Here is a 57,671-nt window from a genome sequence, read left to right on the forward strand (position 1 = left end):
AAGGCGCGTACCGGGTGCATCCGTTGTTCTCCTACAACCTTCGCACCAAATTCGAGTCGTATATGGTCATCATGGATCCCGGCTGCGATCATGGATCGGAAGCGCATAACGACGGCGTTGAGGAATATATATTTGTCCACCAGGGAGAGCTCGAGCTCTGGCGGGAGGACGAATGCTATACGGTGCCTGCGGGAAGCTCCGTGCATTTCGCGGCCAATCGTCCCCACCGTTACCGGAACCCGGGGAACGAGATTACGAAATTTTATACGATTATTTTCTATGCGGATGCCGCGGCACGCGGATAAGCGGCCTGAGAGCGGGAAAGCCTCAAGTGCCGAGGCGTATCCAACCTCATGGTATCCACAGCAAGTACAGGATCGAGCATCCTGTGCTTGCTTTTTTTATGGAGATCTTTGCGAAATCAGCTCTTAAACCTACGACCGTGATAAGAAGTGAAAATTCACCTTGATAAAATAAGTTTACTTGTGTTAATTTATTTACAAAAGTAAATTATTTTGAGGTGGAGACATATGCCCGTTTCGGAAATCCCTTTGCGTGAACTGAAAAAAGCCAAAAACAAAATCGCGTTGTATGAATCGGGAATCGCGCTGATGCGTGACCGGATGTTCAGCGAGGTGCTGCTGGAGGACATTTGCCGGGCGGCCGAGATATCGAAGGTTACTTTCTTCAAGTTCTATCAGCGCAAGGAGGATGTCCTGATCTATTTTATGCGGATATGGCTGACGAAGCGGATCATTGAGATCGAACAGGAAGGAAAAAGCGGATTTGCAGCTTTTCGGCATCTGCTGGATCAAGTGGTTAAAGAGCATGAAATCCGGCTGGGAATTATGCCAAGCCTGATCTCGTTCTTGGCCGAGGTCAAAATGCAGCCCTGCATGCCGGAGCTCAGCGAGGCTGAAGTCGCATTGCTCTTTCCGGGACAGGAAGAGATCGGGAGAAAGTCTCCCGATATGTACCGGCTGTTTCACCGTTTCATGACGACAGAGGCTGAGGCGGGGCGCTTGAATCCGGCGATGTCGGTGGAGCAGGCGGTCGAGTTCTGCTTCACCGTGTTCTATGGGGCGTTCTTGACCGCGCAGCTGTACGGTTCGGAGGATATCGGAAACGTGTATGAGAACCATCTGCGTTTACTTGAAATGAAGGAAGGAGAGTAACGGCATGAGCAAAGTGACGCCCGGGCGTTATACCGCCCAGATGGAAGGCTCATTTGTTGTCTTTATCATCGGATTTCGGATCAACAAGCTGTGGGCCGTGCACAAATGGCTGCCTGTTATGAATTCCATGTCTCCGATGCTGCAGGAGCTATACCGGAACAAGGAGCTCGGATTCATCGATGGTACCTTCCACGTGTCATGGCGGGGATTGACGCTGATCCAATATTGGAGAAGCTTCGAGCAGCTGGAGCACTACGCCCGCCATGGCGCCAATCATCTGAGTGCCTGGCGGAGGTTTAACCAAGCCGTCGGCACCGGCGGCGATGTCGGCATCTTCCACGAAACCTACCTCGTTCAGGAGGGGCAGTATGAGTGCCTGTACAATAACATGCCACGGTTCGGCCTTGCACGGGCAGGCGCGCATGTGCCTGCAACAGGACGCAGAGAAACGGCCGGCCGCAGGCTGGGCAGGGACAATGAGCCTGCTGTCCCAACGCCTCCGAACAGGATGTCCCGGTAGGGAACGGAGCTCCCGGGGACAAAGCTGTTTTCTAAAAGAAACCTTCATTGTCCCCCTGCTTCGTTTCATATCGGATTCGGATCCTAACCGGTCATGCTGATCCGTCTCTCCTATCGGGCTAATACCAGAGACATGTTTTTCAACTCCTCTCCATAAAAGTGTTGGTAAATCGCGCGTTTTCTTCTAATATGAAGCTATTACATGAAATGCGGAGAAAGGGAGCAATCGAGTTCCATAGAAACGCAAGGCTTGAAATTAGAAAGCGCTTCCAGAGGTCCGGCGGTTCCGGACCAAACACGGTCAGCGTGTCTATCGGCATGGCTGACGTATCGGTATGGATGAACAACCTTTTGGGTCAGGGGGATGTCTATGGGGAACAAAGCTTGGTTTTACCGTCAGCTGCTGTCGTATATGCCCGTCTTTTTTATTGTCATTTCCTTTGTGTTTTTCGTGTTTTTCCAAATGCTTGGCGAACAGTCGCGGCAGGGAGCGGTGCAAGCCAATGAGACGATGATCCAGCAGGCGATGCGGTCGGTGGATAACTCGCTGAAGTCCATTGATCAGATGCTGGTGCAGGAGCTGCTGTTTAATCCGGATCTGTCCGATTTTTTCAGCTCCGAGAATCAGGATGACGTTTACCTGAATATGCAGGCCGTGCAAGCGATGAAGCAATTCAAAGTCTCCAGTCCCCTTGTGGATTCCATGGCGCTGGTGCGCACGCAGGATGAATATGTTCTAACCACATCCTCCGCCTTCAAGCTTCAGGACTATGCGGATTATGCCTTCCTTAAACCTTACTTGAGCCGGAAAAACAGCGAAGCCCAGTGGAGCGGCATCAGGGATTTTCGCGAATTCAGCTTTAACGGTGCACGGCAGACGGTCACGCTCGTCCGGGACGCCCCGTTCGTATCCCGCGGCCGGGGGCTGATTGCGATCAACATCAACGTGGATGCCATATCCCAAATGGTTCAGGGGATGTATAACTCGGACGTCAGCTTTATCCGAATGAAGGATGCCGACGGCCGTTCCATGACCCCGGGGGCGATGGTGGCGGAGGACAGAGAGCCGGTGTCCAGCGCAGTCTCTCCGTACACGGGCTGGGTATATGAGGGCGGCCTGACGCAGGGCAGGGTGGTCGGCATCGTAAGCCAGCTGTACAACGTGTGGTTCATGGTAGGCATATTGATGTGTTTGGCCGGCATTGTATGGATCGTTTATGTTACACGCAGAAACTACAAGCCGGTAGAGGCCATCGTGTCTCAGGTTCAGAAGTATACACAGACCAAGACGAATGCCCTGCTTCACGGCTGCAAGCAGGATGAGTTTGCTTTTATTGAATCGGCGCTTGAGAGCATATTGGAGCAGTCCAACAGCTTTCAGCAGCAGCACCGCGAGGATTTGCTGCTTCGGAAGGCTTATTTGTTTCAGCAGCTGATCGAGGGGCAGTATCCGCTGCAGTTGGAGCAATGGAATGAACAGAGGGATGTCATTGAGCTGCCGGATCTGGCCTCTCCTCAGATCGTCAGCGTGATGGAGATCGATAAGTACGCTCACTTCTGCGAACAGTACCGGGAGCAGGATCAATATTTATTGAAATTTGCTCTGAAGAGCGTTGTTCAGGAAACGGCAGCCGCACGGGGATCCGTCCTTTGGGCGGAATGGACATCCGCATCGAAGCTGGGTGTTATCATCCAGGTCGATCCGGCTCCGGATATGATGCAGGAGGCTGCTGTAATCTTCGAAGATGCCCGCCGGTGGGTGGAGGAGCATCTGAAGCTGACCGTAACGATTGGCATGGGAAAGCTGGCAGAGCAGTATACGGAAATACCGGAGTCGTACAGCCAAGCGCTCAAGGCATTGAAATATAAAATGATTCTCGGCGAGAACAGGATCATTCCTTACGGACAAATCGCCGGCGAGGAGCGTGGACATGCGTTTGATTTTCTGAATCTGATCCGTTCCATCGCCCAGTCCTTACGGATGGTGAATCCGGATTGGCGGGAGAAATATAAAGCCTTGATCGAGCATATTGAGAAGAATATGCTGGACCGGGACGGGGTTCACAGTTTAGCGGATTACTTGATCTATGCGCTCGGCCGGGAATTGTCCTGTATGGCTAAGGAGTTTCAGGACGTTTGGCTAAACGAGGGCCAGCCCCAACTGCGGCATGCACTGCAGCGATCGGACACGCTGGAGCAGCTGCAGCAAAACTGCGGCGAGGCGCTCTCGTCCCTATACGAGGGCATGGCATCGGTCCTCAACGGGCGCAATCACGCCGATACGATCCGGCGAATTCGGCAGTATATGGAGGAAAATTCGGCGAATCCCGATCTGTCGCTGAACTACTTGAGCGAACAGTTCCATATGAATTGGAAGACGCTCAGCAAGCTGTTCCGGGAGGAGACGGGCCAGAAGTTCGTTGATTATTTGATTGAGCTGCGGATCACGCATGCCCGAAGGCTGCTTGTCGAGACGACCCTGCCCGTTCAGGAAATCGCGACCAAGGTCGGATACTCGAATGCCATCTCTTTTGGCCGGATGTTCAAAAAAACAGTGGGCCTGTCCCCTGGCGAATATCGGGACCAGGCGGCTTCCGGGGACGCAAATCGGATCGCCGAAGGCTAGAACCGAGACGCGCCCCAGATTATGGACGAGGCTTCAAAATCCCGCGGAATGCGCTATTCTGCGGGATTTTTTTCATGCGGGGAGTTTGGTTTAGCGGCGGAAAAAGGTTTATCCGTCTGATGCTTGCCTGATCTATGGCATCTAGTCTGCTTCGCGGAAATACGTTGGGCCGGCGAATCTTGTTTATTGAACGGCCGGGGAGGCTTCCCCTAAACTAAGGGTCATCAAACCGATAAGGAGGGGTAGCCCGGTGGCTCGCATGAGCAAAACAATGGAAGCAACGGCCGGAATGAATGTCCCATTGCACAAGCCCGGAAGCAGAACAAGGAAGAAGCTGATGAAGCACTGGCAATTTTACCTGCTCGTGTTCTTCCCTCTGCTGTATATCGTCATTTTTAAATATGTTCCGATGTTCGGCGTTCTGATTGCATTTAAGGAATACAACGTCGTTCAGGGAATATTCGGAAGCCCCTGGGTGGGATTCGATTATTTCAAGCAGCTGTTCGAGGCTCCGTTCTTCTGGCAGTATGTCCGAAATACGCTGGAAATTTCCCTGTACGGACTGCTCGTCGGTTTCCCGGCGCCAATCCTGCTCGCACTGGCTCTGAATGAAATTCGAAACGGCAGGTTCAAGAAGACGGTCCAAATGGTCACGTATGCGCCTTATTTTATTTCGACCGTGGTCATCGTTTCGATCCTCATCGTGAATTTATCGCCGAATACCGGACTCATGTCCAATCTGTATCGGGCGCTGGGGCTTGAGCCCGTAGATTTTCTAGGCATCCCGGGGCTGTTCAAGTCCATTTACGTCTGGTCCGATGCATGGCAGTTCACCGGTTATGGCGCCATTATCTACATAGCGGCCCTCGCCGGCGTGAATCCGGATCTGTACGAGGCGGCCAGGGTGGATGGAGCGACCCGGCTTCAGAAGATCATCAACATTGATATTCCGAGTCTGTTCCCGGTAATCGTCATCCTCCTGATCCTGAATCTTGGAAATGTAATGAGCCTTGGCTTCGAGAAAATCTATCTTATGCAGAACCCGCTCAACCAGAATACGTCGGAGGTCATCTCCACGTATGTGTACAAGGTCGGACTGCTTGGAGCGAACTTCAGCTTCTCGGCAGCGATCGGGCTGTTCAACTCCGTCATTAACTTTATTTTGCTGGTTATCGTCAATTTTGTGTCCCGCAAGGTATCATCCACGAGTCTATGGTAAGAGAGGAGGATTCGCATGAGCAGAACCGCTATTCGGGAGTCTGTCCAGGACCGGTTGTTTCTCGGCTTGGTGTATTTGTTTCTGTCGGTTATTCTGATCGTCATTCTGTTTCCGCTGCTGCACATTGTAAGCGCATCCTTTAGCTCTCCGGGGGCTGTATCCTCCGGAAAAGTGTGGCTGTGGCCGGTCGATGTGACGCTGATCGGGTATAAGGCCGTCTTCCAAAATTCCAATGTGCTGATCGGATTCGGCAACTCGCTATTTTATGCGGTGGTCGGCACCCTCGTGAACGTGGCCTTTACCGTCATGCTGGCTTACCCGCTGGCCAGAAAAACGTTCTATGTCCGCAATATCATTATGATGCTGCTGGTGTTCACGATGTTCTTCGATGGGGGCTTGATCCCGAACTACCTGCTCGTCAAATCGCTGGGGATGCTTGATACAAGATGGGCGATGATCATCCCGGGAGCCCTGGCCGTATTTCAGGTTATCATCGCCAGAACGTTCTTTCAAACCACCATTCCAGAAGAGCTGGCCGAAGCGGCAGAGATGGACGGGAGCAGCGACATTACCTTTTTTCTAAGAATTGCCCTGCCGTTATCCAAGCCGATCATTGCCGTGCTGGCTTTGATGTATGCAGTCGGACATTGGAATTCCTACTTCAACGCCTTGATTTATTTGAAGGACAGCAGTTTGTTCCCGCTGCAAATTTTTCTAAGGGACATTCTGATTTTGAATTCCGTCAGCGCGGAGATGGTCACCAACGTGAACGAGCTGCTTGTCCGCGAAGGGATGAAGGACCTGCTGAAATATTCACTGATCGTGGTAGCGAGCGCGCCGGTGCTGATGATTTACCCGTTCGTGCAGAAGTATTTTGTCAAGGGAGTCATGATCGGTTCACTCAAGGGATAGCTCACTGGAGTGAAGCCGAAGGGAAGGAGGTGAGGCACAGACTGTCATGCAAGCGATTCATCAGCTATGGGGGTAAATGTAGAAGCATTTGATTGGAAGATGGTAAGACTTGCGTTCTAATTCCATTCATGAGGAGGAGTTCGTTTGAAGAGAACCATCGTATGGCACTTAAGTTTGATTATGGTCATTGTCTTGGCGCTATCGGGCTGCTCGAAGCCGGCAGAACCCAAAGGAGAAGGGGGAAGCACCGCTAAGACGGGGGATCCGGGATCTCCGGTCGAATTGACGGTATTCGCGCCCCAGTCCGCAGGGATCGAAAGCCTGGACGTCAATCCGTTCTCCAAGCATATTGAAGAAAAGCTGGGCATCAAATTTAAATGGAATACGACCCCGGATGCCGTATTCAACGACAAGAAGCTGCTTATGCTGGCCAGCGGAGATTATCCGGCCCTCATTATGAACGCCGGCATCTCAAAGGCGGATCAGATCAAATACGGTATGCAGGGCGCATTCATTCCGTTGAACGATCTGATCGAGCAGCATGCGCCGAACATTAAGAAGGCGATGGAGGAGATTCCGTACCTGGCCCCGGCCATGACGGCGCCGGACGGCAACATTTATGCCTTGCCGAAGGTGAATGAGTGCTTGCACTGCACATATGGCCAGCGGATGTGGATCAATACGACATGGCTGGAGAAGCTGGGGCTTGAAATGCCCCAAACCACGGATGAATTCTATGAAGTGCTGAAAGCCTTCAAGGAGAAGGACCCGAACGGAAACGGCAAAGCCGATGAAATTCCGCTGACCACCTCGCTTGATGTGTGGGGAGGAGGAGTTGACGCCTTTTTGATGAATGCCTTTATATATAACAATGGCACCTCGTATTTGAGCGTGAAGGACGGGAAGGTTATTCTGTCCGCGACGGAGCCTGAATGGAAGGAGGGGCTGAAGTACTTACGGAAGCTGTACAGCGAGGGCTTGATCGACAAGGGCGCGTTTACGCAAAACGGCGATGCCGTCAAGCAGCTGGGGAATAAATCCGAGAATGTGGTCGGTGCGGTCGGCTACGCCCTGATCAGCAGCATGCTGGATACAACGGACGCGAAGCCGCGCCATAAGGAGTACGACGTCGTTCCGCCGCTGAAAGGGCCGAACGGTGTACAGCTGGCAGGCTACAGCGTAGGCGCGGGGGATGGATCTTTTGTCATCACGAATAAAGCGACGGAGGAGGAGCGGATCGCCGCCATTAAGCTGGCCGACTATCTGTTCTACGAGGAAGGGACGGTCATGACCTCTTGGGGGTTTGAAGGGGACGGCTGGAGGAAGGCGGAAGCCGGTGCGCTTGATTACAATGGCAAGCCGGCCAAATACGAGGCCCTGAAGCGGGATGTGCCCGAAGGGACGCCGGATGTTACTTGGTGGCAGCTCGGGACGATGCTGATGGTCAACTCGATCCGCGAATCGTTCGTCGCGCCTGAGGATCCGCTGGGCAACGGAGCCTATGAATACCGGCTGTGGCTGGCTGCCAAGAAATATGAGCCGTTTGCCAAGCCTGAGCTCGTGTACCCGACTGACGTGTTCATCGATCCGGCCGACGCCACGTTCATTGCGCAGATTCAAAAAACGATTCAGGATTACGTGAAATCGAACCTGGCCCAGTTCGTAACCGGCAGCAAGGATATCGAGAAGGATTGGGACGCTTACGTAAGCGGGTTTAAAGGGCTGCAGCTGGATAAATATCTTGAAATTCACCAGAAAGCGCTGGATAACCAAGGTTCGTAACAGACAGGAGGTTTATCGCTTGCAAAATAGGATCGAATACGCGGCTCGCATCCAGCCGACACAGCGGCAATTGGCCGTTCAAGACATGGAGTTTTACGCATTTATCCACTTTACGGTAAATACGTTTACCGATATGGAGTGGGGAACGGGGAAGGAGGACCCTGCGCTGTTCAATCCCACGGAGCTGGATGCGGATCAGTGGGTAGAGGCCTGCGTCAGCGCCGGCATGCGGGGCTTGATCCTTACATGCAAGCATCATGACGGGTTCTGCCTGTGGCCGAGCCGGTATACCGAACATTCCGTAAAGAGCAGCCCATGGCGCGGCGGCGAGGGCGATGTGGTACGGGAAGTCGCGGAGGCCTGCCGGAGGGGCGGGATCAAGTTCGGCATCTATGTCTCCCCTTGGGACCGGCATGAGCCGACGTATGGAGATTCACCGCGGTATAATCAGTTTTTTCTGAACCAATTAAGGGAGCTGCTTACGGGGTATGGCGAGTTGTTCTGCGTATGGTTCGACGGCGCCTGCGGCGAAGGGCCGAACGGCAAGCGCCAGAAATATGACTGGGAGGCGTATTACGCCCTGATCCGGGAGCTGCAGCCGGGAGCCGCCATTTCCGTATGCGGTCCCGACATACGCTGGTGCGGGAATGAGGCGGGGCATTGCCGGGAGTCCGAATGGAGCGTCGTCCCTGCGTCCCTGCGCGAAAACGAAGCGATTCAGGAAAAATCCCAGAAGACGGACGACCGCGAGTTTGCCCGCCATTACAGCTCGAGCGAGGAGGACCTTGGCAGCCGCAGCGTCATCCTGAGTGAGCGCGAGCTGGTGTGGTATCCGGCCGAAGTGAATACGTCGATCCGCCCGGGCTGGTTCTACCATGCCTCGGAGGACGATAAGGTTCGGCCGCTTGCAGAGCTGCTGCATATTTATTACGGCTCGGTCGGGGGCAACGCCACCTTCCTTCTGAATATTCCGCCGGATCCCCGCGGGCTGATTCACGAGAACGACAGGCAGCGGCTGCGGGAGCTGGGCGAGGTGCTGCGCGCTACGTTCAAGACGAACCTCGCTGCACAGGCGCATATTGCGGCATCGGAGACGATGCCGGGGTCGGATGCCGCGAATATGCTGGACGGGGACAAGGACACGTATTGGTGCCCGGAGGAGGGCACCGAATACGCCGTGATCGAGGTCGATCTCGGGAGCGAGCAGGAGTCATATCGTGCTGGCTGAGCACCGATATGGGCAGCGGGTCGAACGGTACGAGCTGGAGTATAGGGAGGACGGTGCCTGGAAGCCAATCTGCCGCGGAACGGTCATTGGCCGCAAGCGGATCTGCAAGTTTCCAGCGGTACGGTCCAGATACATCCGGTTTACCATTTTGGAATCGCGATGGTGTCCGAACATTTCCGCGATCGAGGTGTATCGGGGCGTTGACTGAAGCTGGGTTGAACCCCTGCGGTTGGAGCTGACTGAGAGCGTTCATTGATGAATTAATGAACTAAACATGGGGTTGGATGCAATCTTGGGGCTGGATCGGCGCTACCATTGGTCATGTGGGGCAATACCCGGGTGCTACCATTGACCATGGGGCAAGACCGGGCGGCTACCATTGAGCATGAGACGAGACCTGGTGCTATCATCGGTCATGAGGCTAGGCCTCGCGCTACCATTGGTCATGGGGGCAATACCCGGGTGCTACCATTGACCATGGAGCAAGACCGGGCACCGATGAAGCGCTCTTGGCGCGTCCCAGGGAGCGTATCACGACTTCATGTTGGGCCCAAACACATTCGTACTTGCAACAGGGCGGCCATCTTCTAGGAGGATGGTCCCCTTTTTTATCGAAATCATTTTTTTCTCGTGCAAGTTCCGCGAGTTCGCTAGTATGATATACGAAAGATTGATCCAAATCACGATAGAGAGGATGCATCGCCGAATGAGCAATATTCCAACGTTCGAGACCCGGCTTCTCAGCTCCTTGTCCAAAGTGTTTGCCGATGAAGAGCTGGCAGCCGCACCGTATGATGCAGGGTCGGCTTTCCTGAATGAGACGTTTTCTTTTCAAGTGGCTTACCGCTCAAGTCAACTGATGAAAAATATCCGCGTCGTTGTCGAGTCCGAGCTGAGCGAGTACATTTCCATTCGCTCTGTAGGTCTTGCCCCTTCGGACCTGCCGACGTACCATGACCATGACGAGTTCATATTAAGAAGCACCCCGGGGTTATACCCGGATCCGTTATTTCCTCTCGCTGCAGACGCAGCTGTAACAGGGCGTCCGAGCCAGTGGAGAAGCTTATGGGTTACAGTTGAGCCGGATTCCGGCAGAGCGGGCGGTAAATACGATATCGGGCTCCGGTTTGAGACGGATTCGGGAGAGAAGCTTGCCGAAGAGACTTTCCGGCTGGAGCTGATCCCAGCTGTGCTGCCGGCGCAGACGCTGATTCATACCGAGTGGTTCCATACGGATTGCCTGGCAACCTACTATGGTGTCGATGTGTTCAGCGAACGTCATTGGCAGCTGATCGAGCAGTATATCCGGACGGCGGCAGAGCACGGGATGAACATGATGTTGACCCCGCTGTTTACTCCCCCGCTGGATACCGAAGTGGGCGGCGAGCGCCCGACGGTGCAGCTCGTGGATGTTGAGGTTCTCGGCGATGGCTCCTACCGGTTCGGATTTGACAAGCTGGACCGCTGGACCGATCTGTGCGACCGCTGCGGCATTCAATACCTAGAGTTCTCCCATTTCTTCACGCAGTGGGGGGCGAAGCACGCACCGAAAATTGTGGCGAACGTAAACGGGGAGACCCAGAAGCTGTTCGGCTGGGAGACCGATGCATCGGGTGAGGAATATCAAGCCTTCCTTAGACAGTTCATTCCGGCTTTAGTGGACTGGATCGAGGATCATGGGCGTGACGACAGATGTTATTTCCATGTGTCCGATGAGCCCCATGCCTCCCATATTGAGGCATACGGCCAAGCGAGCCGTTTAATGAACGAGCTGCTGCCCGATTACCCGATTATCGACGCGCTTTCCGATTTTTCGTTCTATGAGGAAGGGCTTGTAAAGCGCCCGATTCCGGCAAGCAACCATATCGAGCCGTTCCTCGAAGCCGGAGTCGAAGGGCTGTGGACCTACTACTGCTGCTCGCAGTATAAAGAGGTGTCCAACCGGTTCTTCAACCTGCCTTCCGCTCGAAACCGCATTCTTGGCATGCAGCTCTATAAATATAACATCGAAGGCTTCCTGCATTGGGGCTACAATTTCTGGTACTCCCAGTACTCGCGGCGGGCGATCGATCCTTATCGGGTAACCGACGCGGACAGCGGCTTTCCGTCCGGCGATGCGTTCCTGGTTTATCCAGGAGAGGACGGACCGGTGGAGTCGATCCGGCTGAAGGTGTTCCATGAAGCGCTTCAGGATCTCCGGGCGCTGCAGCTGCTGGAGCAGCAGATCGGCCGTGAGGCCGTGCTGGAGGCGCTGGAGGAAGGGCTGGAAGAGCCGATCACATTCAAGACGTATCCGCGTGATGAGAAGTGGCTTCTGTCCAAGCGGCAATGGATTAATGACAAGATTAAGGAGTCGATGGCGGTTAAATAAGGGAAAAGGGAGCAGAGGTGGATGGTCACCGCGCGTACCGCTATATTCCCGAGATCATCGCTATATACAAAGCCAAGACAACGACATAATTACAGGGTTCGTACTGGTGATATGCGTAGCTGCTATGATTGCATAATCTCTATTCCCGGCCACTCTCACGAAATTGGTCCCTTTCAAATGCTTGCCGCTTCGATACAATGTATCGGAGCGGCTTTTCGTTTTGCCCAGACCGATAGGCTCCCACGGCTCCCTATAGGTAGACAGGTGACATGACAAAGGAAGGAAGTAACTTGTTTTGCCGAGAGGAGTTTTTTAGATCTAAACCTTTAATAACTTGGAACTACCTAACTTAATGATTGGACGGATAGCGGCCCGAACAGGTGAAAACTAGGGTAGAATTAAGCAGTGCAGTACCAGCGATCATCTGATCTTAGGGGCTGTCAATCACAGATATAGAGTAATTCGATTCAAAAAAGCACCGGGTGGCTGTTAAACTTTTATCACGATCACCGTTTAGGAAATTGCGAGTTCTGCTTCGATTCCAACGTCGAATTTCGTCGGCATGGAACAAACTGTTTTCTTTGAGCCATCATTGGACATGGGGCGTCACGTGGCAAGGCAACCACACCGGTCATGAAAGCGACATGTCGTGGTTCTAGTGGACCATTCAAAAATATGCCATGATTGTGGCAAGGGGGTTATGGGATGTATTCCGATTTTACGCTAGCGGATGACCGTCCGGCTTATATACAGGTCAAAGATTATATGAAACGGCTGATGACGACCGGAGCGTTGCAGGCGGATCAAAAGCTGCCGTCTACGCGGGAGCTCGGTTCGCTGCTTCACGTCAGCCGCAACACCGTGCTGAATGCCTACTCGGACCTTGAGGACGAAGGCTATATTTACGCCGTCAAAGGCCAGGGGCATTTCGTGATCCCCTCGATCAACACGAATGAAACGGAAGCGCAGCCGGCAAATGTACAGCTGGACTGGACTTCGCGGTTGAACGACTACGCGAGGCTGGCGGAAGCGAATGACTTGATGAAGCACGGCATCCGTGCCGGCAAAGGGGCGATATCGTTTACGAGCATCGCACCCGATGAGAAGCTGTTCGATCTGCAAAATGTAAAGCGCGCCTTCCTTGACCGAATGTCGCTGGAGGGAGAAGTCCTCCTCAATTACGGCTATGCCAAGGGCTACAAGCCGCTGATCGATTATTTGCTTCACTATATGGAGAATAAAGGCGTTGATGTATCGGGCAAGGATCTGTTGGTGACCAGCGGCTTTACAGAGGGACTGAGCTTGGTGCTTGCAGCCTTGAATAAAGGCCATGGCCGCATCCTATGCGAGAATCCGACCCACCATACCGCCATTAAAAATTTCAAAATGCACGGTTACGCCATCACCGGCGTTCCGATGGAGCAAGATGGCATCAGCTTAGCGGACCTTGCCGGCGAGCTCGCGGCTCGCCCTTATGATTTGGCGTACCTCGTGCCTTCCTACCATAATCCAACGGGGATCGTGATGTCGCCGCAGAAGAGGCTCGAGACTTTGCGGCTGCTCAGCGAGTATGAGACGCCGGTGATAGAGGACGGCTTCAATGAGGAGCTCCGGTATTCCGGCTCGCATATCGCGCCGCTCGTCGCCTGTGCCGGCGGGGGAAACAACAGCGTAATTTATTTGGGCAGCTTTTCCAAAATTCTGTTTCCAGGACTGCGCGTCGGCTGGGTCCTCGCGGATAAAACCCTGATCGATTACCTCGAAAGCGTGAAGCGTGCGCGCAGCATCCACACCTCTACGCTGGACCAGTCCCTGCTTTACCAGTATCTCTATAACGGCAATTTCGAGAAATACCTGAAGCGGGCCAAGGCGGAATATAAGCGAAAATATGAGCTGGCCAAAAGCTGCTGCGAAGAATGGCTGCCGCAGCACCGGCTGACCGGAGACGGCGGGCTCCACGTATTCGTTCAATTCGAGCAAGGCTTGCGGACGCGCGAGCTATTGGAAGCCTGCTCCGCGCAAGGCGTAGTGTTTACGCCTGGGGATATTTTCTACACCGACGGCGGCGGGCAGCATACGATGCGGCTTGGATTCTCTCGCGTTTCGGATGAGAACATCCGGAAGGGGATCCGCATCATCGGCGAAACCGCCAGGAGGATGGTGTAGAGATTGTGTGGGTTTAGATGTCTAGTTTAGGGGTTTCCGAAAGTGGAAGGCTTGGAAAGTAGAAGAACTTGATTGCAGATGGGCTATATTAGCTGTTCTCGAGTAAGGCTTCGTAAGTAGAAGAACTCGAAAGTAGAAGAACTTGAAAGTAGAAGAACTCGAAAGTAGAAGAACTTGAAAGTAGACGAATATCATGCTTGAAGGAACTAAACACTGCAGCGAAGTCCAGAAGGAATGGGACTGAGCCTTGGCTGTCTACCATGTCTAAGTAGGCGGTAGCCGGAGCTGTGGGAGCGTTGGGGCTGCTTCAACGAGCAGGTGGAGTTCGGACTATGGAGCCGAAGCGGCTGCATGTCTGGTGGCGGAGCAAGTCCCCAAAAGGGACTTGTGCGGTCGAAATGGAGCCTGCCGTAGCGGAGCAAGTCCCCAAAAGGGACTTGTGCAGGCGAAATGGAGCTGCGATGGCAGAGCAAGTCCCCAAAAGGGACTTGTGCAGGCGAAAAGGAGCTGCGATGGCGGAGCAAGTCCCAAAAAGGGACTTGTGCGGTCGAAAAGGAGCTGCGATGGCGGAGCAAGTCCCCAAAAGGGACTTGTGCAGGCGAAAAGGAGCTGCGATGGCGGAGCAAGTCCCAAAAAGGGACTTGTGCGGTCGAAAAGGAGCTGCGATGGCGGAGCAAGTCCCCAAAAGGGACTTGTGCAGGCGAAAAGGAGCTGCGATGGCGGAGCAAGTCCCAAAAAGGGACTTGTGCAGGCGAAAAGGAGCTGCGATGGCGGAGCAAGTCCCCAAAAGGGACTTGTGCGGTCAAAAATGAGCTGCGGTAGCGGAGCAAGTCCCCAAAAGGGACTTGTGCGGTCGAAAAGGGGCTGCGGTAGCGGAGCAAGTCCCCAAAAGGGACTTGTGCAGGCGAAAAGGAGCTGCGATGGCGGAGCAAGTCCCGAAAAGGGACTTGTGCGGTCGAAAAGGAGCTGCGGTAGCGGAGCAAGTCCCCAAAAGGGACTTGTGCGGTCGAAAATGAGCTGCGATGGCGGAGCAAGTCCCCAAAAGGGACTTGTGCGGTCGAAAAGGAGCTGCGATGGCGGAGCAAGTCCCCAAAAGGGACTTGTGCGGTCGAAAAGGAGCCTGCCGTGGCGGAGCAAGTCCCCAAAAGGGACTTGTGCCAAGCAAGAGCAGCACAACAACCGCATCAACGGAGCAGGCGGAATTGGACCGTAGAAGCGAAGCGTGCCCCTTTATCCCCGGATTCCAACAACGGAAATGGGATGACAGGGAATCTGGGGATAAGAGGGATCGGAGGTACAATCCGCATGCGGAGTGCTGAATAGCCCCACAGATGGATCGGAAACAGCAATCCGCATGCGGAGTGCTGAATAGCCCCACAGATGGATCGGAAACAGCAATCCGCATGCGTAGTGCTGAATAGCTCCACAGATGGATCGGAAACAGCAATCCGCATGCGTAGTGCTGCATAGACCCGCAGAAGGAACGGGAACTGCAATCCGCATGCGTAGTGCTGAATAGCCCCACAGAAGGGATCCGAGGCACAATCCGCATGCGGATTGCGGAGCAGGCCCACGGCAAGCTTTCCGCTTTACGGCTGCACACACATTACATGAAGGAGGTCACACATCATGAAAGTCGGCGTCATCATGGGAGGCGTTTCATCCGAGCGGGACATTTCACTGCTCACGGGTCAGGAAATGATGGCTCATCTGGATCCGTCCAAGTACGAGGCCATCCCGATTGAAATCAATGACAAGCGCGACCTGATCAACAAGACCGAAGGGATCGACATTGCCCTGCTTGCACTGCACGGCCAGTACGGGGAGGACGGTACAGTACAGGCCACCCTGGAGTCCATGGGCATTCCATATACGGGCAGCAGCGTCTTGTCCAGCAGTATCTGCATGGACAAAGATGTCAGCAAGAAGCTGCTTCGGTATGAAGGATTGCATACGGCCGATTGGCTCATCGTCAGCAGCCTGGAGGAGCTGGCGGAAGCGAATGTAGAGTCGCTGGGATTTCCCCTCGTGGTCAAACCGAATACGGGAGGGTCCAGCATCGGTACCCGGATTGTGCGATCCCGCGATAAGCTGAAAGCGGCAGTGGCGGATGCCCTCCAATGGGATCGATCGGTCATGATCGAGCAGTGGATAGAAGGCCAGGAAATCACTTGCTCCATTTTGGACGGAAAGCTGCTGCCGATCGTGTCGATCAAGCCGAATGCCGAATTCTTTGATTACACATCCAAATACGCGGAAGGCGAAGCCGAAGAGCAGGTGATTGAGCTGCCGGAGGAACTTCAGAGGAAGGTATGCGCGGCAGCGCTTCAATGCTATAAGGCGCTGAAGTGCAGCGTTTATGCGCGGGTCGATATCATCCTGAAGGACGGCGTTCCGTTTATACTGGAAGTCAATACGCTGCCGGGATTAACGAGAACGAGCCTGCTGCCCAAAAGCGCGGCGGCGGCAGGCCTCTCATTCAGCATGCTGCTGGATGCCATCATTACGTCATCTTTATCGGAACGGTTAAGAGAAAATACCACATACAAGGAGTAGAGCGAATATGAATACAACGAATAGCTTCCTGACGCCGATTGTGCAAACCATGCCGCCCTCAGGGATCCGGCAGTTCTTTAATGCGGCCGAAGCGGATCCGGAGGTGATCTCCCTGGGAGTCGGCGAGCCGGATTTTGTTACCCCGAAGCGTGCCATTGAGGCGAGCGCCCGGGCGCTGGAGAGCGGACGGACCATGTATACGCCGAATGAGGGGCTAATGGAGCTGCGGGAAGCTATTGCGGAGTATTTGTACAGCCGCTTTCAGCTGAGCTACGAGCCGTCGCGGGAGGTGCTGGTCACGGTGGGCGGCAGCGAGGCGATCGACTTGGCGCTGCGCGCCCTTGTATCCCCGGGCGACGAGGTGATCATTCCTGTGCCGGGGTATGTTGCCTATGCTCCGCTCGTCAGTCTGAATGGCGGACGTGCCGTGGAACTGGAGCTGACTGCCGAGCAGGATTTCAAATTGACCGCCGACGCGCTGCAGCAGGCGATTACACCACGAACCAAAGCGCTCGTCGTGAACTTTCCGAGCAATCCGACGGGGGCTGTGATGACGGCTGCCGATTGGCTGCCGATTGCCAGCCTCGCGATTCAGCACAATCTGGTTGTCATCTCGGATGAAATGTATGCGGAGCTTACGTACGTCGGGGAGCATACCAGCATCGCCTCCCTGCCGGGGATGCGGGACCGCACACTCGTCATCGGCGGTTTCTCGAAAGCCTTCGCCATGACGGGCTGGCGGGTCGGGTATTTATGCGGAGAACGGGAGCTGCTTAAGGGGATGATAAAAATTCACCAGTATACGGCCCTCTGCGCTCCAATTATGGGACAGATCGCAGCGATTGAATGTATGAGAAACGGGCAGGAGGACAAGGAATCCATGAAGGCGGCGTTCGATGAACGCCGGAAGATGTTCGTTCAAGGGCTGAACGAGATCGGCCTTCCCTGCCGCGAGCCGAAGGGAGCCTTCTATGCCTTTCCGAGCATTGCCGGAACGGGGCTTAGCTCACAGCAGTTCGCCGAACGGATGCTGCGCGAGGCGAAGGTTGCAGCCGTGCCCGGCCACGTATTCGGTCTTGGCGGGGAAGGATTCATCCGCTGCTCCTATGCAGCTTCCTCCGGGCAGCTTCAGGAGGCGGTTGAGCGGATCGGCCGTTGGCTGAAGTCGGCGGAGCTTCTGCCTTCCGTTCATGCGGCTTTCCCTACAGAATTCTCGAAAGCTTGCGGTAGTCTGTCGCTGTAATCCCTTCAAGCTTGCGGAAGATCCGGCTGAAATAATGGATATCCGGGTAGCCGATCCGGTCTCCGATCGCTTCAATCGAAAGATCGGTTTCCCGCAGCAGCCGCCGTGCTTCGCGGTGGCGAACCGATTGAACAAACTCGCTTGGCGGCATCCCCGCCAGGCGCTTAAACAGCTTGGCGGTATGATCAGGGCTCAGCATCAGATGCGCCGCGATCCGTTTATTGCTCCAGTCTTCGGCTGGAGCTTTTTCAATGCGGGCCATCAGATCCATCAGCTTGCCGTCATGGGGCGACGTTTCCGTCAGAGCCTGGGAGGAGTGGGTGCGGAATAACTGAACGAGAATATCCAGCATCAACCCTTTACAGACAAGCTCATATCCTGCGGGACGGAGCGTAAACTCCTCCACGACCCGCTCCATTAATTGAACGCAGGAGAGCGGAGGCGTGTAAATCGTCCGGGAAGACAGCGGAGGGAAAACCTCCGAGATGGCCTCCCTGGCAAATTTATCCGCCGCTACGGCGGCTTCGTTCACAATCATGTCCGCTTCGGTCTGGATTTCAAGCTCTCCGAAAAAATCAAAGTGAATGCCGAGAAAATGCGCTTCCGGGATCGAGGTCACTTCATTCTGATGGTAAACGCCGGAGGGCAGAAAGATGAGCTGGCCTGCCTCAATAACATGGCGCTTTCCGTACATCGTCGTGACGGCCTCTCCTTGGCTGACATACAGCAGCTCGAAATCGTACAATCTGCGCTGCGGAAGAGCTCCGGTCCCCATTCGTTGAAGCTGGGCGTAATGAATGCTGGGAGACCACTGCTGAACCGGGGCGAGCCGCTGCAGAGGGTATTCCGATGCCTCGACGGCCATAAGCTGTTCCTCCTTTTTAACCTACATAACCCTTCCTGGCAACATAACGAAATTGTCCAAAAAATCGCTTTTCTATCTAAATCAATCAGACGAGTCTTTGTTTATTATATAAGTATTATTACATGACATTCCCTGCCTTTCAACTTGACGGAAAAAGTCAAATGATGCGTTTCTAGGAGCTTTCTTTCATTTTCATGGCTAACCCGGCATCCGTGGCAGGCTAGCAGCAAACCAAAACAAATGGGGAGGTATTCGTTATGAAGAAAGGGATCAACATTTGGTCGTTTCGGGGAGATGCGTCTATTGCGGAATGCATCCAACTGGCGAAGGAGGCCGGCTTCGAAGGGATCGAGCTGTCGCTGAATAAGGATGGAGAGCTTGGCCTTCAGGCCGGCGATCAGGAGGTTAAGAACATCAAGGCTCAGCTGGAGGACGCGAATCTGGAAATCGCCGGGCTTGCTACTGGCCTGTACTGGGATTATCCGATGACAAGCGATGACCCGGCAGTGCGCGAAAAAGCATTCGATATTTGCAAAAAACAGCTCGAGCTGGCTGCAGCTTTTGGAGTGGATGCGATCCTGGTTATTCCTGGCGCGGTTGGCGTGGACTTCGTCCCCGGCTCCGCGGTTATCGATTACGAGGTAGCTTACGAACGGGCGCAGGAAGGCATCCGCAAGCTGGTTCCGTATGCCGAAAGCGCGGGGGTGGCGATTGCCATCGAGAACGTTTGGAACAAATTTTTGCTCTCTCCATTGGAGCTGCGCACCTTTATTGATGAGATCGGCTCCGATTATGTCGGCTCCTATTTTGATGTAGGTAACGTCGTGCACAGCGGTTATCCGGAGCACTGGATTCGCATTCTGGGATCAAGAATCAAGAAGGTTCATTTCAAGGACTACCGCAGACAGGCGGGAGGCTTGCACGGCTTCGTGGACCTGCTGGCTGGAGACGTCGATTACCCTGCCGTGGTCGAGGCATTGAAGGGAATCGGCTATGACAATTATGTCACCGCGGAGATGATCCCTGCTTACAAGCACTATTCGGATCAGATCATTTTCAACACCTCGAACGCCATGGATGCGATTCTTGGCCGGACGCCAACGCTGCGTCAAACGGCCGTGCGTGAGCAATTGGGACAATCTTAAGGGAAGAAGAGGAGGGGATCAGCTTGCTGAAAATCGGACTGTTGGGCTTTGGTTTTATGGGACGTATGCACTTTGACAATTACATGCGGCTAATGGATGAAGGAGCGGATATCCAGCTTGCCGCGATTTGCGATATCCGAATTGATGAACTGAAAGAGAGCAAGGCTAACGGCAATATGGCGACCGAGCGGGAAGTGTATGATCTTACGCCTTACCGGCTGTATGACCATATCGATCGCATGCTGGAGAATGAGGAGCTCGACATCGTCGATGTATGCTTGCCGACGAATCTGCACGCGGATATGACCTGCATGCTGCTCGAACGCGGAATTCATGTCTTATGCGAGAAGCCGATCGCAGGCAGCTCGGAAGAAGCCTGGCGGATGGTGAAGACGGCTGAGCGTACGGGCGCAACCCTAATGATCGGGCAATGTCTTCGCTTCTGGCCGGCGTACGAATATTTGAAGGCTTGCCTGGAGGACGGGCGTTACGGACAAATCGTAGCCGGCGAATTCTTCCGCGGCTCCGAGCCGCCTAAAGGCTGGTTCCTCGAGGGAGACAAGAGCGGCGGCTGCATCACGGATATGCATGTCCATGACGTCGATATGATCCATTGGCTGTTAGGCAGACCGCAGCATGTATCTACTTTCGCCAAGAATATCATCGAAGGAAGCTCGTACGATATCGTGTCGACGCATTACAGCTATCCGGACGGCAAGGTCATTACGGCCAGAGCGGATTGGACCCTGCATGGCGACCACGGCTTCTATATGGGGTACCGAGTGAACCTGGAGAAGGCTACGATTGTATTTGAAAACAATGAAGTGAAGGTGTATCCAGAGGATGCGCCGGGCTTTACGGCTGAGCTGTCAGGTGATTCCGGATATTACCGCGAGCTCCGCTATTTCATTGACAGCGTGGCACAAGGGAAGGCTGTAACGGTATGCACGCCGGAGAGTGCCGTAGGCTCACTGGAAATCATCGAAGCGGAGATCCGCTCGGCCAAGGCTCAGGGAGCGCTGGAAGCGCTGTCCGGGAAGCAGAGCGTATCGTAAGCGTATAAATATTGTATCCCTAATAAAACGGGGCTGTCCCAGATGCTCCCCATATGGTAGACAGGCGAAACCATAAAGCCTGCTGCTGTAGGGGGAAGTTCATCTGCGGGACAGCCCCGTTTCTTTCGTCTCACAATTGTGAAGTATTCGTTAGGCGCTACGCACGGAACGTTTTCAGGAAGTCAACCGCGAGCTTAATATCGGCCTCCGGATTGGCTTTCACTTCACGTTCGATCGTCAAATATCCGGTGTAGCCGATATCCTTCAAGGCTTGAAGATATGCAGGCCAATCCACGCTGCCTTCGCCGAGCGGAACTTCACGGAACTTCTCGCCGGACTCCGCCATGTCGGCAATCTTGTCATGATCAAGTGCCGGCGCTTCATAACCGAAATCTCCGTACACGTCACGCGGATCCACAAACTCGGCCAGCTTGATACCGTCCTTCGCGTGCGTGTGGACGATGTAATCCTTCAGATTATATACGCCTTGGACAGGATCATCGCCGGTCACCATCACCATATTGGCCGGGTCAAAGTTCACGGACACGCCGTTCGAGCCAAGACCGTCCAGGAAGGACTTGAGATGGGCGGAAGGCTCCGGCCCCGTCTCGATGGCAAAGAACGCGTTCATGGATTTGGCGAACGTGCTAAGCTCGAGGCAGGCGTTGTGCATTGTCTCGTATACGCGGCTGTTGCGGTCCTGCGGCACGATGCCAATGTGGGTGGTCACGATATTGGTGCCAAGCTCAAGACCCAGCTCCATGATGCGTTTCGACTTCTCGATTTTGGCTGCATTTTCGGACGGATCCTGGAAACCGTGGCCCCCCAGGTCTCCCACCAGCGCCGAGATTTCAAGGCCCAAGGATTCAATATAATCCTTCAGTTCCTTCCGTGCGGACACGGACAGATTGGCCGGATCCATCTCTCCATGAACAGCGTAGATCTGAACACCGTCGGCACCGACATTTTTCGCCTTAACCAAACCTTCTCTTACGCCAACCCGAAAGCTGTCAACAATAACGCCAATTTTGTTCGGCATGATAGGCTTCGACATCGCTTAAACTCCTCCCTCAATCTTTGTCGTCGATCGTTTGCTTCTATTGATTGAATATCAAAAATGAAAAGATCAGCTTTCGTTCCACACTTTGCGCACATACTCCAGGCCCAGCTTGGTTCCGGTGCGGCAATCTTCCATGCCCTCGAATTCAATGGAAATGTAGCCGTCATAACCGGATTCCTTCACGATGCGAATCACTTCTGGAATCTTAATGTCGCCTTGGCCGACAATGGCACCGCGAAGCCAGTTACCGCTAGACGTGTTAAACCAGCCTCCGCCTGGAGGACGGCTAGCCGGACGGTAATAGAAGTCCTTGAAATGCACCATGGAGGCGAGACCGATATTGTTCTTCACGGCTACGGTGGATTCCTCATCCGCACACATGAAGTTGCCGACGTCCAGCGTCGTCTTGAAGTTTGGATGGTTAACGGTTTGGACAAGCGCTTTCACCCGGTCGCTGTGCTGAATGAAATATCCGTGATTCTCCACGCTGGTGATAATGCCGCGCTCGGCTGCATAATCCGCGATGATGCGGCAGGCATTTGCAAGGCGAGGGAGCTCCTCGATAAAATGAACGAGCGACAAGTCCTTGGACGTTGCCACGTCATGGCGCATCCGCTTTACGCCCAGGGCTGCTGCAATATCGACCTCGCTTTTTACGCGCTCGATCTCTGCCTCATAAGCGGCATCGTCGAGTTCGGCGAAGTTCGCGCCGATGGCATAGTTGGAGAGCTCGAGCCCTTTGGCGGCGGCATGGGACTTAATCGTATCGATGAGCTCCGGATTTTCCTTTAAATTGAATCCGAGGGGCACGATCTCAATATGCTCACCGCCGATTTCGGCAATGTAGTCGATCACGTCGGTTATGGTCATTTCACCTTTGTTCATGGCCTGGTACAGGCTGTACGAGCTTACGCCAAGTTTCATAGCAGAACTTCAGCTCCTTTTTCGGCGGATTCATAGATACCGCACAGAATTTTCATAATCTCCACACCGTCTTCCACCGGGCTGAGCGGCTGGGTTCCGTTCTCAATGCTTGCGATAAAGTGGTTGACCTCACTCTGGAAAGCGGAATTGAAGTCAAATCCCTTGTGGTCCGTTTGAGGCTGGATGTTGATGATCGTATCATGCTTCTCGGTGACGATGACAACTTCAGGATCGATCTCGAATCCGCCCTTGTCGCCGTACAATTTGACGGACTGCTGATTATCCTTCGCATGCAGCGTAAAGCTGACATCAACCAGCAAGGAAGCACCGTTTTCAAATCGGATCATCGCATTGGCCATATCCTCAACCGTATTCTTCTCTGCATCATAATCTGCAGCTTTATAGAACGACAGATTCCGGACATTGGAACGGTTGCCCAACTTTCGGTATGTATTGGCGCTGACCGCTACCGGCTTCGGACGGCCCATCATGTACCAGCACAGATCAATGACGTGAACGCCGATATCAATTAGCGGTCCGCCCCCCGAACGTTCAATGTCGGAGAACCAGCCGCCCGGATTTCCGAGTCTGCGGATCGAAGAGGCCTTCGCAAAATAAATTTCCCCGAACTCGCCTTTGTCCGCGAAATCGCGCAGCATTTGAGCATTCGGATCATAGCGTCTGACAAAGCCGACTTGAAGCAGCTTGCCGGAGGATTTCACCGCTTCCTGAACGCGCAGCGCTTCCTCGACCGTACGGCACAGCGGCTTCTCGACCAGGACATGCTTGCCGGCGTTAAGAGCGGCAATGCTGATCTCGGCATGGGTATTGTTCCAGGTACAGATGCTTACCGCATCGATCTCAGGATCGGCCAGCAGCTCGCGATAATCTGTAAATACTTTGGTAGCGCCGTACTTTTCAGCCGCAAGCCGTGCGCGTTCTTCATTTAAATCACATACCGCGAGCAGATTCGCGTTCGCGTGTTTTTGGTAGGATTGCAAATGCATAGCAGAGATCGAACCAGTTCCAATGACCCCAACATTAATTGATTTCATGATTTCACTCCTCTGAATTTACTGCATTACACTTCTGTATTATAATGCTTCTAAGGAAAGACACCATGATAAACCGTGCTTTTTGTTTGTACGATCGTGCTGTCTTGATCAAGTTCAAAGGAGACCATAGCATTGGACCATACACTGCGGGAACCGATGACGATGCCGGACCCCCAATTTCCGATCAAGGTTCATCTCTGCCAGTTCGAGGGCAGGGGACAGGTCATGTTTAATCGCCACTATCACGAGCATTTGGAAATTTTGTATTTTGTCTCCGGAGAAGCAATGCTGGAGTGTGGTTCCTCCACCTTGCATGCCCGCGAAGGCGATTTGATTGTCATTAATCGCAATGAGCTTCATTATGGAATCAGTCAGTCTGATCATTTGTTCTATTATGCGTTAATCGTGGACTTCTCGCTGCTCCAGAGCCATTCCTTGGATGCGCCGGAGATGAAATTCATTACGCCGATTACCCAAAATCGTCTGGTGTTCGCCAACCGGGTTAATGGAGATGATGTTCTTTCATCTATGCTGGCGATCATCCAAGAGCTGGAAAAGCGGGAATTCGGTTATGAGCTCGCCATTAAATCCGAGCTGTACCGTTTGCTTACGCTGCTCTTGAGAGGCTATGTTGCAACTGTTCTCACACAGGATGAATATGTGGAGCGGATGAAGAACGTAGAGCGTTTTGCCCCGATATTCAAATACATTGAGGAGCATTACAAGGAGGAGCTGTCGGTCGAGCTGCTATCCGGGATGGCCGGTCTCAGCCGATATCATTTCAGCCGGTTGTTTAAAGAGCTGAGCGGAAGAACCGTAACGGAATATGTTAACGAGACCCGGATTAATAAAGCGGATTATCTGCTGCGAAGCAGCCCGCTTACCGTCTCCGAGATCGCGGTAGCGACGGGGTTCAAGGATATTTATTATTTCAGCCGCATCTTCAAGAAATATAAACGGCTTGCTCCTTCTTTTTTAAGAAAAAACAGTGCTGTTTCTCATTGATCTGTCATAAGCTGATCCATGTGCAGGCAGTTCATACGCCGTGCCGCTGTATCATAGGATAAGACTGTAGACATATAGATCAATGCATCCTATAATGAATATCATTATCTTAAATGCATAAGCGGGCGGAGATCATGGAGGACCCTTTTGCTATGGATGCGTATGACGTGCGCATTTTCGGCAGAAGCGGTTCTTTTTTAGCTATCTGAAGCTATAAACTCCGGAGGAAGCTGCTGCCAGATCTCGCAAAAAACTACTGCTAAACGCGGTTTGTCTTCCTTGAAAGTACGTCGATAGACGTTTTTCTTATATCAAGGCGTTGGGGAAAGAGGTGATTGACGGTGAACGAAGGGTTATCCGCAAAGCTGCGGGCTCAATATTTACAGGACATGGAGAGGGGCAAGCTGGATGTTCTGGTGATCGGCGGTGGCATTACGGGCGCCGGGATTGCCTGGGACGCCAGCTGCCGTGGAATGACGGTCGGCTTGGTGGAGATGAATGATTTCGCCTCCGGAACAAGCGGCAAATCCGCCAAGGTGATCCATGGCGGATTGATATATCTCAGGAAAGGGAAGCTTCGTTTGGTACGCGAGTCTTGTACCGAGCGGGCATTGCTGCGTCGCTGCGCCCCCCATTTGGTGAAACCGCTTCCAGTGCTGCTGCCGATTTATAAACATCAGCCCAGCGGTTATTTGGCGAGTTCCATCAGGCTGTATGCGTATGATCGGCTTGCCGGTGCGAAGGCTAGCCGTCGGGGAAGGATGTACCGGCGGGAACAAACCCTGTCTTTGGAAAACCTGCTGAATTCGGACGCGTTAAAAGGGGCGGCCTACTGCCGTGAGTACCGGGCTGACGATGCGAGATTGACGATTGAGGTGCTGAAGGCTGCCCGGATGAAGGGCGCGCTGATGGTCAATTACGCAAAAGTGTTGGGTTTTATCTATCGGGGCGGGAGGATTGCAGGCGTCCGTGTCGAGGACCGCTTAAGCGGAATCCGATATCCGATCCTCGCCCGCCAAATTGTGAATGCCGCCGGCCCATGGGCGGATCAGGTAAGGCAAATGGACAACTCGCTGGCCAGCGAGCAGCTGCAATTGACCAAGGGGGTGCATCTTGTTGTCGATTATAACAAACTCCCTGTTCGTCAGGCTGTTTGTTTTGAAGGTCCCGGAGGCAGGAGAGTCCTCGTCATCCCTAAGGATTCTAAGACTTGCATCGGCATGACCGGGACTCCGTTTGAAGGAGGTGTCGGGACACCAGATATAACGGACGAGGATAAGCGGTATTTGATGGGCGCCGTCAACGGCTTGTTCCCCGGAATCCGCCTGGAGCATGGGGATATCGAATCAGGCTGGTGCGGATTAAGCGCGATGTTCAAGCCGGAGAACAGACAGTCTCCCGACATGACCGGGAAGGATGGCATTCTCATATCCGAATCAGGGTTGATCACAGCGAGGCCTGGAAATCTAACCGGATTTCGCAAGAGGGCGATGTCCGTTGTGGACCTCGTGTCTAAGCACATCCAGGATGAGGATGGAACCATCTATCCTCCTTGCATGACCGACCGGACGCCAATCAGCGGAGGGGACCTGAACGGTCTTACTTATAAACGGTTCAAGGAAATGATGGTCGAACAGGGTGCCCTTCAAGGAATCGGAGCTGACCCCATGCGAAGACTTATAGCAAGATACGGGTCGAACGCCAAGAAGCTGCTGGACATTTATCGGGCTTCGTCAGCTGAGGAAAAGGATGAATATAAGCTGCTGCGGGCAGAGCTGATCTATTCAATCGAGCATGAAATGACCGTTGCCGCCGAAGATTTCCTGCTGCGGCGAACCGGCTGGGTATGGTTTGAGCGGGAGACGGCCGAGCGGATGATCGCTCCCGTCATGGAGATCATGGGCGAGCTGCTGGATTGGGATGAAGAAGAGCAGGCCAGGCAGTGGCGTTTGCTTGAGGATCAGCTTCAGATGGCATGGGGGCTTGGAGGAGGCAACCTACTTGAGCGGTTCCCCTTGGAGCCTGACCAAGATCCCGCCGAGCTGATTGTGTCGGATGAGGCAGCGAAACAGCTAACGCAAACCTAATGGTCCCCATTTTCGGCATTCGAACCGAATGATCCCGATGATTCACTTGTCAAATGGAATAACTGGTTGTAGTATTAAATTATCGATTATAGAGCTGGGCGGAGATGATGAGAAGCCCTTTGCATAACGGAATCATTCATTTTGCATGAATGAGCATCTTGCTATGCAGAGGAGCTTCTCATTTTTTATGGGCGATTTTAGAAATCCGGCTCCTTTAGCAAGTGGTTTCGGCAAGGACTAACCGGCTGTGCCGGAACATATGAATACTAGACCACGTGCGGCTCCGTTTTCGTAGTCCCACGAGTCAGATTGTGAATCTATCAAAATTCCAAGATGGAACATGCAGAGGAGATCGAGTATGGATCATTTTTCAGGGTATATCTTTGACTTGGATGGCACGATTTATTTAGGGCCGGAAGCGATCGAGGGGGCCGTAGAGACCGTCCGTTATTTGCAGGGCTTGAATAAACGCTTGTTGTTTCTGACGAACAAAACGATCGATTCCCGAGAAAATTATTTGAAAAAGCTAGGGAAGCTCGGAATCCCGGTGGAGCTGGATAACATTTTGAATCCCGCACTCGTAACGATTCATTATTTGCACAAGCATCATCCGGGGGCGAAGGTTTATGTCATCGGCGAGCCGATATTAAAGCAGGAGCTGCTGGATAACGGGATTACATTTGCTTCCGCGCCGGAAGAGACGGACGTCGTTGTCGTGTCCTGGGATCGGGACTTTCATTATAAGCATCTGGATTTTGCATACCAATCGATTAAGAGAGGCGCGGCCGTTATCGCTACGCATCCGGATCGAACATGCCCGATGCCGGGAGGCGATATTCCTGATTGCGGCGGCATGATCGGGGCTATTGAAGGCACGACCGGCATGAAAATTACAACCGTCATGGGTAAGCCCTCCGTCTTGACGGCGTTGACGGCACTTGATATTTTGGGAGTTAAGGCTGAAGAGTGCCTCATGACGGGAGATCGTCTGGAAACCGATATTCGAATGGGCAATCAGGCCGGGATGAGCACAGCGTTGGTGCTTACCGGCGTCTCGACTCCGGAGGATTTGAAAGACAGCGATGTGAAGCCAACCTATATTCTGGATTCGGTCCACGATATTTATCGCAGCCGTACCGTGAAAGAGGCAAATGAAGCGGGTTCTTAAGGTACAAAAAATAAGCCCGGGCAGCTGGAGAACCGGAGATGCTGCTCTTGGCAACGAGGTGAAGACATGAGAACAAGTGTAGAAGGCGCGCAGCGAATCACGTACTGCTTGAAGCGCAAACCGATCATTACATCTTTGATGAATGCTGACGAGCTCCCCTCCGTGCTTGCAACCGAATCGAACATCGTGTTTATTTTGAGGACCGATATATTTAATATCGAGTCGATCGTAGAACAAATCCAGGAGGCCGGAAAGCTGTCCTTCGTTCATTTCGACCTGATCGAAGGGATCGGGAAGGATCGGGCGGGAGTAACTTATTTGGCTGAAAAGGTAGGCATCGACGGCATTGTCACCACGAAGAATACGATCATCGTCGAGGCCAAGAAGCTTGGCCTGCTGACCGTTCAACGACTGTTCGTATTTGACTCCGTTTCGCTGGATAACGGGATCAAGATGATTAAGGCTTCGAATCCGGATGCCATTGAAGTGCTGCCAGGCATGGTATGCGAGCGGATTATGGACCGGATCCGGGCGGAAGTCGATGTGCCCGTCATTGCGGGTGGATTAATGATTGATTTGGAGGATTTCGATACGGCTCTAAAGAGCGGCGTCATCGGGATTTCGACCTCCAGTAAGGAACTATGGCGCTGGCAGGATGAGCATATGCAATAAGACCGGCCAGCGAGGGGGATAATAGAACGGTTGCTGATGAGGAGTGAACGAAAATGTACGATATTTCACTGGATATGCAAACGATGCTGATGCGGCTGCTGCTTGCAGCTCTGCTCGGCGGGCTGATCGGTTGGGAACGGGAGCGCAGAAATAAGCAGGCTGGACTGAAGACCCATCTGTTGGTTGCCGTGGGATCAACCCTCATCATGTTGACCTCCATTTACGGATTTGACTCCTTGCTTATCAATCATCCCAATGCCAGATTTGACCCTGCGCGGCTTGCGGCGCAGGTGGTAAGCGGTATCGGCTTCCTTGGCGCGGGCGCTATCCTGCGGCGTTCCAATCATATTATTTCAGGCCTCACCACAGCAGCAACGTTATGGGTAGCTGCTGCCATCGGGCTCAGCGTGGGGTCCGGGTTTTACTGGCCGGCGGTCGTTACGACTGCCATCGTGCTGATCAGTACGCTTGTGCTGAACAAGCTGGAATCCCGGTTTTTGTTCATTAAGAAGTCGGGGAGCCTGAAAATCATGATTGAAGCGGGTGATCGGCCCGTGCAGGTCAGCATCATTACCGATCTTCTCCAAAAGGCGAACATGACCGTCCAGGGCATGATCGTCAATAATGACTCTGCCGATGATGATTCAACGAAAGTAACGATGGAATTCCGGGTGTATTCATTTAACAGCAAAGGCATCGATGCCTTATTCGAGCAGCTGTGGCAGGTCGAGGGGATCAAGCAGGTGCGGATGAATTGGCGGGATTAGGTACGTATTTGATCGGAAATAGCATCGCAGATAAGGTTTAGCCATGGAGCCGTACATTTGTACGGCTCCATTTCATTATCAGACCCCAACACTTCTCCATTAAGGTTGCACCCCATAAAGAATGACCATCACCAAGATTTCCTTTTAGAAGATAGATGTATAGATGGATGGATCCGCTTCTACTTCACGGCCGGAGAAGGAATTCATTTCCTTGCTGCTCCGCATGAAAAAGGCATGTAAAGCAAATAATGGAGGTAACTCGAGCTTTGCATGCTGGGAGGAAACGAAATGCTACGCTACCGGCCTCGCGGCCGCCGCTTCGCCCCAAGGAAGGATGCGCCGGGGCAGGAAGCTTCCCGGAAAATTGCGGGAATCGAGCCGGCCGACCATTTACAGGAGCATCTGGACCGCATCCGCACAGAACTTGGGAACAGCCCGGATATCATTTTCCGGCAATTGAAGCTTGGAGGAGCGTCCGAGGCCAATTGCGCCATCGTTTATTTAAACGGGCTCAGCGATCCGGAAATGATCAATCACGATGTGATGGAATCGCTGCTGCAATTAAGCAAGGAATTCCTGCAGAAGGAGCGCAGCCCGGCCGATTTTCTGGATATGGTCATGAAAGACGGACTTGCGATGGGCGAATCCAGAATGAGTGCAGATTGGAATGAAGCGATGCTGGCGATATTGTCTGGAGACACGGTCATCCTGATTGAGGGGGCGGATCACATCATTATCGCAGGCACTCAGGGCGGGCAATGGAGATCCGTAACCGAGCCAACCTCGCAGCTGGTCGTCCGCGGCCCGAAGGACAGCTTTGTGGAGTCCATTGCAACCAATATTTCACTCATCCGGCGAAGATTAAAATCTTCTCAGCTATGGCTCGAAACGATGAAGATCGGATCGGTCACCCATACCCACGTAGCCATCATGTACGTCAAGGGCAAGGCGGATCCGGGGATTGTCAGGGAGATCAAGGACAGGCTGAACCGGATTGAGATTGAAGGGATATTGGAATCGGCCTATATTGAAGAATTCATTCAAGATAAGACCATTACTCCGTTTCCAACGATATATAACACGGAGCGTCCTGACGATGCGACGAGCAAGCTGCTGGAGGGCCGGATCGTAGTCTTGGTGGACGGAACCCCTTTTGTGCTGGTGCTTCCAACGGTATTTGCCCATTTCTTTCAGTCGCCTGAGGATTATGCGCAGCGTTTCGATATCGCCATCGTCATGCGGCTCGTACGCTATATCAGCTTTATTATTTTGATTCTGGGTCCGTCTGTTTATATCGCATTAACAACGTTTCACTATGAAATGGTACCGACGCAGCTGCTGATCAGTCTGGTTGCCCAACGTGAAGGCGTCCCCTTTCCGGCTTTTATCGAAGCGATGCTCATGGAGGTTGTGTTCGAGATATTGCGGGAAGCCGGTGTCAGGATGCCGCGGGCGATTGGGCAGACGGTTTCGGTTGTCGGTGCGCTCATCCTCGGACAAGCTGTCGTTGAAGCAGGTCTCATTACGCCAGCGATGGTTATCGTAGTGGCATTGACCGGTATTGCAAGCTTCACGCTTCCGGCCTACAACCTGTCCATCGCTGGACGGCTGATTCGCTTTGGCTTCATGGTTCTCTCCGGCATGTTCGGCTTCTATGGGCTGACCTTGGGCGTCATCGTGCTGATCGCGCATATGAACAGTCTCCGGTCCTTCGGTGTACCCTTCATGTCGCCAATCAGTCCATTCCGGCTCAGGAATCAGAAGGATGCGATCATCCGTTTACCCTTTCAGCCGCTGCAAACTCAAGCTGCGGAGTCTTCAACCGGATTTGGAGCGTCATCGAATCAAGACACTTCCTTGGCTGGAGACTCGGATGGGAGGATGAGCGGGTCGGGGCAACAAGGTGCCGATGGCGGAAGCGCTTCGGGAAGGGGGCAGCATACGGCTGCGAACGGAGCAGGAGGAAATCGTAACTCATGATGGGAGGCGAACTGAGATATGCGCAAACATCAAGGGCTGACCATTCTGATCATGTGCTGCTGTCTCGGCCTGCTGAGCGGCTGCTGGGATGTGGTAGAGCTGAATAAGCGTGCAATTGTCTCCGGTATCGGCGTGGATTGGAAGGAAGAGGAGAAGGAATATCTCGTTTCCTTCCAGACGGTCATCGCCGATGAAATTTCGGGGAAGGCCGGCAGAGGAGCAACGCCTACCTCCGTATATAAGGCATCAGGGAAGAGCGTAGTCGAAGCGATGCGCAATGCTTCCCGCAAAGTGCCCCGTATCATTTCGCTCGCCCATACCGGTCTGATCGTCATCTCGGATCGCGTGGCGAGAGAGGGCATTATCGATCTCTTCGATTATTTGGACAGAGACTCCGATATCCGGCTGAATGCCGAAGTATTGATTGCAACCCAGGGACAAACCGCAGAGGATGTCGTGTCTGCAATGACACCGATTGGAAAAATCACGGCTTTTGCACTCGAGCAGAAGATCGATTTAACGTCGGGACAGCTTGGAGAGAATTTTCGGATCGAGGTGGATGATGTCATCCGTGGATTGCTTACCCCGGGAGGCGGGCCTTTGGTGAACGGAGTGATGATCGAAGGCAGCGCCGAAAAGGCATCGAAGATGGAAACCTTAAAGAACGCGAAGGTAGAAGGATTGGCGGTCATCTCCCAAATGGCTGTATTTAAAGGGGATCGTCTTGTGAGCTGGTTAAACGCGGACGAATCCCGCGGCACCGTTTGGATCCGGAATAAAATGAAAATCACGCCGATCCATTTGAAGTTACTTGATCAAGGTGGAGAAATATCGCTTGAAGTTATGCGGTCCAAAACAAGGCTGCTCGCTGACTTAGAAGATCCTGCGAATCCGATTATTCACATTCACGTGGAGCCTAATTTCTCGATCCGTGAAGTGAACAGCGCGATTGACCTGCGAAATCCGGCAACGATGAAGCTCCTGGAGGACGCAGCCTCGAGAGAGGTTATTCGTATTATGGAGCTAGCCGTTCGTAAGAGCAAGAAAGTGAATAGCGATATTCTGGGATTTGGTCAGGCTGTGGAACGGTCCGATCCGTCCGCTTGGCGAAAGATGAAGAATCGCTGGGATCAGCTCTTTCCACGGGTGCAAGTGAAATACCATGTGAAACCGGTGATACGAAATTCTCAAATGAGGGATCGTTCCGTTCTATACAAGATCCACAACCAATGAAGGAGGAGAATCAAATGGAAAAGGTGAAAATCAGCCCATTTCAATTCTTCTCGATATTGGTTCTGTTTCAGTTCGGCACGACGCTCGTCGTAAATTTGGGACTTGAGGCAGGCCGGGATGCATGGATAGCCGTGCTCATCGGAACGGTGATCGGCATGCTGATCTTCTCCTTGAATGCGTATTTGTACACGGCATTTCCCGACAAACTGCCAGTGGAGTATTATCGATTATTGCTCGGGAAATATGTCGGCAGCCTTGTAGGACTAGTCTATGCCGTCCTTTATATGTTCACAGCGGCTCGAGATCTCGTAGACGGGGGACTGCTGGTCATGGCGTCCGCCGCGTTGAGGGAAACGCCGCTTCTGATCGTGAATCTGCTCATGATCATGGCGGTGGCCTATGTGCTGCATCAAGGCTTGGAGGTGCTGGCACGGACGGCTACCATCTTTTTGGCGATTATGTTTATGATCGGGGTGTTCAGCGGGATCGTGATTCTATTTTCCGGGATCATTGACCTACAGCTCCTGCTACCTGTCATGGGTGAAGGATTCCAGCCGATTCTAGAATCGGTGCTAAAGAAAAACATTCATTTTCCGTTTGGCGAGCTTATCTGTGCGACGGCCATCTTTCCGGCGGTTAACCATACCAAAAATGGGGTGAAAGCAGGACTGCTGGCGATATTGGTTACCGGCGTCATCCTGGCTCACGTGTCGTTGATCACGATTTCAGTACTGGGAGCGGATATTACCGAACGGGCGGTATTTCCGCTTTTGACCATGATGGGGAAGGTAGAGATTTCGGAATTTATCGAGCGGACGCAAATTCTGATCGTGATGGTTCTGATCATCGGCGTGTTCTTTAAAATCAGCCTATATTATTATGCAGCATTGATCAGTTCCTCCATATTGTTCAAAATCCCGTATCGTAAATTAATTTATCCCTATGCACTGGTCATACTCGGCCTCTCCATTATCCTTGCCCGCTCTTACAGCGAGCATCTAATGAAAGGGGGAGCCTACCTGTATACGGTGTTCCCGTTCTATTCCATCGGTTTACCGCTCCTGCTCGTGATCATATGTCTGATCCGCAAAGCCATCCTCGGAAGGCGTTCCGGTTCTGCACCCGGCCCGGGTTCGGGACCCGCTTCCGGTTCCTGAATCCGATTCCCCAGACGCTCTAGGGGGGCTCGTTTCATGCTTCCTCTTGCGGAAGCTGCGATAAAGATCCGGAATAACCAGCAGAGCTAGCAAGAGGATCACGGTGATTCTCTCAACGGGAGAGAAGAGCGTGAAACGCCAGTTAATGATAAAGTTGTACCACGGAAAGCCGAAGAGGATGTCCGTAAGGATCGTTATGGTCAAGCATAATACCGCGGTTAATAACATGATCGAATATTTTTTCAGGAGCATGCAATTCACCTTGCCTTTCGTCTTAGGGGGTTAATCGGATTGGCGCCTTTTATAACCCCGTCCTGTTATAGTATGGAGGGGAGGGAGGTTAAAAATACCGAAGCGGGAGAGCGGGTCATGCGGTACGCCATCATGATGCATACCATGCTTTCGACATTTTTTTTAAAAAATGCTTGCTTTTTAACTTTAGTCGTTATATACTCTTAATTACGGTGATCACAACGAGTTGATAACCCAAACACATGCGGTCGTGGCGGAATTGGCAGACGCGCACGGTTCAGGTCCGTGTGGGCTAACCCCCGTGGAGGTTCGAGTCCTCTCGACCGCATCAATGTAACAGCGAATAAGCTCTTGAATTTGTCCTTGCGGCAATTCAAGAGCTTTTTTTGTATATCTGAGTTTTCCGCAGCTCGTATCATCGGTTGAAAGCGTGATGAGGGTTGTACGAAAATAAGAAACAGCTCCCTTCGGAGCTGTTCTCATGCGCTGAGTATCCCACAATTCAATAAGTGGGGGTTGCATCTGCAATAAGTTTGTCTGCCGGCACCGTGCACTTAAGCGCCTTGATAGGGATACGTTTCATCCATTACTGTCTTTGGAATGCTACCTTTAGGCCCAGTCCAATGTAGATTGCTCCAACGAATTTGCCGCTCCACTGGCTTAGGCGCCTGATCCATGGCGTCCGTTTAACCACTCTTCCAAGCGTGGAGACACTTAATACAATCGTGGTTGTATACAATATGCTTAGAATCACAAAAATCAATCCCAGGACTAAGAACTGCCCGACCGCTTCACCGCGTTCGTGATGAATAAATTGAGGCAGGAATGCCAGAAAGAAGAGGGCCGTCTTCGGATTAAGAAGCTCAGCAACAGTTGCCGAGACGTAGGATTTCAGGGAGCCTGCCGATTCAACCTGGGGCATTTGCGGTTCGGAGGGCTTGCTTAGGATTGCGCGAATCCCTAGGTATAGCAAGTAGGCTGCGCCTGCAAATTTAACAACATTGAAGGCAAGTGCCGAAGTCATCAATATTGCGGATAGACCTACCGTTGCAAATAAGGTATGAAGGAAATCCCCGGTAGCGATACCGAGCCCAGCCATAATGCCTCCTCTTCGCCCGTTCTGAACGGTACGGGTAATGGTGAGGAGAACGGCGGGTCCTGGAATCAAAAATAGACCAAGAACAACGATGATGTACGTCATAAGAGTCGGAAAATCGAGCATTTGCATTCCCCCTTTATGGTCCTAAAGCGATGGGTCTGTCGTTACTCAAACCATCCTGTCCCTATATTAGAGTCAGATGATTCAAATGGCAAGCAGGTGAATCGATAATTATGCTGCTCTTAGAACCTCCCGGATAAACGTTTTTTCCTGTTCCGTTTTATGGGGTGTTGCCATTATACTTATAGTAATTGAATGGTCTTGGAGCTGGCGTTATGTTATCGCCGTTCCATCATGGATAGATTGACAGCAGGGGGAATTTGACCGGGAAGGGGGAGTGGTCGAAATGGCAAACGTACGAAACCGGTTCGGCACATGGTTGCTGATGGTCGTCTTGCTGTCCGTGACAGCCGGTTGTGAGGCGCCCGATTCCGGGAGCAGCGTTGTCGCTCCTGCTCCCGTATCGCTTACGCAGAACCATGACGGGAAGCGGAGCGATTCGGACGGATCGGCATCCGGCGGGAAATCCTCGAAGACGGATCAGTCCGAGGGGAACCCATCAGAACCTGCCGGCCAGGGTTCAAGTGGCGAAGCGGATGGAAAGAGCAAAGACGAAGTGGATCTCACGGATGTTACGGCCATGTGGCTTATCAATCACCAAGCCGGATGGATTGGGGGAGACGGATGGATTGCCTTCAGTGATGACGGCGGAACCGATTGGGAGGTGCAGGCTTATCCCGAGGAGACGGTTCGCCAAATCTTTGCCTTGAACGCAAACCACGTATGGGCCGTCATGGAGAACAATGATTTATATCAGTCGACGGACGGGGGACAGGTCTGGAACAAGATCGGCAGGACGCCGAATGGGGGATTTCTTCATTTCGTATCGCCGGACACGGGGTTCAGCGGATCGGCGAGAACGGAAGACGGGGGGAAAACGTGGGGAGAATCCGAGGGTCCGGATACGACCCGGAAACCGGAAGATTTGCGGGAGCCGTTGATTGGCTGGCGGCTTCAGAATGACCAGCAGGATCTTCACGGTCATGGCGAATGGCTGTAACATAGAAGAAGATCAGGCGGCATGGAAGAAATCCACACCAACGTAAAACAAGCAGGCACGGGCAAGAGGTAGCTCTCTTATCCGGTCTGCTTGTTTGCTTTATATTTTTGCTCCTGCGGTTGTTTCAACCGGGCGCTTCCCTCAGGGCAGCTCCTTAAACAGGATTCGGCAGCCGAGCCATATGCCTCCTGCAATGCCGAGAATACCGCCGGCGGCTACGCTGCCGACCAGATCGTAGGAGTGCCATCCCAGCAAAAAACCGATGCCGCTGCCGAACGTCGTTCCTGCCAGCAGACCCAGCGCAGCACCGTTCTTCTGATTTAAGCTCATGCCAGACCATCACCTCAACGAACAATATTCCCAGTTAACGCGAAGAACATGCCGGCAAGAAGAAAAAAAGCCCGGCGAGCCTTAATCCGGGTAAGGTCGCGCAGAGCAGTTGATGAAGAGGTTATGAGTTCATTTCGTTCTTGCTTTACGAATGTTTGTTCAGGATGCAGTCTGCAAACAGGACCGATTTTGGAATGCGGAAAAATTGTTCCGCTTTCTCCTGAAATGCTGCCGATGGAACCGTTCCTTGATGCAGCCATTTGCGGAATGTGCCGGGATGCACGCCGATCCAGCGGCTCACATCGCTTACCGACAAATCGTGCACCATGCATAGGCCTGTCAGGATCCGGTTACTGACCGGCGAGCGTGTCAACGTCCGCTTCATAAAGCGCGACGGTGCAGGCTGGCAGATCAGCGGGGACTGCTCCAGCAGCTCCTCCCGGAACAGAATATGACGGGGATACCCGAGGTAACTGCAGGCTTTCTCCAGATTTTGCTTTCCGGGTACGCGTCCCTCATATACCCAAGCACTGACGCTGCGCGAGGAAACTCCCAATTCTTCGGCAAGCTGAGACAGTTTGATGTCATTGGCCATTAGAATGGCAAGGAGGACGCGGTTGCGAATTTGGCAGCGGGTCGGCCTCCGAAAGCGCTTGACTCGCACGCCTTTCCCCAAATATTTCCGATTGATCAGGGACCACGCCTCAATGGAGTGTTTTTCTTGCTGCAATGGTGTAGGCATAATTCCTCCGATTTTTTTTAACACAATACTACAATATTCGACACTAACTTTTCAATAGCCAACGTCTAAACATTTGTTTCCATTTCGTTGTTGCATAATCAACGCGTACTGCGACAGACCTGTGAAAGAAGTGCTTGCCGTACCCAGAAACACGCCGCTGGAGTATGAATCCGGCAACGTTAAAGTGATGATGTCTCGTCGACTCAACGAATATCAAATGATCTGTATCTCGTAGGGTGTACAGTTGGCTACAAAGCTTAAATGTTTCATTAGACTTGTCTATGCCTAACAAAAAAAACTGCCGCCGGCCGGTTCTATTCGCAATTTGGTTCAATAATCCGGATGATCCGGGCCGGCTGCCGATGGCTGCTGGGAATGGATGCGGAACTCGCTTGGTGCGATGCCGGTCCACCGCTTGAATTGGCGGCTGAAATGCGCATTGGTCTTATACCCCAGCATCATCGCAATATGGTCAATGCTTAGGTCTGTTTGCTTCAACAGCCGCTGGGCCTCATTCAGGAGGGTTTCGGATAGAAACTTGCGCGGTGCTCTGCCGTATACCTGCCGAAAAATCCGATTAACCTGCGACGGACTAAGGTTCAGCGACTTGGCGATGCCTTGGATCCAGGTTCGCTCGGTCTCCTGAATTTCACCGTGAAGATGAATATATCTTACGGAGTCCTCGATTTGCTCGGCGATCTGACGCGCGATGGATTCTTTTCTGGATAAGGTGACGGATGTGGTCTGAGACAGCTGTCCGACCAGGGAGCCGAGCAGTTCGAATACGGCGGCATGGACCCTCATCTGTTTGGAGGCCGGCAGCGGGCTGGATAAGTGCTCTGTGGCCAGATTGTACAGCGTAGACAGAGAAGAAGACAGTCCCTGGGCTAAAGCCGAATCTGCCGGATAATAAATGTCCTTGCAGCGGTTGAGTTCTCTGCAAAAGGATGTATCGTGAACGCTGAAATGAACGGAGAAGTAAGTGAAACCCTGCGGACCGGCACACGTGCAGGAATGTGTCATGCCGGGGCGAATGAACAACAAGTCTCCAACGGACTGCTTGTACAGCTGTCCATTGACCACCATATTCATCTCGCCGTCCATCATCCAATGAATTTCGTACATGGAATGCTCGTGGGACGGATAAGTCCAGCGGGAATCCACTTTTCTTGCATGCAGCCCCAATAATTGAAAAGACATGCGAACATCGGGCAGACGACCTAAATACGCGGCTTCGGAAAGCTTGGTCACAGCAAACCTCCTCGGTATGTCCTGTATTCCCGTAACGGTTAGACTCATCTTAACAGAAAAATTATGCGTGAAAAGGGTAAATCGTCGTAGAGATTAGCGCATCGTCATGGGCGATCGGTGGTGCTATGGTAGTAATATCAACCCGATGGGGAAGAAATGGGGGCAAGCCTGAATGAGAATTATTCGATTTCTGGACGGACAACGGAAGCGGCTGGCAGCCGTTACGGATGATGAAACAGCCTATCGTCTGCCGCAGCCGGATTTTATGACTTTGATCCATCAAGCCAGGGAGCGCGGGATCTCTCCTGTTCAATTGGTTGAAAGCGCTTTTAGTCCGACAAGTGAGCTGGCTGGTGATTGGACTTCTCTGCATCTTGTCACGCCACTGGACGCGCCGGAAGTATGGGCGGCGGGTGTTACGTATCAACGAAGCCGCGAAGCACGAAATTATGAAGCTACGGATGGAAGACTGGATGCGGAGACATTTTACGATAAAGTCTATGACGCTGAGCGGCCGGAAATCTTTTTCAAATCCACGGCCGCCCGCACCATCGGACCGAACGAGGCCGTCACGCTGCGCAGCGATTCCACATGGCAGATTCCAGAGCCTGAGTTGGGACTAGTCCTTGCCGCTGATGGAAGTATAGTGGGATACATCGTGGGTAATGACATGAGCTGCCGCGATATTGAAGGGGAGAACCCGCTGTATTTGCCGCAAGCAAAAATATGGCGCAATTCCTGCTCCATCGGACCGGCCATCCGGCTTGCGGAAACGGTGCAGAATCCATATGCATTCAGCATCGTCTGCGAGATTTACCGCGAGGGGCGCATGGTCGTGAAGAGCCAAACAAGTACAAGTGAATTAAACCGAAAGCTGGATGAACTGGTCTCGTTCTTGGCAAAGGACAACGATTTATTCGATGGTACGGTGCTTTTGACAGGCACAAGCATTGTGCCGCCTAATGATTTTACGCTTGAGCCCGGAGACCGGATTGAAATTTCGATCAGCAGTATCGGTACGCTGGTGAACCCTGTTTTATCAAATTAGTTTTTAATAAGGAGGGCGTATTCCCATGACGGCATTTCAAAGAGAGCAAGTATACAGGAACTATATCAACGGAGAATGGGTGAAGGCTGCGTCCGGAGAAACCGAACCCAGCATCAATCCGGCAAACCGGAAAGAGGTAGTCGGTTATGTACCGGTTTCCGGTATAGAGGATCTGAACCGTGCTGTCGCAGCGGCCAAAGCAGCAGGCCGAGCCTGGCGGCGATTAACCGGCGCGGAACGCGGCAATGTTCTCTACAAGGCAGCTAATGTGTTGGAACGCCGGGCCGATGAGGTCGCCGAGGCGTTGACGAGGGAAATGGGCAAAACGCTTGCAGAAGCTAAGGGAGAGACGATGCGCGGCGTCGCGATCCTAAGGTATTACGCCGGCGAAGGGATGCGAAAAATAGGCGATGTCATTCCTTCGACGGACAGCGAAGCGCTGATGTTTACGACCCGTGTACCGCTTGGCGTCGTGGGCGTCATTGCCCCATGGAATTTTCCCGTAGCGATTCCGATTTGGAAGACGGCCCCGGCTTTGATATACGGCAATACCGTTGTGTTAAAGCCGGCGCAGGAAACGGCGGTCACGGCAGCCAAAATCATGGAATGCTTTGAGGAGGCGGGAATTCCGGCAGGCGTTCTCAATCTTGTATGCGGCAGAGGTTCGGTGATCGGATCTGCGCTTGCCGAGCATCCGGATGTCAACGGGATAACGTTCACAGGTTCCAACGAAGTCGGAAAACGGGTCGGCGCCGCCGCTTTGGGGCGGGGAGCCAAGTATCAGCTTGAAATGGGCGGCAAAAATCCGATCATTATCGCGGCAGATGCGGACCTGGACTTGGCAGTCGAGGCCACCATCAGCGGCGGCTTGAAATCCACAGGCCAAAAATGCACCGCCACCAGCCGGGTCATTGTGGAGCGGAAAGTATATGAAGCCTTTAAAGAAAAGCTCCTGTCGCAAATCCGGGAGATCCGGTTGGGGGACGGCATGTCTTCCGAAAGCTGGATGGGACCGTGCGCGAACGAAGGACAGCTCGAAACGGTGCTGAACTATATTCAGAAAGGGCAGGATGAAGGCGCCGTGCTGCTGACCGGCGGAAAAAGAGCGGACGGTCCAGGGCTTGAAGAAGGGTTTTATGTCCAGCCAACCGTATTTGAGGGGGTCGAACCGCACATGTCCATAGCCCGGGAAGAAATCTTCGGCCCTGTGCTTGCATTGATCGCTGTGGATTCCCTGGAGGAAGCCATAGAGACGGCCAATGACAGCGACTTTGGTTTGAGTGCCTCCATCTATACGCAAAATGTCGGCGCAATGCTGTTTTTCATCCGGGATATGGATGCCGGATTGGTCAGGATCAATGCGGAAACGGCCGGCGTAGAGCTGCAGGCTCCATTCGGCGGAATGAAAATGTCGAGCTCGCATTCCAGGGAACAGGGGCAAGCGGCCATCGAGTTTTTCACATCCATCAAAACGGTTTTCGTTAAGTCTTAGGCGGCGGGAGGGTGCCATGCACGAACAGATTATGTCGATAATGGGGGAGAAAGACTCAAGCTGTTTCGATATTATGGCGTATGCTCCCGGGGCGGCGGGACGGCTGCCTTTAACGGATGACTTGCTGCGGAACGCTCCGAGCGGCGACTTGTTCGGCATGTCCCAGAATGTCGGGATGGGCTGGAAGCCCGGGGAGTTGAACGGAAAACAGTTTCTGATCCTGAGCACGCAGGGCGGAATTCGCAACGAGGACGGCAGTCCTGCCGCCCTCGGTTACCATACGGGCCACTGGGAGGTCGGCCTGCTCATGAAGGCCGCGGCGGAAGAGATATCGGGCCGCGGTGGAATTCCGTTTGCCGGGTATGTCAGCGACCCTTGTGACGGCCGATCCCAGGGAACGACAGGCATGTTTGATTCCCTTCCATACCGGAACGATGCTGCCATGGTGTTCCGCAGACTGATTCGCTCCTTGCCGACGCGCAAAGGGGTGATCGGCGTCGCCACTTGCGACAAAGGTCTGCCGGCGATGATGCTTGCGCTTGCGGGCATGCCACAGCTGCCGGGTGTGATCGTTCCCGGGGGCGTCACCCTTCCGCCTGTCGATGGAGAGGACGCCGGCAAAATTCAGACGATCGGCGCACGGTACGTCAGCGGCGAGCTCTCCCTGGAAGCGGCGGCGGAGCTCGGCTGCCGGGCATGCGCTACACCGGGAGGAGGCTGCCAGTTTCTAGGCACGGCGGCAACGGCCCAGGTCGTCGCCGAGGCGATGGGCATGACGGTGCCGCATGCCGCGCTTGCACCATCCGGGCAGCCGATCTGGATCGAAATGGCTCGGCAATCCTCACGCGCACTCATGGTCATGGAGTCCAAAGGGCTGAGAATGGCGGACATTGTCACCGATGCGGCGATTCGCAATGCGATGGCCGTTCATGCCGCATTCGGCGGCTCTACCAATCTGCTGCTCCACATTCCCGCCATTGCCCATGCAGCCGGTTTAACCGTGCCTGCGGTGCAGGACTGGATTCAGGTCAACAAGCATGTGCCGAGACTGGTCAGCGCCCTGCCGAACGGCCCGATCTTCCACCCGACCATTCGGGTGTTTCAGGCCGGAGGAGTGCCTGAAGTGATGCTTCACCTCAGGCAGCTTGGCATACTGGATGAGTCCGTGCTTACCGTAACAGGTACGACGCTGGGCGAGGTGCTCGACTGGTGGGAATCGTCGGAACGCCGTCATCTGCTGCGGAAGCAGCTGAAAGAGAAGGACGGGGTTGATCCGGATAGTGTCATTATGAGCGCGGAGTATTCGCGGCGTCTTGGCATTACCTCTACCGTAACGTTTCCGACCGGGAATATCGCTCCGGAAGGCTCTGTGATCAAATCCACATCGATCGACCCTTCGGTACTGGATGACCATGGCGTGTATCGTCACAGAGGCAGAGCCAAAGTATTTACAACCGAACGCGAAGCGATCCGTGCGATTAAGTCCGGCGGAGTTCTGGCAGGCGACGTCGTCGTACTTCTCGGGCGGGGTCCGTCAGGGACCGGGATGGAGGAGACTTACCAGCTTACGTCTGCGCTGAAGCATCTGTCTTTCGGCAAATACGTGTCGCTCATTACCGATGCCCGGTTTTCCGGTGTTTCCACCGGGGCATGCATTGGCCATGTTGGCCCCGAAGCGCTGGCAGGCGGGCCAATCGGCAAGCTTCGGAACGGTGACTTGATTGATATCGTCGTGGATCGCAACACGCTGGAAGGCAGCATAAATTTTGTCGGTGAAGGGGAAGTCGAGGTTTCGCCGGAGGAAGGCGCTCTCATCCTGGCACAGAGGCCTTTCCATCCCGATATGCGGCCGGATGAAGCTCTGCCGGATGACACCAGGCTGTGGGCTGCGCTGCAGTCCGTCAGCGGAGGGACATGGAGAGGAAATGTGTACGACGTGGAACGGATCATAACCGCTCTGGAAGCCGGCAAAAAAGTACTGGGCTGGCACTGAAACAATCACTTTTTGTACAATCATCATTTTCATGCCGGAGGTTGCTTAAATGAATATGATCACGAACCCCATTCTTCGCGGTTTTCATCCCGATCCGTCCATATGCCGGGCAGGGGAAGATTATTATATCGCCACATCCACCTTCGAATGGTTCCCGGGCGTACGGATTCACCATTCCCGGGACCTGGTTCATTGGAAGCCGATACAATCTCCGCTGACCCGGACATCGCAGCTGCATATGGAAGGCAACATCGATTCCGGAGGTGTATGGGCTCCCTGCCTCAGCTATGACAACGGCGTGTTTTACCTGATTTACACAGATGTCAAAAGCCGGGTCGGCGCTTTTAAAGATACCCATAATTACCTTGTGACGGCGACGAATATCGAAGGCCCGTGGTCTGAGCCGGTGTATTTGAACAGCAGCGGGTTCGATCCTTCCTTATTTCATGATGAGGACGGACGCAAGTGGCTGGTCAATATGATTTGGGATCACCGTAAAGGAAAGAACCGGTTCTCGGGCATCGTGCTCCAGGAATTTTCCGTTCAGGAACACAAACTGACCGGGCCCGCCGTTAACATATTCAAGGGCACGGAATTAGGGCTGACGGAAGCACCGCATCTGTACAAATATAAGGGGTATTATTATCTGCTCACGGCTGAAGGGGGAACCGGTTATGAACATGCGGTGACGGTAGCGCGATCCCGTACGTTACAAGGGCCCTATGAGGTCGATCCTGCCAACCCGATCCTTACTTCATACGGCAGGCCGGATTTAAAGCTGCAGAAGGCCGGTCACGGCAGCCTCGTCGAGACGCACACCGGCGAATGGTACATGGCCCATCTGGTCGGCCGGCCTGTCAATGGACAGTTTTGCACACTTGGCCGTGAGACGGCTTTGCAGCAGTGCACGTGGAGCGAGGACGGCTGGCTGCGGCTTGCGAGCGGTGACCGATATCCCGAGGTTCAGGTGCCTGCACCAAAAATCAAGCCGCATCCTTTTGAACCGGCACCGGAGATGGACCACTTTGATCAACCCATGCTCCGGAGCGATTGGAATACGCTTCGTATTCCGCCGGATCCGACGTGGCTGAGCCTTACGGAACGTCCCGGTTACTTGCGCCTGCGCGGCATGGAGTCGATGAGCTCGACGCACAGGCAGAGCATGGTCGCCCGAAGACTGCAGGCTTTTGCGTGTGAAGCCGAAACTTGTCTGGAGTTTGCACCGGACCATCCGCAGCAAATGGCAGGGCTGATTCTGTATTACGACACGAAAGACTATCTTTATTTACGGGTAACTTATCATGAAGAAAAAGGACAGTGCCTGGGAATCATTCAGTCCAGATACGGGGTTTACGATGAGCTGCTGGAGGATATTCCGCTGAAATCGGTGAACGGAATCCGGTTAAAGGTTGTGGTTGATCATGACCGTGCCTGCTTCTACTATGCGTTACAGGATGATCCGTCCTGGTATCCCGCAGGCGGATGGTTCGATATCACGCATCTGTCCGATGAATCTCCTGAATATATCCGGTTTACGGGAACCTACATCGGTCTTTGTGTGCAGGATCTTGGCGGGACCCGGAAACACGCTGATTTTGATTACTTTGTATACAAAGAGACGAACAGCACGACGATTTAAGCCGATACTGATATGCCCCCCAATATGACATGGCTTTTCAGATTGATGGAAGAAAAAAAGAGTTCCTCGCCTCTTGTCTAGCAGTTTTGACAAGAAGGCGGGGAAGGTTTGTCCGTTCGCCCATATTATTCGATTTCGATTTGAAAAACGACCGGTACCGAACTTTTGACGGTTACGGTTTGTATCGATAAGGCTTCATCGTTTCGGTCCCATGTCGGCTTCTCATCGAACCCGAGCACACGAATATCCCGGATGATGCCATGATAGTGGGGGGAACGCTCTTTCAGCGAGCGGATGCGGACGATGCCATCCTCAGGATAAGCCAAAACCGTTGCATACAGATAACATCCTTTCATTGTGAAACGGATATCTTCGCTTGTGAAGTCTGTGGCCGTTCCGTCCGTGAATTGACCTTCTTTAATTTCCGTCGGCCCTTCACCGAATGTTTTCCAAAACGTTGTCCCGTATATCGCTTCTCCGTTGACCTGCAGCCAATCTCCGATGGCAATGAGAATATCTCGGTCCTCGGCGGGGATCGTTCCATCTGCTTTGGGCCCAATATTGAGCAACAAACTGCCGTTTTTGCTCACGATATCAACCAGATTCTGAATGATTTCGACTGGCGATTTGTATTCATTATCGGGCGTATAGCACCAGGAGTTCCTCGCAACGGCTGTATCGGTTTGCCAAAAGTACGGCTTCAGTTCCGCAAATTGGCCTCTCTCTACATCAGGGACGGCCGTGCCAAACATATAAGCGTCGTGCTTGTAATTGATGGCAACCGGGTATCCCCATTCGTCGCCCTTATTATAATAATAGGCTGCGAATTTCTTCAGGTACGGTTTAAAAGCGCTGGTCTGAATCCACCAGTCGAAATAAAAAACTTTAGGGCGGAAACGGTCGACCAGCTCGCAGCACCGGAGCAGCCAGTCCTCCAAAAATTCATGACTCGGAGGCGAGCCTGCCAGATCTTGATGATCCGGCTCCGGCATTGAAGGCCAATAGAAGTCGCCACGTGCAAGCGGTTCCCGGATATCCGAATCGAAATCCTTGCCGTGAGACAAGAAGAACCAATGCTCCGCACGGTGAGAAGAGACGCACAGCTCCAGTCCCTGGCGTTCGAAAGCGGTTTTCATTTCAGCGAGAAGATCCCGGCCTGGCCCCATCTCATAGGCGTTAAACCGGGAGAGTCCGCTTTTGTACATTTGGAAACCATCATGATGTTCGGCAACGGGCATTACATATCTGGCCCCGCTGCGTCTGAATAAATCGGCCCATTCTTCCGCGTCAAACCGCTCAGCCTTGAACATCGGAATGAAATCCTTGTACCCGAACTGTTTGTGTTCTCCGTAAGTAGCAATATGATGCTCATATTCCTCTGAATTTTGAATGTACATATTGCGTGGATACCACTCGTTTTTAAAAGCGGGTACGGAGTATACACCCCAGTGGATGAAGATACCGAATTTGGCATCTCTGTACCATTCGGGAACACGAAATGCTCCAAGAGATCCCCAATCGTCTTTGAATCGCCCTCTCGCAATCGTCCCGTCGATCACTTGCAAATATTCATTTCTATCCATGAAGTACAATCCTCCTTTTCGGTTCATGTTCTCTTATGATAGCGCTATCGTAGAAAGGAAAGAATGGATAATACTCATCTCATCGTGGATTTTATTAACCTGTTACGGCCGGAGAAATCCATTTATATTAGGATCATTCCATGTGGTTCAACAGCGTCAAAACGGTGGGTTGACTATGCCTACAACGAGGGCATATAGCCGACAGTGGCTTTGGCGGGGACTGGCTCAGGCGGGGGCGGCAGGCGTATGGATTGCCCAATGTCGGCCGGTGAGGCCAGGCTGCGGCTTCGAACCACTGCATGAGAGCGATTTCCTTTTCCGCACGAACGGGGTATGATAGAAGTGGGAATTTTACATAGCGAAGAGATGGAGGAACCAATCGTGATTAAACATATTGTGTTTTTTAAATTAAAGGAGCCAACAGCCGAAAATATTGAACGGACGGTACAAGTGCTGCGTGATATGGAAGGGAAAATACCGATGCTGAGATCGATCGAGGCCGGTGCCGATGTCATCCGTTCGGAGCGCTCGTACGATCTGGCTCTCATCGTTGAAGTCGATTCGCTTGAGGATCTGCAGGCTTACGCGGTTCATCCGGTCCATCAGGAAGTGATCCGCTACATTAATACCGTCAAGGATCATACGCTCAGCGTTGACTTTGAAGTGTAGCCCGTTGTTTGATAATCATTTAACAGCTCTGGAGGAGATTGACCGTGTATTATGTAAATCAGGAACAAATTGAACGGCGGCTTGAGGCTATTCCCGAGATTGCGGAGGGACTCAGGAAAGCAGCGCAGTCATGGGACGGCGGACTTGTGCTGGGAATGATGCAGGAACGGGCCCTTCATCTGGCGATCGAGGTCGTGACCGATGTCGGAAGCTATCTGATCGACGGCTTTATTATGCGGGATGCAAGCAGCTACGAGGATATTATGGATATCGTCCACGAGGAGAAGGTCTTTCCTCAAGACGTGCACGCCGTGCTGCTGGAGCTGGTTAGGCTCCGCAAGCCGCTGGTTCAGGAATATTACGATTGGGACAGGCATTCGCTGCATCCGTTAACGGCGAAGCTGCCGGATGCTTTGGAGCGGTTCGCGGCGCATGTTCGCGAGTATTTGAAGAATGAGCTTTAAGCGAGGAAAAGGATTCTAACCGTGCAGCACGGCTTGGCGACGCATTTGTAAAACATCCGGTCCGGGATATCCCGGGCCTTTTTCGTGTTAGACAGGTCCTCTTCATAACCTCCCGAGAAAAATGTAAAAAGCTGTGTCAATACAAGCCCATCCTGCTTATAATGCATCAAGCGACTAGGCATTCGCCCGGTCGGATGAAAGGAGGAGTTCCCTATGACGGAGTGGAGCGCGCTTGCGGCTGCTGTTGGAATTATGATCGTTGCCGGCGCAGCGATCGTGATGATGCTGTCCCTTCGCAAGCTGCTGCAGCATACGGAAGCCGTTCTTGCCAAGCTGGAGCAGGATAGCTCGCAGCTGGCGCAGGAAGCCTCGCAAGTGTTGAAGCAGGCCTCCGTATCGATGGAGATGGTACAGCGGCAGCTGGCAGCGGGCGAAGCCTTAACTGCTTCGCTGAACGATGCAGCTTCGGCCATTGCCAAGACGGCGGATGCCGTTCATGCCGTAGGGAAGAAGGCTTCGATAACGGCGATTGAGCATCTGGAACGGGCGCGCCTCGATAATGAAAGGCATATCGGGGAGATGTTTCGATGGATTGATGCCGGCATGACCTTATGGCACTCATGGAGCAGATACTCTTCCGCCAAATCCGGCGAGGGGCAGGCCAAATAGAAGGGATGGGATTGTATGAACGATAAGAGCAAAGGACTCCTGTGGGGCGTATTGATCGGCAGCGTTGCAGGCTCCGTGACGGCGCTTCTTCTCGCACCGAAATCCGGAAAAGAGCTTCGGGGCGATATTGCCGAAGGCGCCCGCGGCATCGGGAGCAAGGTGCAGGAGGCAGCCGAGAAGGTTGGGGAGCAGGGCTTGAATCTGGTCGGCATTATGACCGATCGCGCTGAAAACGTGATCTCTGACATTCAGGCATGGCGCGGCCGGAAAGAATCCTGGCTGGAGGAGGAAGACATCGTTCAAGTGTCGTCTTTCAGCGATGATGAGGCTGAGGAGGAAGAGCAGTTTATCAGCTTCATTCCGGAGTCCAAAGATCCGCAAGCATAATCGCTGCGAGGTTCGCGGCCACCATATCGAACATAGGCGAAAGCCGGGACTGCTATAGATGCGGGCCCGGCTTTTACTATGCGCATTTCGCAGCAGGAAGAAGGAATTTGGTCAGCGTTAACGTTGAAAATCCGAGCAAGCTAGTAAGCGTAGCTTTCAGATCGGCGAATTGGCGTCAAGGGGATTTAGGAGGCTTTCCGCGAGTGTCATCCATAGTTCATCTGTGGTCTTCCAGCGCTTGTCTAATCCTGGCGCACCTTGTTGAAGATAGGGGGGAATTGGGGTAAGATTTAGGTACATTTCGAACCGAAATGACATATGGTATCACGTAAACCATGAATATGATGAGAAGGAAGCGGTGGGTTCGTGCAGCAAGCAATCGCAATACTAGACTCAGGTGTGGGTGGGCTGACCGTCGCTAAGGAAGTGATGAGACAGCTCCCGAGAGAGAAGATTATTTATTTCGGAGATACTGCCCGCGCACCCTACGGACCCCGTACACCGGAAGAAGTCCGTTTATTTACGGAACAGATTGTAGATTATCTAATCCAATATGATCCCAAAATGATTGTCATCGCCTGCAATACGGCTACGGCGGCGGCGCTCGATTATATTTCATCCAAGGTGCCGGTGCCTGTCATCGGTGTCATTCATCCGGGCGCGCGAGCCGCGATCAGTGCAACGAAAACCGGCCGTGTCGGTGTGATCGGCACCGTCGGGACGATCGGAAGCGGAGCATATACGGCGGCTCTGAAGCAGCTGTCCCCCTATGTGGAGGTTGAGAGCCGGGCTTGCCCGGATCTCGTTCCGCTGGTGGAACACGGATTATTCCGATCCAAAGATTCGCTGCAGGTTGTCGAAGAATCACTGAATGGAATGAAAGACTCATCCATTGATTGTCTGATCCTTGGCTGTACGCATTATCCATTCCTGATGGATCCCATCCAGACCGTTATGGGGCAGGATGTGAAGCTAATCAGTTCGGCTGACGAGACGGCGCGCGAGGTCAGCACGATTCTGTACGACAAGGGACAGCTCGCCAGCAATGACGAGAGTCCGGTCCATCAGTTTTTTTGCACCGGAGATCCGGTGATCTTCCAGAGCATCGCTAAGGAATGGCTGGGGGATCATATTAAGCGGACGCCGGTGGTATGGCAGATTACGAAGCTATAATTCACGAATCATCATCGAGCGAAAAGGACGAAAGGAGCGGGCCGGCAGGGAAGAAATCCCTGCCGGCCCGTTTTGTGACCTGCCCCTAACGGTGTATGGGATAGGGATCGCGTATGGTTAACGAGTCCGGCGGATCAAGCGTCCGTATCATCCGCCGGTTCAAAGGCACATGATGGACAAACCGCAAATCATATATATGGAGTGGACGATAATCGAAGCGGCTCTGGCCGCGGAAAGGAATCCACTATGCAGCAGTATGTCGTTCAGAAAGGCGATACTTTAAGACGCGTCGCGGCACGCAACGGCCTGGCGCTGGAACAGCTGTTAACGGCGAATCCATGGGCGGCCCAGCAGCCTTATTTGAAAAAGGGGCAATTGTTGTATCTCCCTTCCTCATTGCGCCGGAGGTACATCATTCAAGAGGGGGACACGCTGGAGCGCATCGGCGCTGCCTTCCGGTTATCCGTAGGCGCTTTGATCGACCTGAATCCCGGGTTAACGGATCACAGCCTGCCTCCTGGCAAGACAATGGTTCTGCCGGCTCCGTCATCCGGGCATCTGATCAGGCTGGCGGGCGAGTACGGCCCGAATGAGCTTGAGCGCGATATTCAAGAAATGCGCATAAGGTACCCGGCCCTAAAGTGGACGGTGATCGGCACAAGCGTTCTCGGCAAACCGATCCATGCCGCTTCCATCGGCGTCGGCCCGAAGGCGCTTCATATGAATGCGGCCCTGCATGCCAATGAATGGATTACCGCCCCGTGCCTGTTGCGGTTTGCAGAGGATTACGCCAAGGCGCTGTCCGGAAGCACGCGCATTTATGGAGGGGACCCGGAAGCATGGTATACGGAATATACGCTATGGATCGTGCCCATGGCGAATCCGGACGGCGTGGAGCTGGTGCAGGAGGGGGTAACCCCGGACCATCCTTATTACGACCGGCTGCTTGATTGGAATTATGGACGTGAGGATTTTCGCCGCTGGAAGGCCAACATCCGCGGAGTCGACCTCGGCGATCAGTTTCCCGCGCACTGGGAAGAAGAGGTGGAGCGCAGAGGGAAAACGGGGCCATGCCCGCAGGATTATGCCGGGACCGCTCCGCTGTGTGAGCCGGAGGCTAGAGCCTTATACGAGCATACCCTGGACATATCCCCTGTAAGGGCGGTTTCCCTGCACAGCCAGGGGAAGGAGATCTATTGGAATTACAGGGATTATGAGCCGCCTGAGACCGAAGACTGGGCAAGGATTTTGGGCAAGGCAGCGGGCTACCGCCCGGTCAAGCTGCAGGGCAGCGATGCCGGGTATAAAGATTGGTTCATTCAGCATTACCGGAGACCCGGCTTTACCGTTGAGATCGGTTTTGGCGTAAATCCGCTCCCGCTGGAGGATTTTGAAGATTTATGCGTTGAGGCAGGCTCCATTGCCGCCGCGTTCATGTCACTGAAATAACGTTGGGATTTGAAACGGAAGCGATGCCGAGCTCGTATATCCTTTAGGAGCAGCCGCTGCATGGAATCTCCTGCAGCGGTCTTGTTATTTTTCGCCACGGCTTATGGCTTAAGACCCGGCCAAACGGAAGGCTGAGGAACATTGTATAGAATAAACCGTCTTATAGACCGGAAGGCTGTAATTTGAAGATTGGGTAATGATAATCATAACTGCGGCTCGAATGGAGGGATAGCATCATGAAATGGAGAAGATTATGGTCGCTGCGGCGCTGGTCGCATGTATTTCAGCGTATTTTCGGTTATATCGCCTCCTCCGAGGTTTCACTGCCGGACAAGCTCTTGTTTCTGGTTCCGGTCATACTCTACTGGGTGCTCCCGGATCTGATGCCTCTGCTGCCGATCGACGATATCGGCTTTACGATGCTGCTGATGAACTGGTTCGTTTCGCGCGTCGAACGAAAGTATCCCCAATTGCTGCAGGACAAGCAGCGGCGAACGGTGAAATAAGGCTGCTTAAGCTTTGCATATCCAGAGGAAATGGCCTGGTCCTACCGTACGGGAGGGAATTGCCTCATTACCCTGCTCTTGCGCATATTCCTCACTATGGTCTACAATAAACTATTGAATGCATCATCTTAGAGGAGATGAACGAATAGTGAAATGTAAAATCACCCGCAATGCGGCCAAGGTTATAAAGCGTGAAATGGCGAAGGAAGAGAATGCAGGAAAGCTGCTTCGGGTTATCGTGACCCATGCGCACGGCGATCATGCCCACTACGGGCTTGATTTCGATACGCCGAAGGAGAACGACGAAGTGGTTGCGACCGATAAAGAGATTGATGTGATTCTGGAAAAGGGGCAGCCGTTCCTTGATGGCGTCAAGATTGATTATCTCTACTTTCCACAGGAAGGCTTCGAAATCACGAATCCGTCCAAAGGCAATCACGGCGACCACTAGGTTGCTGCAGTAAAGAAGGTATGAAACATGGCAAATGATATAAGAGTCTGCGAGAAATGCAAGCATACGAGACTGAAGACCCTTATCCCGAAAATCAAGAAAATGGCGCCTGACGCCGAGATCAAAATTGGATGCAAATCTTACTGCGGACCGTGCGGCAAACGTGCATTCATTTATATCAACGGCCGATATGTCAGCGCGCCGACGGAGGATGAAGTGCTCGCCAAGGCGCAGCCGTTCATCAAGTAGATTCCAGGCGAGCATAATTTGACGGCTTCACCCTGATAATTCCCTTATGAAGGGTATAGTTCCTGCCTTGTCCATCCATGCTAAGAAGGCAACAGGAACCTGAACTTCAGAAGGGAGCAACCAACATGAACAGCCACGATTCCAGTCTTCATTCCAACAATCCCAGCAATAGCGCTCTGGATTCCGTAGAAAAGCTGCACCGTGCCGTATCCTCGGCAATGTCGCATCCTACGGAGCAGCTGATCCGGCAGGCTGAGAATTCCCTCTCCCACACGGAGCGGGCGGTTTCTCAGGTGATGGAGCAGGGAAGTCCGAACGCCGTAGAATTGGCGGAAGAGCTGTTAGGCGAGGAGAAGGAACGTCTGTCCAAGCTTCGTTCAAGCAAGAAATAGGTATGAATCCTGTGCAAGCCCGCTATTCGAGCATTAAAGCTCTATAGCGGGCTTTTTTGTAGTGTGCGGCCCAATCATCCGGCCCGTTTAGCGATGCGTACCCGATCGGCCGACATCCAGGTCATTTTCCACAAAATAAAGCCCCTGTATCCACTTGGCTGCCCAAATGGACGAACAGGAGCTATTGATCAAGGTTTTGAGATTGCAGAAGAACTCGAAGCTTTAAATTGACGGAGCAAATCATACATGATCACCTGATCCGACACCTGCAGCATTTCCTGCGTTTCCTCATATCCCTGGCTGCAGGCCTGAATATCGGTCGGCTGACGGCTAGCCAGATCATAGCAGGTGCCGCCCTGAAGTCCGGCGGCCTCGGATGGCAGATAGAACACCTTCCCGTCGGAAAATGCCCCGGTACGCAGCGGAATCAGCCGCTCTTCGTCTCCGAATAGATGCCCGCCGATCCAATAAGGGTCTGCCGCTATCCCAAGCAGGTGGAGAATCGAAGGCGCCACATTCATCATGCCGGAGGGTTCCGGATACACGCCCGCACTGCCGCCGTCCGGCAAATGAATGAGGAGCGGTACTTGATTCATGATCTGCTCCATATCGAGCGGACTTAGCTCGCGTCCCAAAAATTTCTCGTAGTCCTCTTTTTCCTTAATGGAGTTGTCATGGTCCCCATAGATTAACAGGATGGTGTTATCCCACAGCCCCTGCTCCTTCATCTGCTCGACGAGCTCGCCGAACGCAGCGTCAACGTAATGAACCGACTGAAGATAATCCCCCAGCATCGATCCCTCGAGTCCGCCGATGTCCAGCTTGCGTTCCGCTTCGGGGAGATGATACGGATGATGGCTTGACAGGGTGATAAGAAACGAATAGAACGGCTGCTTGATATTCTTCATATAATCGAGCGACTGGTCGAATAAGGCTTTATCGCTCAGGGACCAGCCCAGCACATCGTTCATCACGAAATCTTTCTTGCTGTAAAAATGGTCGTATTTCATCTCGCGGTACATCGTCGTCCGGTTCCAGAAGCTTGCATCATAGGAGTGAAAGACGTTGGCGGAATAGCCCTGGTCCTTCAATATTTCCGGAAGGGTATCGAAATCACGGTCCGCGTAGCGGGTAAATACGGAGCCCGTCGGCAGCGGCAGCAGCGAGCTGTGCGTGACGAAGTCGGCGTCGGAGGTCCGTCCCTGTCCGGTCTGATGATAAAAATTGCTGAAATATAAACTCTCCTTCATCAGTTTATTGAGATTCGGCGTAATTTCCTGACCGTTCACGGATTGTCCGATCACGAAGTTCATCAAGGCCTCCTTTTGAACCATGATGACATTGCTGTCTTTATACTTCCCGAACAACCCGCCTGCATTCGGCTGGGTGGACCTCCTGGCCTCAAACCATTCCCGAATCCGCTCGATCTCCGTCCCGGCGAGCTTCGGCTGGCTGATGACATGATCCCGGCTGTAGCGATACAGATCATAGCCATGAAAGCCGATCAATCCGGTAACGTTATACAGCGTAATATTCCACCAGTTGCCTTCGAACAGGCCGACCGCCCACGTATCCGACGCCCGTTTAATGGGAACCAAGGTCATGCCAAGACCCAGGATCAGAGCGAGTGACCCGGATACGAGACGAAGGATAAGCCTTCTTCTTCGCTCCTGCCGAAGCTCCCCTGCAAACGATAGTCCGCGTGCCGCCCCGGATCCTTTTTTACGCAGCAGCATGATGACAGTGAACGGGATCATGACCAGCCAATCGATAACAAAGAACAGATCTCCCGCGTCTGTCAGGGACCGGATGCTGTCGCCCAGCGAGCTGACCTGACCGGCTTGAAGCAGCACCGGCACCGTTATGAAATCGTCGAAATAGCGGTAGTATACGAGGTCTGCATAGAGGATGCCGGTCCACAGCATGTTTAACAGCGTCAAGGAGACGAGCCTTGCCTTAGGGGGAAGCCACAGGGTCCAGAACGAGACGAGAAGCAGCGAGCCGACCGCAATGACATAGTCCGCCTGATCGAGCTTGATCTGGGTCAGCCGGAGCCTGTCGTCGAACAGAACCAGCTTGTACATCATGAGTATGAGAAAGATCCAAAATGCCGTGAATCTGTAGTGTAAAATACGGGCGACCCGACTTCGCAGGCCACGCCTGGCGTGAAATGATAGCAATGTTAGATTCCCTCCTTCTAGCATCGGGAGTTCCCCGATTCGAGCCGGTGTTATCGATGATTACATTTATAACATAAATGAGGCGCAAACTCATATGTCCCCCAAGAGGATGCAAGCTCTCGAAAGAGCAAAAAGCCGCCCTGCAGGCGGCTCTGGCGTGATAGGCGTGATATAAAGCCTTGCTCCAGCTTTACGATTGTTCAGGCGCAGGTTTACGCGGAGGTAACGGGCCTAAGTACTGATAGTACTGGCATTCGATCCGGCCGTTATACAGCTTGCGCCGCTTGTCCGCCTTGCGGCCGAAATAATGCTCGAACTGCTTGGTCGGGCTGAGCGCGAAGAAGGACCATGTCGGCAGCGCCCCGGTCATCGTGCCCAATTGGCGGATCAGCCGCTCTACCTCCGGCTTATCGCTCAAGCGCTCGCCATACGGAGGGTTCGTGATGATGCAGCCGAATTCTCCTTCAGGCAGCGCTTTGGCGGCAGGGAGAATCTTAAAGTCGATCTCGCCGGCAAGTCCGGCGCTTTTGGCTGCCGCCTTGGCCACTTCGATCGCCTTCGGATCGATATCGCTTCCCGCGATGTGAAGCGGGATGTCGTCGGTTACGGCATCGAACGCTTCTTCTCGCGCCTCCTCCCACAGCTTATCCCCGATGATACCCCAGTGCTCGGAAGGGAACGAGCGGCGCAGACCCGGCGCGATATTCCAAGCTTGCATAGCGGCTTCAATCAATATGGTACCGGAGCCGCAGCACGGATCATACAGCGGACGGTGGGGACCCCAGCGGCTGATCTGCAGGAGGGCGGACGCCATCGTTTCCTTCAGGGGCGCCTCGGTCACGAGCTTGCGGTATCCGCGTTTATGCAGAGCCGGTCCCGTCGTATCGAGCGTTAATAAAGCGCGGTCTTTCAGCAGCGACACTTCGATGACGTACCGGGGACCGTCTTCGGGAAACCACTCGGTACGATGCGACAGCTTTAGCTTCTCCACGATCGCCTTCTTGACGATCCCTTGGCAGGCGGGAACGCTGCTCAGCTGGGATTTATGGGAGCGTCCTTCGACCGGGAATTCCCCGCGCGCGGGAATCCACTGCTCCCAAGGGAGCGCTTTGGTTCCCTCAAAGAGCTCGTCAAAGGTCATCGCTTTGAACTCGCCCATTTTCACCAAAATGCGGTCGGATGTCCGAAGCCACAGATTGCAGCGGCAAATATCGATCAGGTCGCCGGAGAAGGTCACTCTTCCGTTCTCTACTTCCATATCGGTATATCCGAGCTCCTTCAGTTCCCGGGCGACAATAGCTTCAAGGCCCATAGGGGCGGTTGCGATCAATTGTAATCGAGGCATTAACGGTGTCAACTCCATTTAACATGTGTACGGCGCTTCACGCCGCCGGTTCAATCTTTATAGTATAGGCGATTGCATTCGCCAAGACAATTGTCTTATGATAGACCTCGTTAGGTTTAACGGATCATTTTAAGGCTTAAAGCCTGAAACAAAGGAGGCGGCATCACTTGCTGACGACCCCTGACGATTATGTTAATCAATTATATCCCGAAGATGACGAGCTCAAGCAGGTACTGCAAGCCATTAGGGAAAATGGGATGCCCGAAGTATCCGTAGCACCCGCTTACGGCAGGCTGCTGACACTGCTCGTGCAGACTTCAGGCGCGCGCAGCATACTGGAGATCGGCGCCCTCGGCGGCTACAGCGGCATCTGCCTCTGCCGGGGTCTTCCGGCTGATGGCAAGCTCACCTCGCTCGAATTGAAGGAGGAGTATGCGCAGCTGGCCGGCCGCCATCTGGAGAAGGCGGGCTTTAAGGATCGGGTGGAATACCGGATCGGTCCTGCGGCGGACAGTCTGGCGGAGCTGAAGCGGGAAGGGAAGACGTTTGATTTTTTCTTCATCGATGCCGATAAAGAGAATTACCCGCTGTACCTGGATTATGCCATCGAGCTGGCGAATCCGGGAGCGCTGATCGCAGGAGATAACTGCTTCCTGCGCGGAAGAACGCTGAATTCGGATAAGAACGGTCCATCGGTGCAGGCCGTACGCCGGTTTAATGAACGAATCGCGACGGATGACCGGCTTGTGAGCACGCTGCTCCCTGCTTACGACGGGCTGATTCTGGCACGAGTAAAGTGAATGTACCCACAAAAAGGGAGATCCCGGACGTATGCCGCCGGGATCTCCCTTTTTGTGTATGGGTTCTTATGTGTGCCGCTACCGGAATTTCGGAGCAGGCTTGCTCGCAAACAGCTTCCTTCTTACCCACAGCATATTGATGATCAGCAGGCAGCCGGAGGTGATGAACAATCCCTCGATCCCGATAAACCCGGCTAAAAAACCGCCGATGACGGCGCCCAGCATATTGCCGAGCGCGAGCGAGCTTGTGTTGAAGCCGAATGAACGGCTCTCCATACCGTCCGGCGTGTACGAGCGGATCAGCGCATTGACGCTCGGCAGGAGTCCGCCCATAAAGACGCCCATCATGAACCGCACCAGGATCAGCTGCCACACGGACTGTACGAATGCCTGCGGGATCAAGGTGAGCCCGGTGCCG

General features: G+C 53.2%; 52 protein-coding genes and 1 tRNA gene (2 of these 53 running past the window's edge). 40 read left to right on the forward strand and 13 right to left on the reverse strand.

The annotated features are described in order from the left end of the window. The 13 genes from J2Z18_RS16430 to J2Z18_RS16485 all read left to right on the forward strand — a co-directional run. Positions 1–305, forward strand: the 3' portion of a protein-coding gene (locus tag J2Z18_RS16430; RefSeq protein WP_007127618.1) for a helix-turn-helix domain-containing protein. Its footprint begins 265 nt before the window's first position; only the last 305 of its 570 coding nucleotides appear in the window; its start codon lies off the left edge, out of view; it ends in the stop codon at positions 303–305. A gap of 225 nt (positions 306–530) precedes the next feature. Beyond that, the gene (locus J2Z18_RS16435; protein ID WP_007127620.1) at positions 531–1,175 is read left to right on the forward strand and encodes a TetR/AcrR family transcriptional regulator; all 645 of its coding nucleotides are present in this window, start codon (positions 531–533) and stop codon (positions 1,173–1,175) included. A gap of 4 nt (positions 1,176–1,179) precedes the next feature. Further along, entirely contained in the window at positions 1,180–1,695 is a 516-nt protein-coding gene (locus J2Z18_RS16440; protein ID WP_007127621.1) for a DUF4188 domain-containing protein, read from the forward strand. A gap of 369 nt (positions 1,696–2,064) precedes the next feature. After that, on the forward strand, positions 2,065–4,320 hold the full coding sequence (locus J2Z18_RS16445) for a helix-turn-helix domain-containing protein (RefSeq protein ID WP_007127622.1): 2,256 nt from the start codon (positions 2,065–2,067) through the stop codon (positions 4,318–4,320). A 289-nt stretch (positions 4,321–4,609) separates the two neighbouring features. Next, positions 4,610–5,539 (forward strand): ABC transporter permease, encoded by a 930-nt coding sequence (locus J2Z18_RS16450; protein WP_232239426.1) that lies wholly within the window; start codon positions 4,610–4,612, stop codon positions 5,537–5,539. A 15-nt stretch (positions 5,540–5,554) separates the two neighbouring features. Continuing rightward, complete coding sequence (locus J2Z18_RS16455) at positions 5,555–6,451, forward strand: carbohydrate ABC transporter permease (RefSeq protein ID WP_007127624.1); 897 nt, start codon at positions 5,555–5,557, stop codon at positions 6,449–6,451. 180 nt (positions 6,452–6,631) lie between these two features. Then, positions 6,632–8,233, forward strand: a complete 1,602-nt coding sequence (locus tag J2Z18_RS16460) for an ABC transporter substrate-binding protein (protein WP_210095059.1) — start codon at positions 6,632–6,634, stop codon at positions 8,231–8,233. Positions 8,234–8,252: 19 nt separating this feature from the next. After that, positions 8,253–9,461, forward strand: a complete 1,209-nt coding sequence (locus J2Z18_RS16465) for an alpha-L-fucosidase (protein WP_007127626.1) — start codon at positions 8,253–8,255, stop codon at positions 9,459–9,461. Then, positions 9,451–9,669, forward strand: coding sequence for a discoidin/SUN/FTP domain-containing protein (locus J2Z18_RS30515; RefSeq protein ID WP_007127627.1), 219 nt, complete (start codon positions 9,451–9,453; stop codon positions 9,667–9,669). Before J2Z18_RS16465 ends, J2Z18_RS30515 begins: the two co-directional genes overlap by 11 nt. A 498-nt stretch (positions 9,670–10,167) precedes the next feature. Next, entirely contained in the window at positions 10,168–11,832 is a 1,665-nt protein-coding gene (locus tag J2Z18_RS16470) for a DUF4091 domain-containing protein (protein WP_007127628.1), read from the forward strand. A gap of 705 nt (positions 11,833–12,537) precedes the next feature. Then, on the forward strand, positions 12,538–13,998 hold the full coding sequence (gene pdxR / locus J2Z18_RS16475) for a MocR-like pyridoxine biosynthesis transcription factor PdxR (protein ID WP_007127629.1): 1,461 nt from the start codon (positions 12,538–12,540) through the stop codon (positions 13,996–13,998). Between the two features lie 1,629 nt (positions 13,999–15,627). Beyond that, positions 15,628–16,554, forward strand: a complete 927-nt coding sequence (locus tag J2Z18_RS16480; protein ID WP_007127631.1) for a D-alanine--D-alanine ligase — start codon at positions 15,628–15,630, stop codon at positions 16,552–16,554. 7 nt (positions 16,555–16,561) lie between these two features. Next, positions 16,562–17,797 carry an aminotransferase class I/II-fold pyridoxal phosphate-dependent enzyme gene (locus J2Z18_RS16485; protein ID WP_028405151.1) on the forward strand — a complete coding sequence of 412 codons (1,236 nt, stop codon included), beginning with the start codon at positions 16,562–16,564 and terminating at the stop codon, positions 17,795–17,797. Here J2Z18_RS16485 and J2Z18_RS16490 read toward each other — a convergent pair. Next, positions 17,757–18,662: a helix-turn-helix transcriptional regulator gene (locus J2Z18_RS16490; RefSeq protein WP_007127633.1), complete on the reverse strand. Its 906-nt coding sequence runs from the start codon at positions 18,660–18,662 to the stop codon at positions 17,757–17,759. The genes J2Z18_RS16485 and J2Z18_RS16490 overlap by 41 nt on opposite strands. A 257-nt stretch (positions 18,663–18,919) precedes the next feature. Here J2Z18_RS16490 and J2Z18_RS16495 point away from each other — a divergent pair, with 257 nt between their 5' ends. Beyond that, on the forward strand, positions 18,920–19,807 hold the full coding sequence (locus J2Z18_RS16495; protein WP_007127634.1) for a sugar phosphate isomerase/epimerase family protein: 888 nt from the start codon (positions 18,920–18,922) through the stop codon (positions 19,805–19,807). Positions 19,808–19,830: 23 nt separating this feature from the next. Continuing rightward, complete coding sequence (locus J2Z18_RS16500) at positions 19,831–20,862, forward strand: Gfo/Idh/MocA family protein (RefSeq protein WP_007127635.1); 1,032 nt, start codon at positions 19,831–19,833, stop codon at positions 20,860–20,862. A 157-nt stretch (positions 20,863–21,019) separates the two neighbouring features. Here J2Z18_RS16500 and J2Z18_RS16505 read toward each other — a convergent pair whose 3' ends face one another. From J2Z18_RS16505 to J2Z18_RS16515, 3 genes are all read right to left on the reverse strand, one after another. Further along, entirely contained in the window at positions 21,020–21,916 is an 897-nt protein-coding gene (locus J2Z18_RS16505) for a sugar phosphate isomerase/epimerase family protein (RefSeq protein ID WP_210095034.1), read from the reverse strand. A gap of 72 nt (positions 21,917–21,988) precedes the next feature. Next, a complete protein-coding gene (locus J2Z18_RS16510) occupies positions 21,989–22,846 on the reverse strand; it encodes a sugar phosphate isomerase/epimerase family protein (RefSeq protein ID WP_007127637.1) in 858 nt (285 codons plus the stop codon). Then, complete coding sequence (locus J2Z18_RS16515; RefSeq protein WP_210095035.1) at positions 22,843–23,901, reverse strand: Gfo/Idh/MocA family protein; 1,059 nt, start codon at positions 23,899–23,901, stop codon at positions 22,843–22,845. The genes J2Z18_RS16510 and J2Z18_RS16515 overlap by 4 nt, the downstream gene beginning before the upstream one ends. Positions 23,902–24,033: 132 nt before the next feature. Between J2Z18_RS16515 and J2Z18_RS16520 the strand changes: the two genes are divergently transcribed. The 8 genes from J2Z18_RS16520 (at position 24,034) to J2Z18_RS16555 (ending at position 33,970) form a co-directional block, all read left to right on the forward strand. Beyond that, entirely contained in the window at positions 24,034–24,906 is an 873-nt protein-coding gene (locus tag J2Z18_RS16520) for an AraC family transcriptional regulator (protein WP_007127639.1), read from the forward strand. 341 nt (positions 24,907–25,247) lie between these two features. Further along, a complete protein-coding gene (locus tag J2Z18_RS16525) occupies positions 25,248–26,993 on the forward strand; it encodes a glycerol-3-phosphate dehydrogenase/oxidase (RefSeq protein ID WP_210095036.1) in 1,746 nt (581 codons plus the stop codon). A 358-nt stretch (positions 26,994–27,351) separates the two neighbouring features. Further along, entirely contained in the window at positions 27,352–28,161 is an 810-nt protein-coding gene (locus J2Z18_RS16530) for an HAD-IIA family hydrolase (RefSeq protein ID WP_210095037.1), read from the forward strand. A 66-nt stretch (positions 28,162–28,227) separates the two neighbouring features. Then, the gene (locus J2Z18_RS16535; RefSeq protein ID WP_007127642.1) at positions 28,228–28,833 is read left to right on the forward strand and encodes a glycerol-3-phosphate responsive antiterminator; all 606 of its coding nucleotides are present in this window, start codon (positions 28,228–28,230) and stop codon (positions 28,831–28,833) included. A gap of 53 nt (positions 28,834–28,886) precedes the next feature. Beyond that, positions 28,887–29,600, forward strand: coding sequence for an MgtC/SapB family protein (locus tag J2Z18_RS16540; RefSeq protein WP_007127643.1), 714 nt, complete (start codon positions 28,887–28,889; stop codon positions 29,598–29,600). A gap of 288 nt (positions 29,601–29,888) precedes the next feature. Further along, on the forward strand, positions 29,889–31,580 hold the full coding sequence (locus J2Z18_RS16545; RefSeq protein WP_210095038.1) for a spore germination protein: 1,692 nt from the start codon (positions 29,889–29,891) through the stop codon (positions 31,578–31,580). A gap of 18 nt (positions 31,581–31,598) precedes the next feature. Beyond that, positions 31,599–32,813, forward strand: a complete 1,215-nt coding sequence (locus J2Z18_RS16550) for a Ger(x)C family spore germination protein (RefSeq protein ID WP_210095039.1) — start codon at positions 31,599–31,601, stop codon at positions 32,811–32,813. Positions 32,814–32,827: 14 nt separating this feature from the next. After that, the gene (locus J2Z18_RS16555; protein WP_210095040.1) at positions 32,828–33,970 is read left to right on the forward strand and encodes a GerAB/ArcD/ProY family transporter; all 1,143 of its coding nucleotides are present in this window, start codon (positions 32,828–32,830) and stop codon (positions 33,968–33,970) included. Here the strand turns inward: J2Z18_RS16555 and J2Z18_RS31130 are convergent. Continuing rightward, positions 33,866–34,222, reverse strand: coding sequence for a YczF family membrane protein (locus J2Z18_RS31130; RefSeq protein WP_489727776.1), 357 nt, complete (start codon positions 34,220–34,222; stop codon positions 33,866–33,868). The two genes, J2Z18_RS16555 and J2Z18_RS31130, sit on opposite strands and share 105 nt — an antisense overlap. A gap of 244 nt (positions 34,223–34,466) precedes the next feature. Between J2Z18_RS31130 and J2Z18_RS16560 the strand changes: the two genes are divergently transcribed. Further along, positions 34,467–34,550 (forward strand) — tRNA-Leu (locus J2Z18_RS16560). Positions 34,551–34,808: 258 nt separating this feature from the next. Here the strand turns inward: J2Z18_RS16560 and J2Z18_RS16565 are convergent. After that, the gene (locus J2Z18_RS16565; protein WP_007127648.1) at positions 34,809–35,444 is read right to left on the reverse strand and encodes a LysE family translocator; all 636 of its coding nucleotides are present in this window, start codon (positions 35,442–35,444) and stop codon (positions 34,809–34,811) included. A 283-nt stretch (positions 35,445–35,727) separates the two neighbouring features. Here J2Z18_RS16565 and J2Z18_RS16570 point away from each other — a divergent pair, with 283 nt between their 5' ends. Continuing rightward, positions 35,728–36,441, forward strand: a complete 714-nt coding sequence (locus tag J2Z18_RS16570; protein WP_210095041.1) for a WD40/YVTN/BNR-like repeat-containing protein — start codon at positions 35,728–35,730, stop codon at positions 36,439–36,441. Between the two features lie 141 nt (positions 36,442–36,582). Here the strand turns inward: J2Z18_RS16570 and J2Z18_RS16575 are convergent, their stop codons facing one another. The 3 genes from J2Z18_RS16575 to J2Z18_RS16585 form a co-directional block, all read right to left on the reverse strand. Further along, positions 36,583–36,771: a hypothetical protein gene (locus tag J2Z18_RS16575; RefSeq protein ID WP_007127650.1), complete on the reverse strand. Its 189-nt coding sequence runs from the start codon at positions 36,769–36,771 to the stop codon at positions 36,583–36,585. A 145-nt stretch (positions 36,772–36,916) separates the two neighbouring features. Beyond that, the gene (locus J2Z18_RS16580) at positions 36,917–37,513 is read right to left on the reverse strand and encodes a helix-turn-helix domain-containing protein (RefSeq protein ID WP_007127651.1); all 597 of its coding nucleotides are present in this window, start codon (positions 37,511–37,513) and stop codon (positions 36,917–36,919) included. A gap of 330 nt (positions 37,514–37,843) precedes the next feature. Continuing rightward, positions 37,844–38,764: an AraC family transcriptional regulator gene (locus J2Z18_RS16585; RefSeq protein WP_210095042.1), complete on the reverse strand. Its 921-nt coding sequence runs from the start codon at positions 38,762–38,764 to the stop codon at positions 37,844–37,846. Between the two features lie 172 nt (positions 38,765–38,936). Between J2Z18_RS16585 and J2Z18_RS16590 the strand changes: the two genes are divergently transcribed. Genes J2Z18_RS16590 through J2Z18_RS16605 form a run of 4 tightly spaced genes read left to right on the forward strand, consistent with a single transcriptional unit; the run spans position 38,937 to position 44,936 of the window. Continuing rightward, the gene (locus tag J2Z18_RS16590) at positions 38,937–39,812 is read left to right on the forward strand and encodes a fumarylacetoacetate hydrolase family protein (protein ID WP_210095043.1); all 876 of its coding nucleotides are present in this window, start codon (positions 38,937–38,939) and stop codon (positions 39,810–39,812) included. 25 nt (positions 39,813–39,837) lie between these two features. After that, the gene (gene gucD / locus J2Z18_RS16595) at positions 39,838–41,304 is read left to right on the forward strand and encodes an alpha-ketoglutaric semialdehyde dehydrogenase GucD (RefSeq protein WP_210095044.1); all 1,467 of its coding nucleotides are present in this window, start codon (positions 39,838–39,840) and stop codon (positions 41,302–41,304) included. Positions 41,305–41,320: 16 nt separating this feature from the next. Continuing rightward, complete coding sequence (locus J2Z18_RS16600) at positions 41,321–43,297, forward strand: YjhG/YagF family D-xylonate dehydratase (protein WP_276824975.1); 1,977 nt, start codon at positions 41,321–41,323, stop codon at positions 43,295–43,297. A gap of 49 nt (positions 43,298–43,346) precedes the next feature. Further along, positions 43,347–44,936: a glycoside hydrolase family 43 protein gene (locus J2Z18_RS16605; RefSeq protein ID WP_210095045.1), complete on the forward strand. Its 1,590-nt coding sequence runs from the start codon at positions 43,347–43,349 to the stop codon at positions 44,934–44,936. 125 nt (positions 44,937–45,061) lie between these two features. On the opposite strand, the gene J2Z18_RS16610 is transcribed toward J2Z18_RS16605, so the two are convergent. Continuing rightward, positions 45,062–46,519: an alpha-L-fucosidase gene (locus J2Z18_RS16610; RefSeq protein ID WP_007127666.1), complete on the reverse strand. Its 1,458-nt coding sequence runs from the start codon at positions 46,517–46,519 to the stop codon at positions 45,062–45,064. A 381-nt stretch (positions 46,520–46,900) separates the two neighbouring features. Here J2Z18_RS16610 and J2Z18_RS16615 point away from each other — a divergent pair, with 381 nt between their 5' ends. The 10 genes from J2Z18_RS16615 to J2Z18_RS16660 all read left to right on the forward strand — a co-directional run bounded on the left by J2Z18_RS16615 (position 46,901) and on the right by J2Z18_RS16660 (position 52,928). After that, positions 46,901–47,188: a Dabb family protein gene (locus J2Z18_RS16615; protein ID WP_007127667.1), complete on the forward strand. Its 288-nt coding sequence runs from the start codon at positions 46,901–46,903 to the stop codon at positions 47,186–47,188. Positions 47,189–47,232: 44 nt separating this feature from the next. Then, entirely contained in the window at positions 47,233–47,652 is a 420-nt protein-coding gene (locus J2Z18_RS16620) for a DUF86 domain-containing protein (RefSeq protein WP_210095046.1), read from the forward strand. Positions 47,653–47,865: 213 nt separating this feature from the next. Next, positions 47,866–48,321 carry a DUF948 domain-containing protein gene (locus J2Z18_RS16625; protein WP_007127669.1) on the forward strand — a complete coding sequence of 152 codons (456 nt, stop codon included), beginning with the start codon at positions 47,866–47,868 and terminating at the stop codon, positions 48,319–48,321. A 15-nt stretch (positions 48,322–48,336) separates the two neighbouring features. Then, the gene (locus tag J2Z18_RS16630) at positions 48,337–48,708 is read left to right on the forward strand and encodes a YtxH domain-containing protein (protein WP_007127670.1); all 372 of its coding nucleotides are present in this window, start codon (positions 48,337–48,339) and stop codon (positions 48,706–48,708) included. Between the two features lie 366 nt (positions 48,709–49,074). Then, positions 49,075–49,881 (forward strand): glutamate racemase, encoded by an 807-nt coding sequence (gene racE, locus J2Z18_RS16635; protein ID WP_007127671.1) that lies wholly within the window; start codon positions 49,075–49,077, stop codon positions 49,879–49,881. Positions 49,882–50,127: 246 nt separating this feature from the next. After that, positions 50,128–51,330 carry a M14 family zinc carboxypeptidase gene (locus tag J2Z18_RS16640; RefSeq protein ID WP_210095047.1) on the forward strand — a complete coding sequence of 401 codons (1,203 nt, stop codon included), beginning with the start codon at positions 50,128–50,130 and terminating at the stop codon, positions 51,328–51,330. A 236-nt stretch (positions 51,331–51,566) separates the two neighbouring features. Further along, the gene (locus J2Z18_RS16645; protein ID WP_007127673.1) at positions 51,567–51,836 is read left to right on the forward strand and encodes a hypothetical protein; all 270 of its coding nucleotides are present in this window, start codon (positions 51,567–51,569) and stop codon (positions 51,834–51,836) included. Between the two features lie 148 nt (positions 51,837–51,984). Beyond that, positions 51,985–52,287 (forward strand): HesB/IscA family protein, encoded by a 303-nt coding sequence (locus J2Z18_RS16650; protein ID WP_007127674.1) that lies wholly within the window; start codon positions 51,985–51,987, stop codon positions 52,285–52,287. A 27-nt stretch (positions 52,288–52,314) separates the two neighbouring features. Beyond that, a complete protein-coding gene (locus J2Z18_RS16655; protein ID WP_210095048.1) occupies positions 52,315–52,536 on the forward strand; it encodes a YuzB family protein in 222 nt (73 codons plus the stop codon). A 125-nt stretch (positions 52,537–52,661) separates the two neighbouring features. Next, positions 52,662–52,928, forward strand: coding sequence for a hypothetical protein (locus J2Z18_RS16660; protein WP_007127676.1), 267 nt, complete (start codon positions 52,662–52,664; stop codon positions 52,926–52,928). A gap of 188 nt (positions 52,929–53,116) precedes the next feature. Here J2Z18_RS16660 and J2Z18_RS16665 read toward each other — a convergent pair whose 3' ends face one another. After that, positions 53,117–55,108, reverse strand: a complete 1,992-nt coding sequence (locus tag J2Z18_RS16665; protein WP_210095049.1) for an LTA synthase family protein — start codon at positions 55,106–55,108, stop codon at positions 53,117–53,119. Between the two features lie 190 nt (positions 55,109–55,298). Beyond that, positions 55,299–56,453 (reverse strand): THUMP domain-containing class I SAM-dependent RNA methyltransferase, encoded by a 1,155-nt coding sequence (locus J2Z18_RS16670; RefSeq protein WP_210095050.1) that lies wholly within the window; start codon positions 56,451–56,453, stop codon positions 55,299–55,301. A 167-nt stretch (positions 56,454–56,620) separates the two neighbouring features. On the opposite strand from J2Z18_RS16670, the gene J2Z18_RS16675 reads away from it, so the two are divergent. Continuing rightward, positions 56,621–57,253 (forward strand): O-methyltransferase, encoded by a 633-nt coding sequence (locus J2Z18_RS16675; protein WP_007127679.1) that lies wholly within the window; start codon positions 56,621–56,623, stop codon positions 57,251–57,253. Between the two features lie 78 nt (positions 57,254–57,331). Here J2Z18_RS16675 and J2Z18_RS16680 read toward each other — a convergent pair whose 3' ends face one another. Next, on the reverse strand, positions 57,332–57,671 hold the final stretch of the coding sequence (locus J2Z18_RS16680; protein WP_007127680.1) for an MFS transporter. 881 nt of this gene lie beyond the right edge of the window; 340 of the gene's 1,221 nt are visible here — the last part of the coding sequence; its start codon lies off the right edge, out of view — the gene reads right to left on this strand; the stop codon is at positions 57,332–57,334.

The organism is Paenibacillus lactis, from assembly GCF_017873605.1.
Lineage (GTDB): Bacteria > Bacillota > Bacilli > Paenibacillales > Paenibacillaceae > Paenibacillus_AQ > Paenibacillus_AQ lactis.

Coding starts and splice junctions, on each gene's coding strand:
- J2Z18_RS16435 (WP_007127620.1), top strand. CDS start 531: ATGCCCGTTTCGGAAATCCCTTTGCGTGAACTGAAAAAAGCCAAAAAC.
- J2Z18_RS16440 (WP_007127621.1), top strand. CDS start 1,180: ATGAGCAAAGTGACGCCCGGGCGTTATACCGCCCAGATGGAAGGCTCA.
- J2Z18_RS16445 (WP_007127622.1), top strand. CDS start 2,065: ATGGGGAACAAAGCTTGGTTTTACCGTCAGCTGCTGTCGTATATGCCC.
- J2Z18_RS16450 (WP_232239426.1), top strand. CDS start 4,610: ATGAATGTCCCATTGCACAAGCCCGGAAGCAGAACAAGGAAGAAGCTG.
- J2Z18_RS16455 (WP_007127624.1), top strand. CDS start 5,555: ATGAGCAGAACCGCTATTCGGGAGTCTGTCCAGGACCGGTTGTTTCTC.
- J2Z18_RS16460 (WP_210095059.1), top strand. CDS start 6,632: ATGGTCATTGTCTTGGCGCTATCGGGCTGCTCGAAGCCGGCAGAACCC.
- J2Z18_RS16470 (WP_007127628.1), top strand. CDS start 10,168: ATGAGCAATATTCCAACGTTCGAGACCCGGCTTCTCAGCTCCTTGTCC.
- pdxR (WP_007127629.1), top strand. CDS start 12,538: ATGTATTCCGATTTTACGCTAGCGGATGACCGTCCGGCTTATATACAG.
- J2Z18_RS16480 (WP_007127631.1), top strand. CDS start 15,628: ATGAAAGTCGGCGTCATCATGGGAGGCGTTTCATCCGAGCGGGACATT.
- J2Z18_RS16485 (WP_028405151.1), top strand. CDS start 16,562: ATGAATACAACGAATAGCTTCCTGACGCCGATTGTGCAAACCATGCCG.
- J2Z18_RS16490 (WP_007127633.1), bottom strand. CDS start 18,662: ATGGCCGTCGAGGCATCGGAATACCCTCTGCAGCGGCTCGCCCCGGTT.
- J2Z18_RS16495 (WP_007127634.1), top strand. CDS start 18,920: ATGAAGAAAGGGATCAACATTTGGTCGTTTCGGGGAGATGCGTCTATT.
- J2Z18_RS16505 (WP_210095034.1), bottom strand. CDS start 21,916: ATGTCGAAGCCTATCATGCCGAACAAAATTGGCGTTATTGTTGACAGC.
- J2Z18_RS16510 (WP_007127637.1), bottom strand. CDS start 22,846: ATGAAACTTGGCGTAAGCTCGTACAGCCTGTACCAGGCCATGAACAAA.
- J2Z18_RS16515 (WP_210095035.1), bottom strand. CDS start 23,901: ATGAAATCAATTAATGTTGGGGTCATTGGAACTGGTTCGATCTCTGCT.
- J2Z18_RS16530 (WP_210095037.1), top strand. CDS start 27,352: ATGGATCATTTTTCAGGGTATATCTTTGACTTGGATGGCACGATTTAT.
- J2Z18_RS16535 (WP_007127642.1), top strand. CDS start 28,228: ATGAGAACAAGTGTAGAAGGCGCGCAGCGAATCACGTACTGCTTGAAG.
- J2Z18_RS16540 (WP_007127643.1), top strand. CDS start 28,887: ATGTACGATATTTCACTGGATATGCAAACGATGCTGATGCGGCTGCTG.
- J2Z18_RS16545 (WP_210095038.1), top strand. CDS start 29,889: ATGCTACGCTACCGGCCTCGCGGCCGCCGCTTCGCCCCAAGGAAGGAT.
- J2Z18_RS16550 (WP_210095039.1), top strand. CDS start 31,599: ATGCGCAAACATCAAGGGCTGACCATTCTGATCATGTGCTGCTGTCTC.
- J2Z18_RS16555 (WP_210095040.1), top strand. CDS start 32,828: ATGGAAAAGGTGAAAATCAGCCCATTTCAATTCTTCTCGATATTGGTT.
- J2Z18_RS31130 (WP_489727776.1), bottom strand. CDS start 34,222: ATGCTCCTGAAAAAATATTCGATCATGTTATTAACCGCGGTATTATGC.
- J2Z18_RS16565 (WP_007127648.1), bottom strand. CDS start 35,444: ATGCTCGATTTTCCGACTCTTATGACGTACATCATCGTTGTTCTTGGT.
- J2Z18_RS16570 (WP_210095041.1), top strand. CDS start 35,728: ATGGCAAACGTACGAAACCGGTTCGGCACATGGTTGCTGATGGTCGTC.
- J2Z18_RS16575 (WP_007127650.1), bottom strand. CDS start 36,771: ATGAGCTTAAATCAGAAGAACGGTGCTGCGCTGGGTCTGCTGGCAGGA.
- J2Z18_RS16580 (WP_007127651.1), bottom strand. CDS start 37,513: ATGCCTACACCATTGCAGCAAGAAAAACACTCCATTGAGGCGTGGTCC.
- J2Z18_RS16590 (WP_210095043.1), top strand. CDS start 38,937: ATGAGAATTATTCGATTTCTGGACGGACAACGGAAGCGGCTGGCAGCC.
- gucD (WP_210095044.1), top strand. CDS start 39,838: ATGACGGCATTTCAAAGAGAGCAAGTATACAGGAACTATATCAACGGA.
- J2Z18_RS16600 (WP_276824975.1), top strand. CDS start 41,321: ATGCACGAACAGATTATGTCGATAATGGGGGAGAAAGACTCAAGCTGT.
- J2Z18_RS16605 (WP_210095045.1), top strand. CDS start 43,347: ATGAATATGATCACGAACCCCATTCTTCGCGGTTTTCATCCCGATCCG.
- J2Z18_RS16610 (WP_007127666.1), bottom strand. CDS start 46,519: ATGGATAGAAATGAATATTTGCAAGTGATCGACGGGACGATTGCGAGA.
- J2Z18_RS16625 (WP_007127669.1), top strand. CDS start 47,866: ATGACGGAGTGGAGCGCGCTTGCGGCTGCTGTTGGAATTATGATCGTT.
- J2Z18_RS16630 (WP_007127670.1), top strand. CDS start 48,337: ATGAACGATAAGAGCAAAGGACTCCTGTGGGGCGTATTGATCGGCAGC.
- J2Z18_RS16640 (WP_210095047.1), top strand. CDS start 50,128: ATGCAGCAGTATGTCGTTCAGAAAGGCGATACTTTAAGACGCGTCGCG.
- J2Z18_RS16645 (WP_007127673.1), top strand. CDS start 51,567: ATGAAATGGAGAAGATTATGGTCGCTGCGGCGCTGGTCGCATGTATTT.
- J2Z18_RS16655 (WP_210095048.1), top strand. CDS start 52,315: ATGGCAAATGATATAAGAGTCTGCGAGAAATGCAAGCATACGAGACTG.
- J2Z18_RS16660 (WP_007127676.1), top strand. CDS start 52,662: ATGAACAGCCACGATTCCAGTCTTCATTCCAACAATCCCAGCAATAGC.
- J2Z18_RS16670 (WP_210095050.1), bottom strand. CDS start 56,453: ATGCCTCGATTACAATTGATCGCAACCGCCCCTATGGGCCTTGAAGCT.